We start from the raw sequence: 56,370 nt of genomic DNA, 5'->3' as shown, positions 1-56,370 counted from the left end.
GCCGCACGACCGGGTTTCGCCGACCCCGCGCTCATGCACCCGCATGTCCACGGCACCGGAATCGATGCGGGTGAGGATCTCCACGTTGACGCCGTGCGGGAAGAAGCCGGGATCGAACCCGGGTGCAGCCGTCAGGTCGAGGGCCGACAGGGACGCCGCCGTGAGGTGCGCATCGACACACGCCAGGTGCGGGTTGCCGACGTCGATGCCGATCCCGTTGAACACCTTGCCGTCGATAGTCGCGGCACTGGTTCCCAGATCGCGCACCACACCCATGTCGACGGTGACCTCACCGAAGGCGCCGTCGGCCGAGTGCACGATCACCGGTTTGCCGCCGGCCCGGCTGCCCACCACGAACTCGTCGCGGGACTCGAGCCCCGCCGCCCGGAGGTAGTGGGCGAAGACGCGGACGCCGTTGCCACACATCTCCGCGATCGACCCGTCGGCGTTGCGGTAGTCCATGAACCAGTCGTCCTCCGACGTGCCGTCGGGGAGTTCGGCGAGCACACCGGCGCCGGCCAGCGCACCGGCCTTCGCGACGCGCAGGATTCCGTCGGCGCCGAGCCCGCGCCTGCGATCGCACAACGCCGCCACCCGCGGGGCCGACAGGTCGATGCGGACATCGGGATCCGGGAGGACCACGAAGTCGTTCTCGGTGCCGTGTCCCTTGCTGAAATCCATGCGCACCACTCTAACCAACGGTCGAGCAGGTGCTGTTCATCTGTGCGACCGCGGTGCGGTTCATTTACGCGACCGCGGTGCGGTTCATTTTCGCGACCGCGGTGCGGTTCATTTGCGCTGCCGGGCGATTTCGTAGAGGGCGACGGCGCCGGCGGAGGGGGCGCCGAGGGAACTCGCGGCGCCTCCGATCGGGATGCTGACCACCGTGTCGCAGGCGTCGCGCCACGCGGCGCTCATCCCGCGGGTCTCGTTGCCGATCACGAGCACGGTGCCGCCGCCGAAGTCGTGGGCGTCGATGGTGACGGAGCCGGTCTCGTCGGTGCCGACGATGTGCAGGTCGGTTCCGGACGCACGCCGGGCGTCGCGGAAGGCGAGGATCTCCTCGACGGACGAGACCGTGACGACGGGCATCGCAAAGAGGGATCCGGTGGAGGCGCGGACACTCCGGGGGTCGAATGGATCTGCGCCGTGGCCGACGACGACGACCGCGTCGGCGCCGAACGCGTTGGCGGAACGGACGAGGGTGCCCAGATTTCCGGGTGAGGCGGGCCGGTCGAACACGACGATCAGGGGGACGGACTGCAGTCGCAGGTCCTTCAGTCGCGGGGTTCGTGTCTTCGCAATGGCGATCAGTTCCGGCGCGGTGGTGGTGGTCTTCTCGCCCAGTTCGGCCATCAGTTCGGCACTGACACCGATCTGTTCGACGGACCGGGTCTCGAGCAGTTCCCGCGCCCAGTCGGACAGTGGCGGGCCGTCGATGCGGTGCAGCAGCGATTCGATCGGCCAGTCGTGTTCCAGCGCCAGGTTGAGGGGGCGGACGCCCTGGATCAGGAAGCGTCCCGCCTTCGTTCGTTTGGCGCGGTTGGTGAGGTAGGACTGCCACTGCTGGAAACGGGCGTTGCGGGTGGTCACCAGCAGGGACGGGGCCGGACGGTTGCGTCCGGACGGTGCGCGGCTCATCGTTCTCCCAGTGTTCGGGTCTCGCCGAGGGTGCGGATCGTGGTGTCCGCGAGGTCGGGGTCGCTTCCGTCGACCCAGTGGATGCGGGTGTCGCGGCGGAACCACGACCGTTGCCTGCGCACGTAGCGCCGGGTGCCGATGAACGTGCGTTCCTGTGCCTCGTCGAGGTCGTATTCGCCGTCGAGCCACGCGAGGACCTGCGCATAGCCGATGGCCCGGGGGGCGGTGACGCCCTCGCGCAGTCCCAGGTCTATGAGCCCGCGGACCTCGTCGACGAGCCCGCGTTCGAACATGAGCCGGGTGCGGAGCCGGATCCGGTCGTCGAGTTCGGCGGTGTCCCGGTCGACACCGACGATGTGTGTGCCCCAGCGCGGCTCGCCGATGCGAGGGGCCGACGCCGCGAACGGTTTCCCGGTGATCTCGACGACTTCGAGGGCACGGACCAGGCGTCTGCCGTCGGTGGGGAGGATCGACGCCGCGGCCTCGGGGTCCACCCGGCCGAGTTCGGCGTGGACGGCCGCGACGCCCTTCTCGGTGAGGACTGCTTCCCACCGCGCCCGCACCGACGCATCGGTGGCGGGGAAGCTCCACTCGTCGAGCAGCGACTGCACGTACATCATCGATCCGCCGACGATGACCGGCACGGCGCCGCGCGCGGCGATCGCCTCCACATCACGGACCGCCGCCTGCTGATAGTTCGCGACGGTGGCCGTCTCCGTCACGTCGAGCACGTCGAGTTGGTGGTGCGGGATTCCGCGGCGCTCGGCCGGGGCGAGTTTCGCGGTGCCGATGTCCATGCCCCGGTACAGCTGCATCGCGTCGATGTTGACGATTTCGCCGCCGAGACGTTCGGCCAGGTCCAGTGCGAGATCCGACTTTCCGGTGGCGGTCGGTCCGACGACGGCGATCGGCACGGGTGACGTCACGGACGCCACTCCCCCACGTGGTAGCCGACTCCGTAGGGGGCTGCGCTGTACAGCGTCCGGCAGGATGCGGGCGGCGCGGCGAACACGCCGGCGAGCACCTGCCACGGGACGCGCCCGCCGATGCCGAGGGACTCGCACTCCGCGGGTTCGAGGGCCAGCAGCGCGTCGCGGTCGCCGGTGTCGAGCGCCGCGTCGATCCTGGCCTGCACGCCTTCCGCGCGCGGGTCGAACGCGCCCGGCGCCTTCGCCGTGAGGGTGTTCGCCCCGTCCGCGACGATCACCAGCCCCCGCGGCTCCGGTTCCCGGTCGAGAAGCGTGCGCAGTTCCGCGCCGTACGCGGCGCACTGTTCCGGGGACAGGTCGGCTGAGAGGATCCGCGCGTCGACGACGGCGTCCGGCGCGCACGTCCCCCGAATCCACCCGGCCGTCAGCGCCGCGAGCGGCAGGTCGGGGTCGGGATCGCCTGCCGGACCGGGCCGCAGCGCGACCCGCACGTCGACGCCGTAGCCGCGATAGGTGCCCTGGGCGTCGGCCCGCACCTCCACCGCGGCCGGTGCCGCTCCGACCGCCACCCACTCGGTGGCGAGCGCGGACAACGCCTTCGCCGCCGTCTGGACCGCGTCCCGCAACGGCGCCGTCTCCGCAGCGGCCGCCCCGGTCAGTTCGGGTACCAGGAGCGGTGGGGACGGCACGAGGATTGCGGCGGTGAACACACAGTCACGCTAGTCGACCGTCCGAGGGGACCCGACATCCGATTCTGGTGCTGCCGTCAATCGGTACCAACGCGGACCGTCCGACCTGATTCAATAGTCCACAGGGCCCGTACCGGGTTGAATGGAGCCAGCACCCGTCCCGGGTCGTATGGAGCCAGTATTGCGTTCAGGCAGCCGTGACGCGCGGCAGAGATGAGGAACCGATGACCGACAGCAGCGACGCGAAGCCCGCCGTGGAGCCTGCCGCTCAGCAGCACGACACACCGAAGTCCAGCGTCCCGAAGCCCGGTGCCGCCGCGAAACCGGGTGCGCCCAAGCCCCACCCCACACCGACACACGCCCTCTCCGCCCCCGCCGTCGCCGCCCCCGCCCACAGTGACCCGAGCAAGTTCGGCCGCGTGGACGACGACGGCACCGCCTGGGTGAAGACCGCGGACGGCGAACGGCAGATCGGGTCGTGGCAGGCCGGAGACGCGGCGGAGGGTCTGGCGCACTTCGGAAGGCGCTTCGACGATCTGGCAACGGAAGTGGCACTCCTCGAGGCCCGGCTCAGCTCCGGTGCGGGCGACGCGAAGAAGACCAAGGCGGCCGCGCTCGCGCTCGCCGAATCCCTCCCGACCGCCGCGGTGATCGGTGACATCGATTCACTCGCGGCGCGGCTCGACGTCATCATCGCCGGATCCGACGAGGCTGCGGCCCACGCCAAGCACGAGAAGGAACTGTCGCGGCAGGCTCACACCGAACGCAAGGAAGCACTGGCCGCCGAGGCGGAACAGATCGGTGCCGAATCCACGCAGTGGAAGGCCGCCGGCGACCGGTTGCGCGAGATCCTGGACGAGTGGAAGACGATCCGCGGGATCGACCGGAAGGTCGACGACGCCCTGTGGAAGCGGTACTCGAAGGCGCGGGAGGCGTTCAACCGTCGCCGCGGCGCCCATTTCGCCGAACTCGATCGCGAGCGCGCCGCCGCCAAGACCAAGAAGGAAGAGCTCGTCATACGGGCCGAGGCGCTGTCCGACTCCACTGACTGGGGCCCCACGGCCGGAGCTTTCCGTGACCTGCTCGCCGAGTGGAAGGCCGCCGGCCGCGCACCGCGGGAAGCCGACGACAACCTGTGGAAGCGCTTCAAGGGCGCTCAGGACGTGTTCTTCGCCGCCCGCAACGCCGCGTCCTCCGAACGCGACGCCGAGTTCGAGGAGAACGCGGTCGCCAAGGAAGAGTTGCTGAAGAACGCCGGCCACATCGATCCGGCCAAGGACATCGACGCGGCGAGGGCGGCGCTCCGCGACCTGCAGGAGAAGTGGGACGCCATCGGGAAGGTGCCCCGCGAGCGGATGCACGACCTCGAGGGCAAGCTGCGGGCCATCGAGAAGCGTGTCCGCGACGCCGCCGACGAGGAATGGCGCCGCACCGACCCGGAGGCCCTCGCCCGGGCCGCGCAGTTCCGGGAGCGGGTCACGCAGTTCGAGGAACAGGCCGCCAAGGCGACCGCGGCGGGCAAGACGAAGGACGCCGAGAGCGCCCTCGCGCAGGCCAAGCAGTGGCGCGAATGGGCCGAGGCGGCGGAGGGCGCCGTCAGCGGGCAGTAGGTCCGATCAGCCGACGTTCCAGTCGCCGCGTCGCTCCGCTTCGGCGGCAGCGGCGCGGCGTTCCTCTTCCGCGGCCAGTTGCAGGGCGGTCCGGCTCCAGACCACCTTCAACCAGTGGAACGTGAGCACGATGACGGTGAGCCAGCCGATGATCAGGCCGATCCCCGGTCCGGCCGCCTCGACCCCGGGCGCCGGTGTCTGCCGCGACCAGATGGCGAGCATGCCGAACACGATGGACACGGCGGTCCCGGCGAGGGCCACCCACGCGAGGGCCCAGCGGCGGGTGACGAGCGCCAGCATCGACACGACGACCCCGAACACCACCTCGAACCACACGAACAGCCGCGACGGCAGGGCGATCGTCTCCGCGCGGGCGTCGTCCCCGTACACCAGTACCTCCCAGCCGTTGGCGATGCCGGAGTGCGGCAACGTCAGCGAGCCGAGGAGCACGACCACCGCAACCGCGACGACGAGCGCACGCGCGCCGGGATCGATCTCGCCGGCCACCTTCTTCTCGGCGGCGTCGAAATCCTTCAGGTAACTCTCGATCGGCTCGTTCTCGGCGCCCGAACCGTTGTCGCCGGTCCGGTTTCCGTCGTGCCGTTTGTCGTCGAACGGGGAGGTCATGCGTTGCATCCCATCTGGGCGGGTAGTGGTGCGGGCGCACCGATCTGCGGCAGTCCGAGTCCCACGCCGATCGGCGGGGTCTTCGGGGTCACGCCCTTCTCGAAGGAGTCGCCCGCGCGGGTGCGGCGGTGGGTCAGGACCGGGGTGTCGGCGACGAGGTGGTGCGGGGCGGCGGCACTGACGACGACGGTGACGACGTCGCCGGGCCGGACGGTCCCGTCGAGGTTGCCCTCGGGCCGGAAGTGGACGAGCCGGCCGTCGCGGGCGCGCCCGCTCATCCGGGCGGTCTCCGCATTCTTGCGACCCTCCCCGGCGGCGACGAGCAGTTCCACCTCGGCGCCGACGAGCTTCTGGTTCTCCTCGAGGGTGATCTGTTCCTGCAACGCGATGAGACGTTCGTACCGTTCCTGGACGACGACCTTGGGCAGCTGCTCGTCCATCTCCGCGGCCGGGGTGCCCGGCCGCTTGGAGTACTGGAACGTGTAGGCGCTGGTGAAGCGCGCCTGCCGGACGACGTCGAGTGTGTCCTGGAAGTCTTCCTCGGTCTCACCCGGGAAGCCCACGATGATGTCGGTGGTGATGGCCGCGTGCGGCATCGCGGTGCGCACCTTGTCGATGATTCCCAGGAACCGCGACTTCCGGTAGGAGCGGCGCATCGCCTTCAGCACGCGGTCCGAGCCGGACTGCAGCGGCATGTGCAGCTGGGGACACACGTTGGGGGTCTCGGCCATCGCCTCGATGACGTCGTCGGTGAACTCGGCCGGGTGCGGAGACGTGAAGCGCACTCGCTCGAGACCGTCGATCTCTCCGCATGCGCGCAGCAGCGCGGCGAACGCGCCGCGGTCGCGGGGCTGGTCCGGATCCGCGAACGACACGCCGTACGCGTTGACGTTCTGCCCGAGCAGGGTGACCTCGACGACGCCCTCGTTCACCAGAGCCTGCACCTCGGCCAGGATGTCGCCGGGGCGCCGGTCGACCTCCTTGCCGCGCAGCGCGGGCACGATGCAGAACGTGCAGGTGTTGTTGCATCCCACCGAGATGGACACCCAGCCGGCGTACGCCGACTCCCGCTTGGCGGGCAGCGTCGACGGGAATGCCTCCAGCGCGTCGAGGATCTCGACCTCGGCCCGCTGGTTGTGGCGGGCCCGGTCCAGCAACGCGGGGAGCGAACCGATGTTGTGGGTGCCGAACACGACGTCCACCCACGGCGCCTTCTTCACGACGACGTCGCGGTCCTTCTGCGCCAGGCACCCGCCGACCGCGATCTGCATGTCGGGGTTCTGTTCCTTCGCAGGCGCGAGGTGGCTCAGGTTGCCGTACAACTTGTTGTCGGCGTTCTCCCGCACCGCGCAGGTGTTGAAGACGACGAGGTCGGGTGCCTGCCCCGCGGCCGCCCTCGTGTAGCCGGCGTCCTCGAGGAGCCCCGACAACCGCTCGGAGTCGTGCACGTTCATTTGGCAGCCGTACGTGCGCACCTCGTAGCTGCGGTGAGGGGTCTGGTCGATCGTGTCCACGTATGCCAGGGTACGGCCCGCGCCAAATCGCCTCGTCGCGGCCGGTGTGCGCCCGGACACACGCCCGAAGCCGGACAGTAAAGTTTCCGTGACATCCCGAGGATTCTCGGAGCAAATGGCAGGTGCTCCCGCTCCCAACACATAGGGTCATCGACTATGACGCAAGCCGACGACGCGACGCCGACACCCTCCACGGGCGCGGCCCCGTCCATGATCTCGATGAAATCGGTGAACAAACACTTCGGCGCCCTCCACGTCCTCCAGGAGATCGACCTCGAAGTCCCTCGCGGACAGGTCGTGATCGTGCTCGGACCGTCCGGCTCGGGTAAGTCGACGCTGTGCCGCACCATCAACCGCCTCGAGCCCATCGACTCCGGTGAGATCGCGGTGGACGGCAAGGTACTTCCGGCCGAGGGCAAGGCTCTGGCGGCGCTGCGCGCCGACGTGGGCATGGTGTTCCAGTCGTTCAACCTGTTCGCCCACAAGACGATCCTCGACAACGTGATGCTCGCACCGGTCAAGGTGCGGAAGAAGAGCGGCGCCGACGCGAAGGCGAAGGCCTACGAACTTCTCGAGCGGGTCGGCATCGCCAACCAGGCGGACAAGTACCCGGCGCAGTTGTCGGGCGGTCAGCAGCAGCGAGTCGCGATCGCACGTGCACTTGCCATGAACCCCAAGGTCATGCTGTTCGACGAGCCGACGTCCGCACTCGACCCGGAAATGGTCAACGAGGTCCTGGACGTCATGACCTCGCTGGCCAAGGAAGGCATGACCATGCTCGTGGTGACCCACGAGATGGGCTTCGCCCGCAAGGTCGGCCACCGGGTTCTCTTCATGGCCGACGGCCAGATCGTCGAGGACGCCGAGCCCGCCACGTTCTTCACCGCTCCCAAATCCGAGCGCGCGAAGGACTTTCTCGGCAAGATTCTCAGCCACTGACTCGAAAGGGCGCCGCTGCGGTGCTCTCTCGGTCGACCGTGCTCGACACGCAACACCCGTCATTTCAATTGGAGGAACTCGATGAGGATCAATCGCTCGATTCGCGTGGGAATCGGCGTCATGGCGCTCGCCGTCGTCGCATCTGCCTGTGGCGGAGGTGAAGAGAAGAGCGCCTCCCAGAGCGCGTCGGAGGGCAAGCTCACGGTCGGAATCAAGTACGACCAGCCCGGCCTCGGATTGCGCAACCCCGACGGGTCCTTCAGCGGCTTCGACGTCGAGGTGGCCGAATACGTGGCCGGCAAGCTGGGTGTCGCGCCCGAGAACATCGAGTTCAAGGAGTCCCCGTCGGCTCAGCGCGAGACGCTGATCGAGAACGGTGAGGTCGACTACATCGTCGCCACCTACTCGATCACCGACGCCCGCAAGGAGAAGGTCGACTTCGCCGGGCCGTACTTCATCGCCGGACAGTCGCTCCTGGTGAAGTCCGACAACACCGACATCACCGGCCCCGATTCGCTCAACGGCGGGAAGAAGCTGTGCTCCGTGACCGGGTCCACCCCGGCGCAGAAGGTCAAGGACACGTACGCGCAGGACGTGCAGCTGCAGGAGTTCGACACGTACTCCGCCTGCGTCGAGGCGCTGCGTAACGGTGCGGTCGACGCCGTCACCACCGACGACATCATCCTCGCCGGCTATGCGGCGCAGTACCCGGGCGAGCTGAAGGTGGTCGGCGAGCCGTTCACCGAAGAGCGCTACGGCATCGGACTGGCCAAGGGTGACGACGAGACCCGCGCCAAGATCAACGACGCCATCGACGCGATGATCGCGGACGGCTCGTGGGCGCGCGCGTTCAACGAGACCGTCGGCGCGTCGGGTTACCCGATCCCCGCCCCGCCGACCGTCGATCGGTACTGAGCAACTCACTCATCCGGGTCGGACGACTTCCCATTCGTGGAGTCGTCCGGCCCGGTTCGACACCAACCACCGGTGACCTGGGGAGACGGTAAGTGGACCTACTGAGCAAATACAGCGATCAGCTGATCGACGCATTCTGGACGACGGTGCAACTCACCGCGTTCTCGGCTGTCGGTGCTCTGATACTCGGCACCATCCTCGCGGCGATGCGGGTGTCACCGATCCCGGTCGCGCGTGGCGTCGGCACGGCGTACGTGACGATCTTCCGCAACACTCCCCTGACGCTCATCATCATCTTCTGCTCCTTCGGGCTCTTCCAGACGATGGGCGTCAAGCTCGCCCCCGAGCAGTCGCCGACGTTCTTCGAGGAGAACAACTTCCGGCTCGCCGTGCTCGGCCTCAGCGTCTACACCGCGGCCTTCGTCTGTGAGTCGCTGCGGTCCGGTATCAACACGGTGCACGTCGGCCAGGCGGAGGCGGGCCGGTCACTCGGCCTCACGTTCTCGCAGAATCTGCGGTTGATCGTGTTGCCGCAGGCATTCCGCGCGGTCACCGCCCCACTCGGCAGTGTGCTGATCGCCTTGACCAAGAACACGACGATCGCCTCGGTGATCGGCGTGGCGGAGGCGTCGCTGCTGATGAAGGAAATGATCGAGAACGAGGCCGCCATCTTCGTCGTCGGTGGCATCTTCGCGCTCGGCTTCGTGATCCTGACCCTGCCGATGGGGCTTCTCTTCGGATACCTGAGCAAGCGATTCGAGGTTGCACGATGAGCAATTCCGCCACCGTCCTCTACGACGCACCGGGCCCGAAGGCGAAGAACATCTATCGCCTGATCTCGGTCGTGGTCGCTGTCGCACTGCTGGGAATCGGCTACCTCGTCTACGCTGCGCTCGACGACAAAGGTCAGCTGACAGCGGCGAAATGGGATCCGTTCCTCGAATCGACGTCGTGGACGACGTATCTGATCCCCGGCATCCGCGGCACCCTCGTGGCGGCCGCCGTTTCGATCCTGTTAGCACTGATCCTCGGCGCGATCCTCGGCATCGGACGCCTGTCGGACCACCGGCCGGTGCGATGGGTGGCCGGCGGGATCGTCGAATTGTTCCGCGCCATCCCCGTGCTGATCCTGATGATCTTCTCGTACCAGCTGTTCGCCGAGTACGAGGTCTTCAAGTCGAAATACCTTGCACTCGCCGCGGTCATCGTGGGCCTCACGCTGTACAACGGCTCGGTGATCGCCGAAATCGTCAGGGCAGGTATCAATTCGCTCCCCAAGGGGCAGAGCGAGGCCGCCATGGCGCTGGGTATGCGCAAGGGCCAGGTCATGCGGACCATCCTGCTTCCGCAGGCCGTCACGGCGATGCTGCCCGCGATCATCTCGCAGATGGTGGTGGCGTTGAAGGACTCCGCGCTCGGTTACCTCATCGGCTACGTCGAAGTGGTGCGGTCCGGCCAGCAGCTCGGTGCGTTCTACGGCAACTACCTGCCCGCCCTGATCGTGGTGGCGATCATCATGATCATCCTCAACTACACGCTCACCGTGGTGGCGACCAAGGTGGAGAAGCGACTACGGGCCAGCAAGAAGGGCGGAGGCCCCGGGGGGGCCGTTCCCGAGCTTCCGGCGGTGTCGGTTCCGGGTATGGACATCACCGACAAGCGGTTGTGATCTGACGCGGGTGTGACGTGACACTGCGGTCGGACGCGAACTCTGTTCCCGTCCGACCGCAGTGCTGTCGTCTCGTCAGTGTTGTCGACGTCTCGTCAGTGTTGTTGTCGTCTCGGGTCAGGTCTCGTCGAAGAGGCCGTCGGTTTCCGCACCGGCGCGATCGAGTTGTTCCTTGACCACCTCGAACGCCATGCCCTGGGGGAAACCGCGGCGCGCGAGCATCGACACCAGCCGGCGGACCGCCCGGTCCCGATCGTCCGCGGGCACCGTCCGCAGTTTCTTCGCGACCAGTTCGGTGGCTCGCGCTCGTTCGTCTTCGCTGTCGATCTGAGCGAGCGCCTCGGTGGCGTCTTCCTGACCGATGCCCTTGCGGCGCAGTTCCAGTGCGAGCGCACGTTTCCCCTTGCCGGAGTACGTGTGCCGCGAATGCACCCACTGCTGGGCGAAGTCGGCGTCGTTGACGAGTCCGACCTCGGTGAGGCGATCCAGCACACGCTCAGCGATCTCGGCCGAGTAGCCCTTCTTCGCCAGACGCTCCGATAACTCCGCTCGACTCCGGGCACGGTCCGTCAAGAGACGCAGGCACAAATCCTTGGCCTGCGTCTCCGTTCCACCTTCGCCCGTCGGACGCACGGCGGCGCCTTAGAATTCGACCGGGGCGGCGTCATCCGTAGCAGCAGTGACGTCGGCGCCGATTCCGAGCTTTTCCTTGATCTTCTTCTCGATCTCGTCCCGGATGTCGGTGTTCTCCAACAGGAACTTGCGGGCGTTCTCCTTGCCCTGTCCCAGCTGGTCGCCTTCGTAGGTGTACCAGGAGCCCGACTTGCGGATGAACCCGTGTTCGACACCCATGTCGATCAGCGAGCCTTCCTTGCTGATTCCCAGTCCGTAGAGGATGTCGAACTCGGCCTGCTTGAACGGCGGCGCGACCTTGTTCTTGACCACCTTGACGCGCGTACGGTTACCCACTGCGTCGGTGCCGTCCTTCAGGGTCTCGATCCGCCGCACGTCGAGGCGCACCGACGAGTAGAACTTCAATGCCTTACCACCGGTGGTGGTTTCGGGGGAACCGAACATGACGCCGATCTTCTCGCGCAGCTGGTTGATGAAGATCGCGGTGGTGCCGGAATTGCTGAGCGCACCGGTCATCTTACGGAGCGCCTGGCTCATCAGACGGGCCTGCAGACCCACGTGGCTGTCGCCCATCTCACCCTCGATCTCGGCGCGCGGGACCAGAGCGGCCACGGAGTCGACCACGAGGATGTCGAGGGCGCCGGAGCGGATCAGCATGTCTGCGATCTCCAGCGCCTGCTCACCGGTGTCGGGCTGCGACACCAGCAGCGCATCGGTGTCGACGCCGAGCTTCTGGGCGTAGTCGGGGTCGAGCGCGTGCTCGGCGTCGATGAACGCGGCGATGCCGCCCGCCGCCTGTGCGTTGGCGACAGCGTGCAGAGCCACGGTGGTCTTACCCGAGGACTCCGGGCCGTAGATCTCGACGACACGGCCACGGGGCAGCCCGCCGATGCCGAGGGCGACGTCCAGCGCGATGGAGCCGGTCGGGATGACGGCGATGGGCTGACGGACACCTTCGCCCAGGCGCATCACCGAGCCCTTGCCGAAGTTCTTGTCGATCTGCGCCAGCGCGAGGTCGAGCGCCTTGTCTCGATCGTGTGCCTGTGGTGCCATCGTCGTCCCCATTCCTCGAGTCTCATCAGTGATCTGCGGTCAGGTTAGATCCGGGTACCGACAAGAACCGTGACCACCGAACATCTCCAGCATAGGGGAACGTGTGTTCGATATGTGCGGTCGGTCCGTTCGACACGCCGATTTCTACCGGCGCTGCGGCGGGACGTCGAACTCCACGCAGAGTTCACGCCACACCTCGCGGGGTTCCCGGCCGTCCTCGATGGCTTCGGCGGCGGTCTTGCCCCCGAGACTGAGCAGCACGTGGTCGACGAGTAGTGCGTCGCCGCGCATCTGCCCGAACTCTTCGCGGACGAGTTGGTGAAATTCGGTCAGTCGCACACATCCACGCTAGCCGAACCTCGCGCCGCCCTCTTACCGCAGCGCGTCGCGGCACACCGCCACCGGATCGGCGACGTCCGCGATGCTCCGCGCGGCCCGCCGCGCGGCGTCCGTGTGGGCACCGTTCGAGAGCACCTGTTCGACCGCCGCGCGGAGTGCTTCGGCGCTCGGGGGACGCACCACGACGGCGCTCCCCTGCCGCGCGGCCCGGTTCGCGAGCTCCCACTGATCGCCGCCGCCGGGAACCACCACCGCCGGAACCCCTGCGAGCAGGGCCTTCGCCAGCATTCCGTGTCCGCCACCGCAGACGACGGCCGAGGCCTCGCGCAACATCGCGTCCTGACGGCCGAGACCTGCCCTCGCCCAGGGCGGAACCGTGGCCGGCGATCCGTCCAGTATCGACGCGATCACACGGACACCGGCCCCGTCGAGCCCCGCCAGCGTCGTCTCGAGCATGCCCTCCGCGCCGGTGAACGCGGTCGACGGAGCCACCATGATCAGAGGATCTGTGCCGTCCGGCGCCACGAGCACCTCGTTCGTCGGTTCCCACAGCAGCGGTCCGACCACGTGCGCCTCGGCCGGCCAGTCCGGCCTCGGCACCTCGAGCGCGGGGAGCGTCGCGATCAGCCGGCGAACCGGTCCCGGGTCCTTCGCAGGCAGTCCGACACCGACCCTGGCCTCGGAGCGTTGCCGCACACCCTGCCGGATCGACCGCGCCGTCGCGGTGCGCATGAGCGTGTCACGGAGCCTGCCCCGAATTCCCACGCCCGGAGCCAATCCGCTTCCGATGGGCGGCAACCCCTTGGACGCGGCGTACAGCGGATGCGGGGACAGCTCGACCCACGGGATCCCCAGCCGCTCCGCGGCCATACCCCCGCCGGCGGTGAGGATGTCCGAGACGACGAGGTCGGGTCCCATCGCGCGCAGGTCGGGGAGCAACTCGGTGGAGATGTGCGCGGCGCGGGCGTGAATGCGCGCTCCCGCATCGAGGTCGTCGTCCGTCGGGCGGGGCGCGAGACCTTTCAGCAACTCGGCAGGCACACCGGCCGCCCGTGCGGACTCGACCCACCGTGAGCCTGTGAACAGGACGGGATCGTCTCCGGCCTCGATGAAAGCGAGGCACAACGCAAGGGCGGGAAAGGCATGTCCGGGATCAGGCCCGGCGACCACGGCGACTCGCACGAACCACAGAGTGTCACACGGCCGGCGTCACCGTTTCTCGAACACGGCTTCGGCGGCACCGCGAGCCCGGGCACGATCGGCGGGGACGAGTCCGATCCGGGTGCGCCGGTCGAGCAGGTCGTCGACGTCGAGTGCCCCCTCGTGGGTCACCGCGAACTCGAACTCGGCGCGGCTCACGTCGACACCCTCGGCGATCGGCGCCAGCAATTCGGGGTCGGCGGCGGCGATCAGCGTCGCCTCCGTTCCGTAGCGGGCGAGCAGCGCCGGTGGGGCCGAGACCTTCCGCAGCGCTTCGGGTGTCGCGGCACCGACGAGCGGCAGGGCCCGTGTCCGGCAGGGGCCCGCGTCCAGTCCTGCCACCTCGACCGCGGCGTCGACGGCATCCTCCGCCATCTTGCGGTAGGTGGTCAGCTTGCCGCCGACCACACTGACGAGACCCGTGTCCGAGCGCAGGATGGCGTGGTTGCGCGAGAGGTCCGCGGTGGATCCGTCCCCGGTGTCGAGGAGAGGTCGCAGTCCGGCGAAGGTCCCCAGGACGTCCGAGCGCTGCAACGGAACCTCGAGCGCGGTGTTGACCGTGTCGAGAAGGAAGTCGATCTCCTGCTCCGACGCCACCGGAACGTCCGGAACAGGTCCCGGCGCGGCCTCGTCGGTCAAGCCGAGGTACACGCGGCCGAGCTGTGCGGGCAGCGCGAAGACGAAGCGATTGGTCTCACCGGGGATCGGAACCGTGAGCGCCGCGGTCGGGTTCCCGAGCCGCTCGGCCGGGAGCACCAGATGCGTGCCGCGACTGGGCCGCAACGTGATCGCGGGATCGATCTCACCCGACCACACGCCCGCCGCGTTGACCACGGCGCGCGCCCTGATCGATTGTTCCGAGCCGGTCAGCTCGTCGCGCAGGGTCGCGGACGTCCCGGTGACGTCGTACGCGCCCGTCCGGGTGAGCACCTTCGCACCGTGGAGCGCGGCGGTGCGCGCGAGGGACACCACGAGTCTGGCGTCGTCGATGAGCTGGCCGTCGTATGCCATCAGGCCGCCGCGCAGGCCTTCCCGCCGAACCGCGGGGGCGAGTTCGACCACCCGGTCGGCCCGGACCGTCCGTGATCGCGGCAGGACCGACGACGGCGTGCGGGCACTTGCACGCAGCAGGTCACCGGCCAGGAAGCCCGTGCGGACGAGGGACTTGCCGAACAGCGTCGTCGAATCGAGGACGGGCACGAGCTGCGGGAGAGCCCGGACGAGGTGGGGGGCGGTGCGGGTCATGAGGATTCCGCGTTCGACCGCGCTCTCGCGAGCGATACCGACGTTGCCCGATGCCAGGTACCGCAGCCCGCCATGGGCGAGTTTTGAACTCCACCGGCTGGTCCCGAACGCGAGGTCCCGCTTCTCCACGAGCACGACGTCGAGGCCGCGTGACGCCGCATCGAGAGCGACACCGACGCCGGTCACTCCGCCGCCGATCACCAGCACGTCGACGACTGCACCGTCCGACAGCTGGTCGAGTTCGCGCGCTCTTCGCGCGGCGTTCAGAGCCGACGAGCGGCTCACGGGCGGCGTGTTCGGGTGGTTCACCGGTCTCCTCGATCTGTCGGGTGGGTGTCGGCGGCGTCCGGTGCCAGATAGGCGCCGACAGCGTGCCGGAGTTGCTCCGTCAGGGCGTCGCCGGGAAGTTCCTCGGCCACCATCACGGCCGACTGGACGGCAGACTGTGCGATGAGCAGCACCATCGTGGCGATCTGACGGCTGTCCCCCGCGCGGATCGAGCCTTGGTCCTGACCCGTCGACACCGCGAACGCGACCTGGTCGATGATCGCCCGCTGGCTCGTACCGAGCCGCTCGAGGACGTAGGTGGTGAACAGTTCCTGATCCGAACGCAGGATCTTCACGAACAGCGGATGGTCGCGAACCTCGGTGGACACGTGGACCACGGCGTCGACCAGCTGGCGGTGGACCGATTCCTCGGCGGAGAATTCGGGCATCACCGCAGCGATCTCACGGGTCATGAGATCGGCGACCACGGCCCTGGTGTCCGACCAGCGGCGATAGACGGTCGGCCTGCTGACGCCGGCGCGCCGGGCGACCTCCGCCAGCGTGGTGCGGCGCAGTCCGAAATCGAGGATGCACGAGCGTGCGGCGTCGAGAATGGAGTCCTCGACGCTCGCTGCGGTGTCGTCACGCGACGGAGAATTACGAATAGACATTGTGTGTAACACCGTAACGCATGAATCCCCCGCCGGCACCGAACCGGCACTCGAAACACATCACCAGGCCCACACGATGCCCGCCGCACCCCTACCCCGGCCTCGGCCTCGGGGATGCGAGCAGCGCAGTCGGGATCGGAGGGCGGGTGACAAGGAGAGGTTGCGCGTCGGAGAAAAGCCGAGGGCAACCACGCAATGATTCGGATAATTATGGCGTTCCGTCCGGGTCGGATTCTCGTGCGCGGGACCGGAGCGCCGCCACGATCGTTCTCGCTCACGGCCTCAGCCGAAGAAGTAGAGCTCGAATCCCACCGCGCGTTCGGCGTCGAATCCCGGTTGCGGCCCGGTCACCATCTCGACCTGTGCCCTCGCCTGCCGCCCCACCGGTACGTCGCTCAGCGCCTCGAGGTAGCGGACGTGCTCGGCGAGCGAGAGCACCGCCCGATCCACCGTGTGAGTGACGTCCACCGCGTGAGTGGGTGTCATCGTGTTGACGGCGACCCAGCGGACACCGCGCCACGGCGGCAGCCCCGACTCCCCCAGCTCGGGAAAGATCCACTCGTTCGCGGCATCCGCGGTGGCGTCGAGAACGGATCGGCCGAGTGCGCGGTGGTCCGCACTGTTCAGCTGCCCGGGCCCCCAGGTGTCCGCGAAGTTGGCCGTCACCACGAGATCCGGGCGATGACGACGGATCGCCGTCGCGAGATCGCGGCGGAGCGCGAGACTCTCCACGAGAGTGCCGTCGGGGTACCCGAGGAACTCGACGTCGGTCACCCCCACCACGGCCGCGGAACGTCGCTCCTCCGCCTCCCGCAGCGGGCCCGACTCCGTGGGGTGCAGGCCCGCGATCCCCGCCTCCCCGCTGGTGGCGAGCACGTAGCGAATGTCCTTGCCCTGCTCGGTCCAGCGCGCTACAGCCGCCGCAGCGCCGTATTCGATGTCGTCGGGGTGCGCGACGACGACGAGCCCACGATGCCAGTCCTCGGGTACCGGTTCCATGGGTAGAGCATGCCTGTCAGCTCCGCGTGATGTCCGATTTCTCGCCGGATCCGGACATCGCCTTGATCAACAGGTACACGCCGAACACCACGGCGCTGACCACGAGAATCCAGAACAGACCCTTGACGAGGGCACCGACGACCGCCAATGCAATCCAGATCGCCGCGACCGCCAGAACAATCTTCCAGAACATGATTTCCTCCACTCACGTCTCCCCGATCGATTTCTGCGCCCGACATCTGGTCGACCCCACTTATCGGGTACGCACACCAGCGTGGCACGGCGGAGCGGGTAAATCACCAGGTCAGCGTAAAGATCAGGGAAAGATCAGGGTTCTCCCCCACACGATGTCCCGGAAGTCAGAAGTCACCGGTCGGGTCGATCGACGACATCAGCGGTAGCGGCGCACGATGTCGTCGATCTCGCCGAGAGCCGCCGCGAGGCCGGCGAGCTTTTCCGTCGCCGACACCAGTTCAGCACGCTCGTACGCCAGTTCGCCGACGGCACTCGTCGTTCCGGGAACGGCGACCTCGGCGGCCGCGGCCACCAGTTCTTCGAACTGGTCGACGCCGTCGTCGAGTTGCGCGGCGGCGGAGGCGATCGCCCGGTCAAGCGGTGCGGCCGCGGCCCGGCTCCCCCGCGCGGCGTCCTCCATGGACGTGATGTCGAGGGCGACCGCCTGGAGGGCTGCGGCCGCCGAGCGGGCCGTGGAATGGGTGTCCTCGATGTCCTCGCCGCTGATGCTCCCGGACCGGGACAGCACGCCGAGGATGCCGTGCAGTGCCCGTTCGCTGTGCACGAGTCGCTCCATCGGTTCCCGGGCGGCCGAGGACGGCCCCGGAAGCACCCGACGGGCAGGCAGGCCCGGTGGCAACGTCACGGCGTCGAGCTTGCGGTAACGGCTGACTGCCAGCACCGCGGGGACCGCGAACACGACTGCGCCGCCACCAGCCATCAGCATCGACCACTCCGGTGCCGCCATCAGGGCGAGACCCGCGGCGCCGGTGGCCGAGGATCCGGACACGATGCCGTAGCGCTTCGCGCGGCGCCGGGCGCGCCGCTTCTTCCGCAGCAGCCGTTCCCGGGGGTCACGCCACCTCTGCGCCGCGTCCGCGACGGACTCACCGGCGTCGCGCAGCGCGCCCTGGATCCCCGCGAGCCCGGACACGACAGTGGCCGACCGGACTGCGCGTCCAGGTCGGCCACGTCGGGTGGAACTCATGCGAATACTGTTCGGCTACTGTGCGGCGCCGGTCTGGCCCGCTGCCGGCGGCTGCTTGTCGAGGTTCGGGCTGGCGGGGGTCGCCGGAGCGTTGGCGGCACCGCCGGACGGCAGGGCGTCGCCCTTCATCGAGGCCCGGATCTGCTCGAGCCTGCTGTGTCCGGCCATCTGGATGCTCGCCTGCTGGACTTCCATCATGCGGCCCGATACCGAGTTCTGTGCCAGCTCCGCGGAACCGAGGGCGTCGGCGTAGCGGCGCTCGATCTTGTCGCGCACGGCGTCGAGGCTGGGCGTGTTGCCGGGAGCCGAGAGGGTGCTGTCCATCGAGCGCAGCGACTCGCTGACGCGTTCCTGCATCTTGGCCTGCTCCAGCTGGCTGAGCAGCTTGGTGCGCTCCGCGACCTTGGCCTGCAAAGCCATCGCGTTCTGCTCCACGGCCTTCTTCGCCTGTGCGGCGGCCTGCAGGGACTGGTCGTGCAGCGCCTTCAGGTCCTCGACCCCCTGCTCGGCGGTGACGAGCTGGGCGGCGAACGCCTCGGCGGCGTTGGTGTACTGGATGGCCTTCTCGGTGTCGCCCGCGGTCTGGGCCTGGTCGGCCAGGTTGACGGCCTGACGGGCGTTGGCGTTGAGCTTCTCCACCTCGTCGAGCTGGCGGCTGAGCTTCATCTCGAGCTGGCGCTGGTTGCCGATGACAGACGCGGCCTGCTGCGACAGAGCCTGGTGCTGACGCTGCGCATCCTCGATCGCCTGCTGAATCTGAACCTTGGGGTCAGCCTTCTCATCGATCTTGGAATTGAAGAGCGCCATCAGGTACTTCCATCCCTTGACGAAAGGATTAGCCATGGGTTGATCCTGCCTCCATCTGTTGCGCCGCGCGATGCGCGACCCGATACGCGACCGTCACGCACCGGAACAAGGGCTGCGCCCCGACTGCCTGTCTGACCAACCGCCCACGAGATCGGCGGTCAACTGAAATCTATCGGTTCGGCACGGGTGTTGCTACGCGGCGGCCAGCGCCTGCGCGGGCGCGGGGATGACCACCCGGGTGTCGCGGGCGATGGTCGTCGAACCCGGTCGTGCGCTCGCGGCGGGAGCCTCGGCGGGCGCGGATTCGACCGCATGCCGCTCGGTGTCCGCACGCTTGGCCGAAGAACCGTCGGACAGCGATTCGCTGACGTCGACGAGCACATCGGAGAGTGGAACCTCCAGCGCGTCGCAGATCGCCGCCAGGAGCTCACTCGAGGCTTCCTTGCGCCCTCGTTCGACCTCGGACAAGTACCCGAGGCTCACACGAGCACTGTTGGAGACCTCACGCAGGGTCCGGCTCTGCGAAACGCGCGTACGCCGAAGACTGTCACCGATTGCCTCACGCAATAGCAGCGCCATCTCGCTCCTCCTTCATCCGTCACCTGTCTCGCCTATCTCAACGCGCGAACAGGACCGATTGGTTCCCGACCTTAGCCTGCGGATGATTCCTGCACACGATCGAGGAGTCCCGACACGGCGGCGGAAACCGCAGATTTGCGAATCTGCCACCGGTCACCGGTCAATCCGAGCTCGCGGACGGCCGAGCCGGACGCCCCGGAAATGCTCAGGAACACGGTGCCGACCGGGTGTCCGTCCTGCATGTCGGGGCCGGCGACACCGGTCAGGCCGACGCCCCAGTCGGCGCCGCAGCGGGCGCGTGCCCCCTCCGCGAGTGCGCGTGCCGTGGACGCCGCCACGGGCCCGTCCGCCGCCAGTCGGGTGGGATCGACCCCGGCGAGGGTGGCCTTCAAGTCGGTGGCGTAGACGACGAGCCCGCCGCGGAGGACGTTGCTGGCGCCGGGCACTCCCGCGATCGTCGCGGTGAGCAGTCCCGCGGTGAGCGATTCCGCGGTGGCCACCGTCTCACCGCGGGCGGTGAGCACGGCGACCAGGTCACCGGCCCGCGTGCCGTCCACCAGCGGGTCGGTCACGCCCCGGTGCTCGCGTTCGCCTCGACCTTGTGCACCCCGGCCCGCAGACGGACGGCCTGCACGACGTAGTCCAGCCCGGTCACCACCGTCAGCAACACGGCAGCACCCATGAGAATCCAGCCGGCGACCTCGAACCCTTCGGGCAGCGGCAGCAGGTAATAGCCGATCGCGATCGTCTGCACGAGAGTCTTGAGCTTGCCTCCCCTGCCTGCCGGAATGACGGCATGGCGCAGGACCGCGAACCGGAGCAGCGTGATGCCCAGTTCCCGGACGGCGATCACCGCCGTCACCCACCAGGGCAGGTCTCCGAGAATCGACAGGCCCACGAGGGCCGCTCCGATCAGCGCCTTGTCCGCGATGGGATCGGCGAGCTTGCCGAAATCGGTGACGAGGCCGTACTTGCGGGCGAGTTGCCCGTCGATCCGGTCGGTGATGGCCGCGACCGCGAACACACCGGTGGCGATCAGGCGCCACGTCGTCGAGTGTCCGTCGCCGACGAACAGCACGACCAAGAAGACCGGGACCAGCAGGATCCGGAGAATCGTCAGGATGTTCGCGATGTTCAGAAGCGGTACGGTCGTCTCACTCGCGGGTTCCACCGACGGATCCGGGGCCGCCGGTTTGTCGGCGGCCGTCCTACCCTCGCGCTGCGTGCTCATCGCAGCACCGCAGCGTCGAACTGCACCCCGGGACGCAGCGGGGAGTGGGGAGGATTCGTAGGTCGTACCGGCACGTGCCTAAGAATATCGGTACGGCCGTTGGCTAATGTTCACGACATGACTTCTCGGACGCCGGACACCGCCGACAATCAGCTGATCGTGCGGCGAGCACGAACCTCCGACGTACCCGAGATCAAGCGCCTGATCGACATCTACTCCGGCAAGATCCTGCTCGAGAAGAACCTCGTGACCCTGTACGAATCCGTCCAGGAGTTCTGGGTGGCCGAACGCGACGGCAACGTGATCGGTTGTGGCGCAATGCACGTGCTGTGGGCCGACCTCGGCGAGGTACGCACGATCGCGGTCGATCCGTCGGCCAAGGGCCAGGGTGCGGGACACCACGTGGTGGCCAAGTTGATCGAGGTCGCGCGGGAACTCGAACTCGAGCGGCTCTTCGTTCTCACGTTCGAGGTCGACTTCTTCGGCAAGCACGGATTCGTCGAAATCGACGGCACACCCGTGACCGCCGAGGTCTACGCCGAGATGTGCCGCTCGTACGACACCGGTGTCGCCGAATTCCTCGATCTGAGCTACGTCAAGCCGAACACCCTCGGCAATACCCGAATGCTTCTCACCCTCTGAAATCCCAGTGCGTGAGACAGAAGTGCCCTGATCCCATTTTTGTTCGACGAACCCGTCCCGAGAGAGCGAGAACATGTCCCTGTTCGTAGTGGAGTACACATATTCGGCCGACACCGTCGCAGGACGCGACGAGCATCGCCCCGCCCACCGCGAGTGGCTCGGTGAGCTCGCCGAGCGGAAGACCGTCGTGTCGTCCGGCCCGTTCGCCGACGGCAGCGGCGCATTCATCATCGTCGACGCCGCCGACGCGGAGACTGTGGAACTGCTCTTCACCCACGACCCGTTCGCCCGCAACGGACTCGTGGCGGACTCGCGGATCGTGGAATGGGTTCCGGTACTCGGCGAATTCAGTTCCTGACTCGCCGAGCACCGGACACCTCGAGCACGACGCCCGGCGGAACTACTGCGCCGGCGTCGTGTTCCGCGTCTTGAGAAGGCTGGCGACGGTGGTCACTGCCAGCACACCGATGATCACGGCGAGCGAGAACACCGTGGACACCTCCGGTACGGCCACGTGCTCGCCGCCGTTGATGAAGCCCAGCGTGTTCTCGTGCAGGGCGTGCAGCACGAGTTTGACGCCGATGAACGCGAGAATGATCGACAGGCCGTACGACAGGTACACCAGACGGTCCAGCAGGCCGCCGATGAGGAAGTACAGCTGACGCAGACCCATCAACGCGAACGCGTTGGCCGTGAAGACCAGGTACGGCTCCTGGGTGAGCCCGTAGATCGCGGGAATCGAGTCGAGCGCGAACAGCACGTCGGTGAATCCGATGGCGACCAGCGCGAGCAGTAGCGGCGTCACGACGCGCTTGCCGTTGATCCGCGTGACGAGCTTGTCGCCGTCGTAGGTGTCCGTGGTGGGGAGGATCTTCTTCGCGACGGCGACGATCTTGCTGTCACGCTCCTCCTCCACCTCTTTCTCGTGCCCGTGATCACGCACCAGCGTGTACGCGGTGTAGATGAGGAACGCACCGAACAGGTAGAAAACCCAGCTGTAGGCGTTGATCGCCGCGGCACCGACGCCGATGAAGATGCCGCGCATCACCAGCGCCATCACGATGCCGATCAGCAGTACCTTCTGCTGGTACTCCCGCGGCACCGCGAATGTTCCCATGATGATGACGAACACGAAGAGGTTGTCGACCGACAACGCCTTCTCGGTGACGTAACCGGCGAAATACTCGCCGCCGTACTGACTTCCCCACAACCACATCACGACCAGGCCGAACAGGATCGCGATACCGATGTAGACCGACGACCAGAACGCCGACTCACGGAACGTGGGGGCGTGCGGTGTGCGCACGTGCGCGAAGAAGTCGAAGACGAACAGTCCGAGAATCACCACACAGGTGATGACCCAGACCAGCGGTGACACATGCATGAACACAGACCTCCGGTAGACCTAGCGGGTACCGGAGGTCTCTCCCGCCGCCGGAATCTTGTGTCCGAGCGACTGACAGCCCCGGATCGGCAACGGTGCCGATCGTGTTGACGATGCTGTCACAGAGGTGGGGATACTCCCCTCCAATTCGGTGACCATTCAACCACACTGCGCGAGAATCGCCCATTTCGGACACGCGCACCGCGCCCTACTCCTGATCGGACGGCGCCTCGTTCGGGTCGCCGCCGCGGATCGACCACAACAGACCGTCGAGTTCCTCGGGCTTGATGAGCACGTCACGGGCTTTCGAGCCCTCACTGGGGCCCACCACTCCCCTGGTCTCCATCAGGTCCATCAGGCGGCCGGCCTTGGCGAAACCGACACGCAGCTTGCGCTGCAGCATCGACGTGGACCCGAACTGGCTGGAGACGACGAGTTCCACCGCCTGCAGCAGCACGTCCATGTCGTCGCCGATGTCGGGATCGACATCCTTCTTCTCCCCGACCTTGGCGGCGGTGACGCCGTCGGTGTACTCCGGCTCCGCCTGGTTCTTGCTGAAATCGACGACCGCGGAGATCTCTTCGTCGGTGATGAACGCGCCCTGCAGGCGGGTCGGCTTACCTGCGCCCATCGGCAGGAACAGCCCGTCACCCATACCGATCAGCTTCTCGGCGCCGGGCTGGTCCAGGATGACCCGGGAGTCGGTCAGGGACGACGTCGCGAAGGCGAGTCGTGACGGCACATTGGTCTTGATCAGACCCGTCACGACGTCCACCGACGGCCTCTGTGTGGCCAGCACGAGGTGGATACCGGCGGCGCGCGCCTTCTGGGTGATCCGCACGATCGCGTCCTCGACGTCGCGCGGCGCGGTCATCATGAGGTCCGCGAGTTCGTCGACGATGGCGAGGATGTACGGATACGGCCGGTAGACCCGTTCGCTGCCGAGCGGCGCGGTGATCTCACCCGACTTCACCTTGGAGTTGAAGTCGTCGATGTGGCGGACCCGGTTGGCCTGCATGTCCTGGTAGCGCTGTTCCATCTCCTCCACCAGCCAGGCCAGCGCGGCCGCGGCCTTCTTCGGCTGGGTGATGATGGGCGTGATGAGGTGCGGTATGCCCTCGTAGGGCGTCAACTCCACCATCTTGGGGTCGATGAGGATCATCCGCACTTCGTCGGGTGTCGCACGGGACAGCAGCGACACCAGCATCGAGTTCACGAAGCTCGACTTACCGGAACCCGTGGAACCGGCCACGAGCAGGTGCGGCATCTTCGCGAGGTTGGCGCTGACGAAGTTGCCCTCGATGTCCTTGCCGAGACCGATCACCAGCGGGTGGTGGTCCTTGCGGGTGCTCGGGGCGGTGAGCACGTCGGCGAGGCGCACCATCTCGCGGTCGGAGTTGGGGACCTCGATGCCGACCGCGGACTTGCCGGGGATCGGCGCGAGCAGGCGCACGTTGTCGGTGGCGACGGCGTACGCGATGTTGCGGGCGAGCGCGGTGATCTTCTCGACCTTCACACCCGGTCCGAGCTCCACCTCGTAGCGGGTGACGGTCGGGCCGCGGGTGAATCCGGTGACGGCCGCATCGATCTTGAACTGCTCGAGGACCTCGGTGATCGCCTCGATCATCGCGTCGTTGGCGGAACTGCGCTTCTTCGGCGGATCACCCTCGATGAGCAGCGACGTCGGGGGCAGCGTGTAATCGCCCTCGACCACCCGGTCGGTCACGAACTTGTCGACGTCGGGCAGCGGCTCCGGTTCGGGCTCCGGCTTGGGGGCGACGACCGGCTTGGCCTTGGCACGCGCCGGTTTCGGCGCCGGCGCAGGCGCCGGGACGGGTTCCGTGGCGGGCTCGGTCTCCCATAGCCCGAGCACCTCCGTCTTCGCGGTATCGCTGACGTCGTACTCGTCGGTGGGGTAGTTGTCGGCCGGGGCACCCCGGCCCCCGGTCTTGTAGTCGTCGACCGGGTAGCCGTCGGCGTCGAAGAGCGTGGGGTCGTATTCGCCGTCTTCGTAGTACTCGCTGTCGTAATCGGCGTAGTGGTCGCGGCCGAACGACGTGCCGAAGTACGACTGCAGCTTGCCGGGCACCTCGCGGACCGTGGTTCCGGTCAGCAACAGGACACCGAACAGTGCCGCCATCAGCAGTAGCGGAGCGGCGAGCCACACGGTCAGGCCGTCCGTCAGTGGGCCTCCCGCCGCGTACCCGACGAAACCGGCGCCGCGGGCCCTGCCCTCGGCGTCGGTGGGCGAACCGGTCGCGATGTGCCAGAGCCCGAGAGCGGGCAGACCGACCAGCAGCGACCCCAGGACCAGTCTCGGCCGGATCTCGGGTTTCGGCTCGGTCCGCATCAGGATCACCGCGACGGCGACGCCGATCAGGGGCAGGACCCCGGACGCCCCACCGAACACGGCACGGACTCCGGTCTCGATCCACTCGCCCACCGGACCGCCCGCGGAGAACCAGATTCCGCCGGCGACCACGACGCTGATCGCGATCAATCCGAGCGCGATGCCGTCGCGCCGGTGGCCCTGTTCGATCTCGGCAGCCTTGCCGACCGTGCGGGTGGTGGCCCCGACGCCCTTGGCCATCAGCGACCAGCCGGCACCGATCCCCCTGCCCACCGACTTGAGGGGACCGGACGTGGACGGCTTCTTCGCGGCGGGCCTCCGGGCGCCGCCGCGGGAGCCGCCACCCCGCGGCGAAGTGGGTTTGCGCGGAGTGCTGACCGTCCGGGTCGTGCGGGACTTCGGCTTGGACGTGGTCGAGCCGCCTCGCACGCCCGTCCTCGCCGTGGACGTCGTCGTGCTCGAACCGCGGGCGCTCGCCTTACCTGCCATGGCTCCCAGATTAGTCGCTACGGCACCTTCCGGACCATCCGCAACACCCGTAACACAGGGACACCTGCGGCGAAATGCCCTCAGAACCCTCGGTCGAGGGAGGTCACGGCCTCGATGTCGGCAGTCTCACCATCGGCCTCGATCCGTACCTGATCCCGGCCGAACGCGTGCAGGGCGAGTTCCGACGGTTCACCGCGCAGGATCACCCGGCCGGCGCCGGCTTTGCGCACGGTGGCCTGCTCTCCGGACGGCCGCTCGAGCACCACCGTCACCGGGGAGTGCCGGTAGCCGAGCTTTCCGACCTTGCGGGCGAGACCCCACAGCGCGTCCTGGCGCTTGTCCGGCAGGACCCGCGGTTCCCATCCGTCGTGGGCGCGGCGCACGTCCTCGTGATGGACGAACATCTCCCCCAGGTTCACCTGCGCGTCCACCCAGTACATCGGCGACCACATCGGCGGACCCGACCGGACCTCGTCCAGCAGGCGGCTCCACGGACGTTTCGCCGTCTCGTTCTGGACGTGTTCCGTGTAGCCGGCGAGCCGACCCACGACGATGCCGGGGGCAGCGTCGAGGCGTCGTTCGCGCACGATCAGGTGGGCAGCCAGGTCCCGGTTGGTCCACGTCCCGCAGAGGGTCGGGGCGTCGGGACCGAATTCGGCCATCGAGTCGACGAGGGCGAGGCGTTCATCTCGGGCGAAGGTCACCCGACCGAATCTACCTGCCGGAGAACTACTTGCCCTCGGCCGACGGCACCGCGATGACGGTCGGGACGATCATCGGCCGGCGACGGTACTTGTCCGCCACCCATTTGCCGACGACGCGCCGGATCGCCTGGGCGATGCGGTGAGCGTCGTTGATGCCCTCGGTGGCCAGTCGCAGGAGTTCCGCCTCGACCAGCTGAGCCGCATCCTTGAGGGCCGTGGGGTCGTCGGAGAATCCGCGTCCGGACACCTCGGGGGTGCTGACCGCACGACCCGTGTGGTCGTCGATGACGACGTTGATGGCGATGAATCCACCCTCACCGAGGACCAGCCGGTCCGACAGCGTGGAGTCGCCGACGTCACCGACGGACAGTCCGTCGACGTAGACGTGCCCGACGGGAACCTGCCCGACGATCTCGGCGAGACCGTCGACCATGTCGACCACCACGCCGTCCTCGGCGAGCACGATCCGGTCCTCCGGCACGCCGGTGGCCTTCGCGAGGGCGGCGTTGGCGCGCAGGTGACGCCATTCGCCGTGAACCGGCATGGCGTTGGTGGGCCGGACCGCGTTGTACAGGTACAGGAGCTCGCCCGCCGACGCGTGACCGGAGACGTGCACCTTCGCGCTCTGCTGGGTGACGACGGTGGCGCCGCGCTTGGCGAGCCCGTTGACGACGGCGAACACGGAGTTCTCGTTGCCCGGGATCAGCGAGGACGCCAGCACGACGAGATCGTTCGCCCGGATGTTGATCTGCCGGTGCTCACCGCGGGCCATCCGCGACAACGCCGACAGCGGTTCACCCTGCGAGCCGGTGGAGATGAGGACGAGCCGATCGTCGGGCAGGTTGGCCGCGGTGTCGATGTCGACCACCAGGCCGTCCGGCACGGTCAGGTATCCGAGATCCTGCGCGATCTGCATGTTGCGGACCATCGACCGGCCCACGAACGCCACCCGCCGGTTGTACCGGTGGGCGACGTCGACCACCTGCTGGATGCGGTGTACGTGGCTGGCGAAGGAGGCCACGATCACGCGCTGTTTGGCCTTGCCGATGACGTTGTCGAGCACTCCCCCGATCTCACGTTCGGGGGTGACGAATCCCGGCACCTCGGCGTTGGTGGAGTCGACCAGGAACAGGTCGACTCCCTCGTCGCCGAGACGGGAGAAGCCCGCGAGGTCGGTGAGCCTGCCGTCGAGCGGAAGCTGGTCGAGCTTGATGTCACCGGTGTGCAGCACGACGCCGGCGTCGGTCCGGATCGCGACGGCGATGGCGTCGGGGATCGAGTGGTTGACGGCGAAGTACTCGCACTCGAACGGACCGTGATCGGTGCGCTGCCCCTCGACGACCTCGACGAGGTTGGGGCGCTGGCGGTGCTCACGGCACTTGGCCGCGACGAGCGCGAGCGTGAACCGCGAACCCACCACGGGCAGATCCGGCCGCAGGCGCAGCAGGAACGGGATGGCGCCGATGTGGTCCTCGTGGCCGTGCGTGAGGACCACGGCCTCGACGTCGGCCATCCGGTCCTCGATGTGCCGGAAGTCCGGGAGGATCAGGTCGACACCCGGCTGCTGGTCTTCCGGGAACAGCACACCGCAGTCGACGATGAGCAGCTTGCCCTGGTGCTCGAAGACGGTCATGTTGCGACCGATCTCGCCGATACCGCCCAGCGCCACCACTCGCAGACCCTTGAACGGAGCCTTCGGCGGGGCACCGAGCCGGGCTGTCGGATCGACCGACGCCGGCCGCGTGTCCTGACGCTTGTTGCCGCCGCCGCGCCTGCCGGAGCGGGACGACGACTTGTTGGCGGCGCCGCCCTTCGTGGAGGAGGTCTTCACGGGCGCGGACTTGGCCTGCTCCGACTTCGGAGCCGACGGCTGGTCGGCGACGACGGGCGCCGACTTCGCCGACTTCGGCGGCTCGGCGACGACGGGCGCCGACTTCGGCGGCTCGGCGACAACCGGCGGCTCGGTGGCCGGGGGCGCCGACTTCGGCGGCTCGCTTGCGATGGGGGAAGGGGGACCGGCCTGGCGGCTGGCACTGCGACGACGAGGCGGTCGGGTCACGCGAGCACCCCCGCAGCGTGCAGATCGGCGGCCAACAGGTCGAGCTGATCGTGGGTGGGTGCCACCTGCGGCAACCGGGGTTCGCCGACGTCCAGGCCGATCAGGCGCAGACCCGCCTTCGACGCGCTGACGCCGCCGAGACGCGCCACCGAGCGGATGACCGGGATCAGGCTGAGGTTGATCGCGCGGGCGCGGGCGATGTCACCGGCCGCGAACGCCGTGTGCAGTTCGCGCAACCGGCCGGGCACGAGGTGCCCGATGACGCTGACGAATCCCGTCGCGCCCACCGACAGCCACGGCAGGTTGAGTGGATCGTCACCCGAGTAGAACTGGAGGTCCGTCGTGCCGATCAGCTCGGCGCCTGCGTTGAGGTCGCCCTTGGCGTCCTTGACCGCGACGATGCGCGGGTTCTCGGCGAGGCGCCGGATGGTCTCGGTCTCGATGGGGACCACGGAGCGGGGTGGAATGTCGTAGAGCATGACCGGAAGGTCGGTGGCGTTGGCGACGGCGGTGAAATGGGCGAACAGTCCGGCTTGCGGCGGACGCGAGTAGTAGGGGGTGACGACGAGGAGGCCCTGCGCGCCCGCGCGGGCGGCGTCTCGGGCGAGTTCGACGCTGTGCGCGGTGTCGTTGCTGCCCGCGCCGGCGATGATCTTCGCGCGGTTGCCCACCGCGTCGATCACTGCCCGGAGCAGCTCGAGCTTCTCGTTCTCGGTGGTCGTCGGCGACTCACCGGTCGTCCCGGCGAGGACGAGGGAGTCGCATCCGTTGTCGACGAGGTACGCCGCGAGGCGGACACCGGCGTCGACGTCCAGCTTTCCGTCCGAGGTGAACGGCGTCACCATCGCTGTGGACACGGTGCCGAACGGACGCTCGACGGGAGAAGCGGAATCACCGTAGGTCATGGTCAGAAGGCTACCCGGTGACCCAGGTACTTTTGCACACCCGTCACGCGTCGGCGGAAAACGTGCTCCGTGCCACCTCCGTGCCGTCGCCCCAGACCAGTACCTCGAAGTCGCCGAAGACATTCGGCGCGGCCGCCTGCAGCTGTCTCAGGCACTCGACCGCGACGCGGCGAATCTCCACGTCGGCGTGCTCGGTGGCGCGCATCGAGACGAAGTGCCGCCACGCCCGGTAATTGCCGGTGACCACCACGCGGGTCTCCGTGGCGTTGGGCAGGACGGCCCTCGCGGCCTGCCTCGCCTGCTTGTTGCGCAGCGGCACGCTGGAGGTGTCCGCCAGTTTCGTTTCGAGGGCCGCGAGGAGTTCGCCGTACGCCGCCCGGCTCGCGTCGGTGGCCTTCGCGAACAGCTCCTCGAGTTCCGGGTCGCCCGCGATCGCGGGAGGGACGACGACATTGCCGTCGTTCTCCCGCACGAAGCGCTGCGACAGCTGCGAGTAGGAGAAGTGGCGGTGCCGGATCAACTCGTGGGTGCAGGACCGGGAGATGCCGGTGATGTAGAAGCTGACGGTGCCGTGTTCGAGGACCGACTCGTGCCCGACCTCGAGCAGATGGCGCAGATATCCGGCGTTCGTCGCGGTGCGGGGGTTGGGTTTGGACCAGCTCTGGTAGCACGCCCGTCCCGCGAACTCCGCCAGCGCTTCGCCGCCGTCGGCGTCGGTCTCCCACGGAATGTCCGCCGGCGGAAAGAACTCCGTCTTCGCGACGAGTTGCACCCTGAGCGGCACGGTCTGCGGCACTGCGCTGTTCCTCCTACCGAACTCCCTGGTCGGGAGTCCCTCCTGAATGCATCGACCCTAGTCGCAGCGGTGATCGGGGGCTCGGCGTGCCCCGTTCCGGCAACGGCCCGGTTCCCGTGTGTTCACCCGCGCGTGTCAGTCTCGTCTCGCCCACACTGTCGGTGGTGCCGCAGATTCGCGAGGGAGACTTCCTGTGCAGTACCGGACAGGCCGCGCGCGCCGCGCCGTCGTGATCGCAGTTCTCGGGACAGCAGTTCTCGGGACAGCGGTTCTCGGGGCCGCTCCCCCGGCGTTCGCCGGACCGCCCGCGACGGGACCGTCGGTTGCCGAGAGTCCGGCACAACACACGGCCGTGCAGCGCTCGCTCGGGCTCGAGGGCGCCCGAAACGCCCGTGACATCGGTGGATACCCGACGGCAGACGGCGCCGTCGTCCGCTCCGGTCTGGTGTTCCGCACGGACGCGCTGGACAGGCTGACCCCGCGCGACCTCGCGCGACTCGAAGCCTCGAACGTCACGATCGTCGACGACCTCCGCACGACGTACGAGCGGACGCTCGCACCGGATCGGCTTCCGGCCGGGGCAGCCGGGAACTGGTACGACGTGCTCGGGCAGTCACCGATCACCACTCTGGTCGACATGCCCGCCGCCTACCGCGCCTTCGTGACGGGACCGGGTGCGAACGAGGCGTTCTCGGCGGTTCTGCACGACATCGCGGCGTCCGACGGCTCCGTGATCTACCACTGCAGCGCTGGCAAGGACCGCACCGGGTGGACGACGGCCGTGCTGCTCACCCTCCTCGGGGTCCCGCGCGAGGCGGTGACCGCGGACTATCTGCTCAGCAACACCTACCGCGGCGCCGATCCGGAGCATCCTGGACTGGACGGCGTCGACCAGGCGTGGCTCGACATCGCGTTCGACACGGCCGTCGCCACCTACGGCAGCTTCGACGCTTACGTGTCGGAGGGGCTGAAGTTGTCCGAGGGCGACATCGCCCGGCTGAAGTCACGACTGCTTGACTGACGTCACTTATGACGCCATGATGGCGTCATGGACCTCGGCAACTACGTCTCCCGGCTGCAAGACGACCTGAACGCGGCAGCCGCACTCGGCGACGAGCAGACGCGGGCGACCGCGTCGGCGCTCGCCGCCGCGATTGAACCCGCCGCCCGGCTCCTTCTGCTCTCGGCGCTCACCGATTTCGCGGGTGAAGTGTCGTCCGAGCTGGGCAATCGCAGCGTCGGTGTGCGTCTGAACGGCAGCGAGGTGGCGGTCGACGTGCATCGCACCCCCACCGCGCCGGGGCCGGACGGGGACGGGACCACGACTGCCGAGGACCTGGGTGCCGCCTTCGATGACGTCACCGGTGACATCAGCCGCGTCACTCTGCGTCTGATGGATCAGATCAAGTCGAAGGCCGAGGAGGCCGCCTCCCAGAACGGGGTGTCGCTCAATTCCTGGGTGTCGCAGGCGGTCCAGGGCGCGCTCAAGGACCAGATGCGCCGCAGCGGGAGAGACAATTTCTGAGCACCTGCGTACTCACTCCACGCGCCCGTCGGCGGCGGTGATGTAATTACGTCGCATCAGCCACACGGTGAGAGTCGCCACGGGCTCGAAGGAGCGAAGAACATGGCCGTTTCCGGCGTCAAGGAATTCGAGATCAAGGCCGATCCGGCCACGGTGATGGCCGCGATCGCTGCGGTGGATCGCCTGCCCGAGTGGTCCTCGGCCCACAAGTCGGTCACCATCGAGAGCACACACGACGACGGCCGCCCCCATCGAGTCCGGATGAGCGTCTCCATCCTCGGGATCAGCGACGAGCAGGTCGTCGACTACACGTTCGAGGGCGACGACACCGTGTCGTGGCACCTCGTCGAGAGCGGCCAGCAGAACGCCCAGGACGGCTCGTACGTTCTCACCGAGTCCGGCGCAGGCACCAAGGTCACATTCGAGTTGACGGTCGACCCGAAGATCCCGCTGCCCGGGTTCCTCGTGAAGAAGGCGCAGAAGACGGCACTCGAGACCGCGAGCAAGGGTCTGACGAAGTTCGTCGAGAGCCTGTAGTTCCTCACTCTCCTCGCGGCCGCGCCGCCGCGGCCGCGAGGAGGGCACCGAGGTTGCCGCGATCGTCCACCCGGATGTCGTCCAGACCCAACCACGTTGCCATTCTTCGCAGTTCCGGGTGCAGTGCCTCCACCACACGCCCCGGATTCCGGTCGGGTTCCACGAACGCAGATCGCACCTCGAGCGTTCCCGACGCACGGTCGGCCTTGAGATCGACCCTCGCGACCAGTTCACCGTTCAGCAGGAACGGAAAGACGTAGTACCCGTGGACACGTTTGTGCGCGGGGGTATAGATCTCGAGGCGGTACCGGAAGTCGAATATCCGCTCGGTCCGGGGACGGCAGAAGACCAGCGGATCGAACGGGCACAACAGCGCCGCACCCTCCACCTTCCGGGGAACCCGGACGTCGCGGTGAACGAATGCCGGCGCATCCCAGCCGCGGACTCCCACCCGTTCCAGCACCCCGTCCTCGACGAGTTCCTCGATGGCCGAGGCGGTCTGCGCCGGCGACAGTCGGTAATAGTCACGGAGGTCGGGTTCGGTGGCCACACCGAGGGCCCGCGCGGACCGCTGCACGAGGCCACGGACGGCATCGTCCTCCGAGACTTCCTCGGCGAGTATCGCTTTCGGCAGCACACGTTCGCTCAGGTCGTAGTGACGGGTGAAGGCGACCCGCTTGTCCACCGCCAGTGCGCCGGACGCGAACAGTTGCTCGCACACCACTTTGGTGTCGCTGCGATCCCACCACGGCCCCTTGCGGTCCGGCTTGTCGACCTCGAGGTGTTTTTCCACGTCGCTCGCGCTGCACGCACCGACGGCGCCGATCACGTCGAGCACGTCGGCGGCGAGCGTGGGATTGCGATCGAGCACGCGGGATTCGCCGGACCAGCGACCGTGCCGGTACCGGTGCATCCGCCAGCGCATCAGCGGCCAGTCCTCGACGGGGATGAACGCTGCCTCGTGGGCCCAGTACTCCGCCAGCATCCGGGGTGCGCGGGCGGAATGCGACCACGCCGCCGAATCGACCAGCCCGCGGTCGTAGACACCGAGACGGCTGAACAGCGGGACGTAGTGGGCGCGCACCGCCACCGACACCGAGTCGATCTGGAACAGCCGCACTCGGTCGAGGACCGAACGGACGTGCCTGCGTGTCGGCGCCCCAGCCGGTTTCCGGTCGGCGAACCCCTGCGCCCAGAGCGCCGATCTCCGGGCCGCGGCTGCGGTCATCTCACGCATGCCCGCAGCCTGCCATCAACCACCGACACGTTGCCGGCCGCGACCGTCAGGCGTCCTCGGCCAGCGTCACCGCGACCGTCGCGCCGAGTTCGTAGCACCGCTCCCGTGCGCTCGCGTCGAGCGATCCGGTCAGTTCCAGGATCTCGGCCACCTGCGTGAGTGCCAACCCGGTCACGATCTTCTGCACCGATGTCACGGCCCCGGCGGTGTCGTTGTTGCCGTGCACCCAGAGCCCGTAGGGGCGGCCGGCGACCGCGTCGAGGCACGGGTAATAGACGGTGTCGAAGAAATGCTTCAGCGCACCGGACATGTACCCGAAGTTGGCGGACGTCCCGAACAGGAACCCGTCTGCTGCCAGGACGTCGGGCACGGTCGCGCCGAGAGCGGGGATCGACTTCACCTCGACGCCGTCGATGTCGGGGTCCCGCGCGCCTTTCAGCACGGCTTCGAGGCACTCACGGGTCACCGGCGACGGCGTGTGGTGGACGACGAGTAGTGACTTCACAGTCGTCAGCGTACGACCGGGCCCGTTTCCTACCGGCCGGGCTCGCCTTCCCGTTCGACGCGTTCGAGTTCCACGGCCCGTTTCATCGTCTCCCGGGCCCTGCCGCGGTCGCCGGCGTAGTCGTAGGCGCGGGCGAGGCGGTACGAGTTCCGCCAATTGTCCGGGTCTGCTTCCCATTCGGATTTGACCTGCTGGAACAGTGCGTCGGCGGCATCCCGGTCGATGCGGCCCGAGGGGCGCTTCGGCAGATCGCTGACATCCAGTTCGAGCCCCTCGTCGGCGATGCGGCGGGACAGATGCTGATGCTGGAATCCGGCGCGCAGCGTGGCGTAGACGATCCAGGCGCCCAGGAACGGCAGGATCAGGACGCCGACACCCAGGCCGATCGCGGCCGCTCCGCCGTCCTGGATCAGCTCGATCCCGCGTTGGCCGAGAAGGACGAAGTAGAACGCCAGCGCCGCGACCAGCAGTCCGATCGTGACGACGGTCTTGGTCGAGCCGTCCTTCACAGGTCGAGAAGGGGGTCGATACCGACGGTCAGGCCGGGACGGGAGCCGATCTCCCGTACCCCGAGCAGGACGCCGGGGGCGAAGGAATTGCGATCGATCGAGTCGTGCCGGATGGTCAGCGTCTCGCCCTGTGTGCCGAGGATGACCTCCTGATGGGCGACGAGACCTGCCAGCCGCACGGAATGCACCCGCACGCCGTCCACGTCGGCGCCGCGGGCACCGTCCAGTTCGGTGGTCGTGGCGTCGGGGCTCGGTCCCACGCCCGCCTTGCGGCGTGCCTCCGAGATGAGCGCGGCGGTCCGGTAGGCGGTGCCGGACGGCGCGTCCGCCTTGTTGGGGTGATGCAACTCGATGACCTCGACGGAATCGAAGAATCGTGCCGCCGCCTCGGCGAAACGCATGGAGAGAACGGCACCGATCGCGAAGTTCGGGGCGATCAGGACCCCGACCTCGGGCCGCTCCGACACCCACGACCGCACCGTGTCGAGCCGGGCGTCGTCGAAGCCCGTCGTGCCCACGACGGCATGAATACCGTTGGACACGAGGAACTTCAGGTTGTCCATCACCACGTCGGGGTGGGTGAAGTCGACGACGACCTGCGTGCCGGCCTCGACGAACGTCTCCAGCCGGTCGCCGTGATCGACCTCCGCGACGAGTTCGAGGTCCGGTGCCTGCTCCACCGCCTCGCAGATCGCTCGGCCGACCTTGCCCTTGGCCCCGAGAACCCCGACCCTGATGGGTGCTGCTGCGCTCACTTCTCCACGCTCCGTCCAGTCACAACGATTCGCCCGAAAGCCTACGCAATCGCCGGGTGCCGGCCGGTGTGCAGGGGCGGGGCGGGAGACCTGCGTCTCGTCGTCAGACGCGGCCGGCCTCGTACTCGGGGTGCCAGTGCGGTGATCGGCCGAGCAGCGACAGCACGGTGTCGAAATCGGCGGAGTCGGGGTCGGTCGGCAGGCCGGGCGCGAACGCGGCTCCCTCGCGCATCCGGTCTGCCCCGTCCGGGACGAGTCGTGCGATCGGGAGAACCGCAGCCACCATGCCGGATTCGGGCGCGAAGTCGAGCCCGAGTGACCGGGCGACGTCCCACGAGTGCACGACGTAGTCGAGGAAGTGGAACCCGACGGCCGTGGATGCGGGGAACGGGAACTCGGTGCTGATCTCCGGTAACCAGAACTGTCGCTCCCCGACGCCATCCCTTGTGAAGGCCTCGATGACGGTGTGGGCCGCCGAGCGGTACGCGCCAACGGGATCCGCCGACGTGTGCGGCTGCCAGTTCGACGGGTCGGGACCGCCGCCCGCGGCCGCTGCGGCGAATCCCAGGTGCTGCACGGTCATATGGGCCAGCAGTTCCCCGAGAGTCCACTGCGCACACGGGGTCGCGCGCTGCAGATCGTCGCGGGTCACCTGCGACACGAACTCCACACTCGATTGCACGGCGCGGACATCCCAGCGCCGGACCTCGTCCACATCCATCGTCGACACCTCGTCCTCGACTCGAATTAATACGCGTCCGCTTATCATCTACCTCAGCCTATGATTGGTCAAGGTGTATTTTCTGCGATATGCCCAGCCTCGACCCGACCAGCGGACAGCACGAACGCACTCGCCCCGACCTCGCGGCGATGACGACCGCCCTGAACCGTTCGCTGGTGGCGGCAGAACTCCCCGTGCTCGCGGAGCACGGACTCACCATGTGGGGATACGTCGTGCTCCTGGCACTCGACGAGCACCCGCTGCGCACCCAGGCCGCGCTCGCGGAAGCAATCGGCGCCGACAAGACCAGGATCATCGGCGTGCTCGACGACCTGCAGGACCGTGGCCTGATCGACCGTCAGCGCGATCCCGCGGACCGCCGGGCCCGCCTGCTGTCGCTGACCCCGGACGGGCACGACGTGCGCGACTCGGCGCAGGCGGCGATCCGGCGAGGCGAGGAGCGGCTCCTGGCCAGGTTGCCGGAGCGCGACCGCAAGGGATTCGTGTCCGCCCTGATCGCGCTGTCGGCACTGCCGGTCGAAGACGTCACCGGGCGCCCGGCCGACTCCACCTGACGGAATTCGCGCCGGCGCCCTTCAGCCCTGCCGCAGCGCGTCCACGGCCTTGCCGATCCGGCGCTGCCGCGTCTCGTCCGTCTTGGCACCCTCTATCGACAGCACGTGCCGCCGCTGGTTGCTGTACGACAGTGCGTCGAACGCCTTTCGCGCGTCCGGTTGCCGGTCGAGCGCCTCGGCGAAGTCGGGTGGAACCGTGACGACCCTGGGTTCGGTGTCGAGTTCGACGTCGACGTCCACCTCGTCGCCTGCCGCGGCGCCCGCACCTGCCCGGTTCTCGGCGCTGAGCGGAATCATGAACACGCCACCCATCGGCGCGACCGTGGTGCGGTAGGTGTGACCGCCGATCGTGACCCGGACCGCCGGGCGCTTACCCGACCCCAGGTCCGCGACGACGTTCTCGGGGATCCGGAAACCGGTCGCGGTCTTGCCGCCGAGCTCGATGGTGGTGCGAAACCTCATGGGCAGAATTCTGCCCGCGACCGGCCCGCCGGGTCAGTCGAACACGATGATCTGCCGGATCGCCTTGCCGTCGGCGAGTTCGTCCATGCCGCGGTTGATGTCGTCGAGGGTGATGCGGGAGGAGATGAGTTTCTCCACGGGAAGCTTCCCGGCGCGCCAGAGGTCCTCGTAGATCGGGATGTCCCGCGACGGCACCGCCGACCCGAGGTAGCTGCCGATGATGGTGCGGGCCTCGGCCACCAGGGTGAGCGGGGAGATCGACGACCGCGCGTCGGGGGACGGCAAACCGACGGTGATCGTCTTGCCACCGGGAGCGGTCGCGCGCACAGCCGACTCGAATGCGCGCGCGTTGCCGGCCGCCTCGATGACGATGGGTGCCCGGACACCGGCTTCCTCGAGCTCCGCCGGGGTGTAGACGGCCGTCGCGCCGAGTTCGCGTGCGGTCTGCAGCTTCTCGGGAACGGCATCGACGCCGATGACCTCGCCGGCACCCCGGGAGACCGCCGTCAGGATCGCGGCCATCCCCACTCCACCGAGCCCGACGACCATCACGGCCTGGCCGGGTTGCGGATCGCCCGCGTTGAGGACGGCACCGCCGCCGGTGAGGACGGCGCATCCGAGCACGGCCGCCACATCGGCGGGGACGTCGTCGCCGACGGGAACGACCGAGCGGCGGTTGACGACCGCGTGCGTTGCGAATCCGGACACCCCGAGGTGGTGGTGCACGGTGTCGCCGCCGCGGTGCAGTCGCGCTCCCCCGTCGAGCAGGGTTCCGTCGTTGTTGGCACCGGTGCCGGGCACGCACGGCATCCGGCCGTCGGTGGCGCAGCCCTCGCACTCCCCGCAGCGAGGGAGGAACGTCATCACGACGCGCTGTCCGACCGTGACGTCGTCGACTCCGGCTCCGAGTTGCGTGATCCGCCCCGCAGCCTCGTGCCCGAGCAGCATCGGGACCGGGCGCACCCGGTTGCCGTCGACGACGGACAGGTCGGAATGGCACAGGCCCGCCGCCTCGATCCGGACGAGGATCTCGCCCTCACCGGGCTCGTCGAGGTCGAGTTCGGAGATCGAGATCGGCGCCGACTCGGCGAACGGGCGGGTTCTCCCGATCTCCTCGAGTACCGCTCCACGGATCTTCATCTCGGGCTTCTCCTCTGGTTTCGGCGAATCCTCGTTACCGCACGATGCCGCGCACCGAGGCCGGCAGGTCACGCTTGCGACGATACGGTCCGACGACGGCGGCGCCGAACGGGCGTTGCAGCAGCACTCGCGCGACGTCGCGCACCTCGTCGGTGGTGACTGCGTCGATCTTGCTCAGGGTTTCGGTGATGCTGCGGTGATTGCCGTAGTTGAGCTCACTTCGGCCGATGCGGTGCATCCGGGATCCCGAATCCTCCAGTCCCAGAACAAGTCCACCCCGCAGCGATCCCTTGGCGCGGGCGCACTCGGCGTCGGTGATGCCCTCGGCGGCCACGTTCGACAGCACCTCCCGGATCACCGTGGTGACCTCGCCGAGGTTCTCGGGCTGGCACCCGGCGTAGATCGAGAACGCACCGGTATCGGAGAACGTGTCGATGCCCGAGTACACCGAATACGCCAGGCCGCGGATCTCCCGCACCTCCTGGAAGAGCCGGGAACTGAGACCGCCACCGACCGCGGCGTTGAGCACCGACAGCGCCCAGCGGTGTGACTCGTGCCGCCCGAACGCGCGCACCCCGAGGGAGAGGTGGACCTGTTCGCTGTCCCTGTTGGTCAGGCTGAGGGTCGGCCCCGTCCGCAGGCGCAGGGTGCCTGCGCGTCGCGGGGCGGGTTCGGACGCCGAGTCGAGGTGCCCGGCGAACGCGCGCCGGACCAGCTCGACCGTCGGTTCGTGCTCCACGTTGCCGGCGACGGCCACCACCATGCGCGGTGGCGTGTAGCGCCGCACGTGGAAGGAGTGGAGTTGGGTGCGGGTCATCGATTCGATGGATTCGACGCTGCCGATGACGGGCCTGCCGACGGGATGGTCGCCGTAGAGCGCGGTCAGGAACGCGTCGCCGAGGAGGTCTTCCGGGTCGTCGTCGCGCATCGAGATCTCTTCGAGGACCACCTGGCGTTCCACGTCGACGTCGGCGGACCGGCAGCGGCCCCGCAGGACGACGTCACTGACGAGGTCGATCGCGAGGGGCAGGTCGTCGTCGAGCACGTGCGCGTAGAAGCAGGTGTGTTCCTTGGACGTGAACGCGTTGAGCTCCCCGCCGACGCCGTCCATCACCTGCGCGATGTCGAGGGCGCTGCGCGACGGCGTGGCCTTGAACAGGAGGTGCTCGAGGAAGTGCGCGGCCCCGGCGACGGTGGGCTGCTCGTCGCGTGATCCGACACCCACCCAGACGCCGACGGACGCGGATCGGACACCGGGAACGTATTCGGTGACCACCCGGAGCCCGCCGGGGAGCACGGTGCGCCGGACGCCGGCATCCGGCTCGTGGAGGGTCGGCGCTTGGGTCAGTGCGGCAGTGCGGCTGCGATCGATCTTGGCCATGTAGTGGTTCAGCAGTCCTCGAAAGCTGGGCGTCGTCGAACGGCAAACTTTACACGCGGCACCCGGCCGTCCCTCACCAGCCTCGGCGATGTGGTTGTGAGCCCGATCAGCTCGCTGTTCCTGAGGACGGCCACGGCGCGAACAACACGATCCTCGGCAATCGTGTCCCGGTTGCGACGAACCACGTGAACCACTCACCAGTGCCGTGGCAAGAACAGTTCGATGCCGAATCAGAGTCCGGGTCGGCGTGGGGGGTCGCAAGACCGGAGGTCGGTCGCCGTGAGCACCGCGATGCGCTCGGTGCGCTGGCCCGGCCGGATCATCTCCCGCGCCTCCAGCATCCTCGTGCGGGACGAGAGGGCGGGACCGAACGGCACGTCCTCCGACGCGACCACGTCCACCCGCAGTCCCCGCTCCTCCAGCATCGCCCGTGTCTTGTCCACACCGTTGAGCGTCGACTGGACGAGGAGCAGGGCCCCGCCGGGGGCGAGAAGATCGGGGGTCTCGCTGCAGATCCGATCGAGCACGGCGCGCCCGTCGACGCCGGCATCCCAGGCCCGCGCGAGTACCCGGCCCAGTCTGCCGTCGTCCGTCGCAGGCGCGTAGGGCGGATTGGCCACGACCACGTCGAAGCGCAGAGTCCGGACGGAGTCCACCAGGTCACCCCGCACGACGCGGATCGTCCGGCGGTGCAGTTTGGCGTTGAGCCAGGTACTGATCGCGGCCCGGCGCGACACGTCGACCGCCGTCACCCACCCCGCCCCCGCCGCGCAGGCCTCGACGCTCAACACCCCCGTGCCACAGCAGAGATCGAGCACCCGCGAGCCCGGTCCGAGATCCCGGGCCGCCAGCACCTCGGCGAGCAGCCAGGTGTCACGCTGGGGCCGATACACCCCGGGTAGACGAACGAGCATGATCGGCTCCCTCCCTCGCCGTTCCCTCCCAGCGTGGCCAGTACCCCGAGTTACATGCAACTCGACACGGGCCAATTCACCCGGTGTTCACCTCCGACCACTTCCCGAGCCGCATCTGCGGTGTCTGCCGGGGTCGAAACCGGGTATTCCTCCCCCGTGCCGCATTCCTTCTCAGCTGATTCCGACGCCTCGGTGGACGTCGCGTGGGCGCTCGTCTCCCGGCCCTCGCGCTGGCCCGAGTGGGCGCCACACCTCCGCGGCGCGTGGGGTCTCGGGTCCCCCGAGGTTCAGGCCGGCCGGCGCGGAGCGGCGCGACTGCTCTGGATCGTGCCTGTTCCCGCATCGATCTCGGCCAAGACACCGGGACGTTCCTGGACCTGGCGGGTGGGACCGATGACGCTCGATCACGCCGTCGAGCCCCACGGTGCCGGCTCGCGGATCACGATGACGATGTCCGCTCCCGGACCTCTCGACTCCGCACTCGCGGTCACCTACGGCCCGGTGGTGCGTACTCTCGTCCGTCGCCTCGCCCGCGTCGCGGGTGAACGCTAACCGACCGCCATCGGCGGCGCGTCGGTCGGAGCGAGTTGTGCGCCGATCTTCCGGAACAGCCTGTCGGCCTCGTTCTTGTAGGCCCCCGTGTCGTCGAAGGCGGCCGGCTCGTACGTGACGGCGACGGCGACGGCGATCTTCTGCGAAGGCAGATAGGCCTCGACCGCCGCGGATCCGCTGAACAGCGGGTTCTGCATCAGCCAGTTGCCCACGATCGGCAGTCCGAGCCCGTAGGTGTAGTCCTCCGACTGCGGGAAGCAGGTGGTGCAGCCGGGCAGCGCGGTCGTCTTGCCGCGCAGGTCCGTCGACACCATGGCCTCGTAGGATTCGGCCGACAGTAGTTCACCCGTGCCGATGGCGACGGCCGTGTCGTGGAGGTCGTAGATGTTCGTGGTCTGGACGGCGCCGTGGGTGATGGTCCAGGACGGATTCCAATACGTGGATTCCTCGTAGAACGGTGCACCGGGCGGGATCTGCAGGGCCTCGCGCCGCTCGGACGAGAACGCGTGCAGGACGGGTTCGGGAATCGCCGCCGTCCCCGGATCCGTGGTGTCGTCGAGGCCGAGCGGACCGAGCACCTTGTCCTGCATGAGGTCTGTCATCGGCTGACCGGTGATCTTCTCGAGAGCCAACCCGAGGATGACGTAGTTGGTGTGGGCGTAGTTCCAGTTGGTCCCGGGTTCGTAGAGCAGAGGCTTGGGCGTGGCGAATGCCAGGAGTTCCTCAGGCGTCCAGTTACGGAATGGCGCCGCGTAGAGGGCGCGGTCGAATTCGGTGTTGCCGATGACGTAGTCGACGTAGCCCGAGGTCATCTGGGCGAGCTGGCGGAGGGTCACGCGGTCGGCGTGCGGAATGTCGGGCAGCCACTTCGACACCGTGTCGTCGAGACTCACCTTCTTCTCGTCGACGAGCTGGAGCAGCAGCGTGGACACGTAGGAGATGGCGACCGCGCCGTTGCGGAAGTGCATGTCGGTGGTGGCGGGCACTCCGGTCATCGACTCGCCGAGCGCCTGGGTGACGATCTCCTTGCCGTCGACGGTGACACGCACGATCACCGCCTTCAGGTGACTCTCCGCCATGGTGTCGCGCACGATCTTCATCACGGCGTCGGCCTGCGCCGGATCGGCCGACGAGACGGCAGAACCGTTGCTCGCGTCCGCGGAGGAGGAATCGGGGGACGAGGTGTTCGCAGTGCACGCGGCCAGGAGAGCGAGGACGCACGTCAACAGGAGAACCCGCCGAGTCGGTGGCATACCCGAGCTTGGCAGATCCGGTCGGCCCCGGGAGTGAAACCCGTGGAGCCGGCCGGGATTCCGGTCAGGAAATCGGGCGGCGCAGATAGAGATCGCGCAACAGCGCCACCTCGGCGCCGTGATGGATGACCTCCCGGTTGATGTGCAACACCAACGCCGCCATCGGATAGTCCGCGAACGCTCCCTCGCTGGCGCCGCACGGCCGGGCGAACCCCTCGACGCCTAGGCTCCGGACACCTGCAGACCAGGCCGCATAGTTCTCGTCGAGTTGCGCGAGCGCCTCCGCCGCGGTGCCGGCGTACTCGAACGTCTGATAGTCGACGGGCGGCCCGCCGAAGTGACTGGCGATCCGCATCCCGAAGACGCCGACGACGAGATGCCCGAGCCGCCACGCGATGGTGGTGACCGGTGGCGGGTCCGGTTCGGGAAAGGCGAAGTCGATGGTGAACGCGCCACTTCCGGCCTGGACCGGCGCCTGCGACTGCCCGCGCGGGCGCACACTCCAGCCGTCCGGCGCGGGTTCCCAGAAATACTCCTCGTCGGACAGTCCCTCCAGCCGGGGACGCAACTGCTGCTCCCAGTGCCAGCCGAGCTGGTCGGCGAGTTCGCGCGGCCAGTCCATGTCGTGTCTCCCCTCGTCCTGTCTCCGATTCTCCCTGTCTCCGATCGGGACACCGGTCTCGAGACGGCTACCGCACACCGTCCGGGACCCGGACCCCCGGATGATTGGCCCGGAGGTTCATCGCCGCCAGCGTGACCGTCCGCTCGATCCGCCGCTGCCTCGTGTCCGGCTTCCTGGCTGACGCTATCCACTCCAGGATCAACCGGGTCGAAGACGGCGGAAACTTGTCGAAGTTCGCGCGCGCGGCGTCGTGTCGCCCAAACGCTTCCTGCAGATCGCCAGGGATGGTCGCGCTGTCCCCGTTCGCCGTGTTCTCCCAGGTCCCCTTGGCCTTGGCCAGATCGATGGCGGCGTAACCGTGCTCGGTCATCAGTCCCTGCTCGATCATCTCCGCCGCGCGCTGCCGGTTCACCCGGCTCCAGGTGCTGCGCGGGGTCCGCGGCGTGAAACGCAGTGCAGAACTGTCGGCGTCACGTCTGCGGTGCAGGCCGTCGATCCACCCGAAGCACAGGGCCTGCTCGATCGCCTCGTGGTAGCGCACGCTCGGCGTTCCGCTGTCCTTGTGGTGGATGATCAGCCAGACCTCCGTCTCGGACCGGCAGTTCCCCGAAAGCCAGGCACGCCACTGCGCGGTCGTGCGAGCGACGACGGTGTTCACGTCGTGGGTGTCCATCACGCGCCTGCCTTCGCAGCCAGAATGTCCAGGTAGTGCTGGTTGAACATCACGCCGAGGATGTTTCCGAACGGGTCGGCCACGGATGCGGTGACGAATCCGGGCCCGTGTTCGATCGGCTTTCCGTGCAGGGTGGCACCTAGCGACAGCAGCCGCTCGACGCTCGCGTCCAGATCGTCGACGTGCCAGTAGGTCATCGTGTTCTCGACACCGCGTGACCGGTCGGGCGTCGCGAATCGGCTGTCGATGATGCCGAGTTCGTGCTGGTAGTCGCCGAGCCGGAACTCGATGTAGGCGGGTGCCCCCGCCACCGCGCGCACGAAATACGGCTCGACTCCGAGCAGTTCGGTGTACCAGGCCTGGGCGGCCGTGAGGTCGTCGGCGTAGAAGTTGACGGTGGTGAGTCCTCGCAACATGGGTGATTCCCTTCCTCGGTCGGTGACAACATTCATCCTCCAACCCAAAGTGCTCACCAATTGAGCACTTTCTGCGGGAAACTGAGGACATGCGCGCTGACAGACTCGTCGCCACCCTCCTGCTGATGCAGTCCCGGGGTCGAGTGACCGCCGCCGAGGTGGCGGACGAACTGGAGGTGTCCGTCGCGACTGCTCGCCGCGACCTGGAAGCGCTGTCCGCTGCGGGGATCCCGGTGTACCCGCAGTCCGGGCGTGGCGGCGGATGGTCGCTCGTGGGTGGCGCTCGCACCGACCTCAGCGGGTTGTCCGCGACGGAGGCGCAGGCGCTGTTCCTTCTGGTCGGCCCCGCGGCCGCCGTCTCGGGCGAGGCCAAGGCCGTGCTGCGCAAACTCGTGCGGGCGCTGCCGCAGACCTTCCGGGCCGATGCCGAGGCCGCCGCCACTGCCTCCATGATCGATCCCACCCGGTGGGGCGAACGCGATCGCCGCAGGCCCGAGATGGTCGACCTGCTGCAGGCCGCCGTGATCCGGCGCCGGAAAGTGCGCCTGACGTACACGAACAGCGCCCGACAACGGTCCGAGCGGCTCGTCGACCCGTGGGGTCTCGTCGACAAGGACGACATCTGGTATCTCCTGGCCGGGACCGAACGGGGACAGCGGACCTTCCGGGTCGACCGGATCGTCCACGCCGAATCGACGGAGCAGCCCGCCGAGCGCCCCGACGACTTCACACTCGCCGCGGCGTGGGAAGAGGTGGTCGGCGAGGTGGAACAGCGGCGTTCGACGACGTGGGCGACCGTGCTCATCGACGCCAGGTTCGTGCCGATCCTGCGCGATCACTTCGGGCGGCACTGCCACCGCGACGGTGAGGACGACGACGGTCGCGCCCGGATCCGTCTCGCCGCACCGACCCCGTTGGACATCGCCCGGAACCTCGCCGGCTGGGGCTCGATGGTCGAGGTGCTCGAACCTCGATCGGTCCGGGCCGAGCTGGCCCGGATCGGCACGGAACTCGCCCACCACTATGCCGGCGAACATGGTGAGGGCGGATGACCGAGCCTCAGTCGGTCAGGTAGCGCTCCACCGTCTCGACCTTCGCTCGCAGCTGATCGCTTCGACCCGGCCGGATATCCGCTTTGAGAACCAGACTGACCCGCGGAAACTGTTCCAGCAGAACGTCCGTTGCACGCTTCACGACGGCCATCACCTCGTCCCACTCACCCTCGACGGTGGTGAACATCGACGTGGTCTCGTTGGACAGTCCGGATTCGCGGACCACCCGCACGGCCGCGGCGACCGCGGCACCGACGCTGTCGGAGTCCCCGCCCATCGGGCTGACGCTGAATGCCACCAGCATGTGCTCTCCTTCTCCGGGAATAGACGACCATCATCGAATCACCTCGTCCAGGCTTCCGCTGCACCCCGATCGCCCGCCCGAACAGGTCGTACCACAAACACACGTCGGGCGGCGTCCCTGATCAGGGGGCGCCGCCCGCGAGCACGAACGTCTGGTTACCAAGCTGCATGGTTGCGCGGGGTGAAATGTGGCCTCGGCGTCAGACATCCCCCCGCCTGACGCAAGCCCACCGCGCTGAGCCCAGATAGTGGGCTGTGCTTGTGCGTGGGTGCCTACAACTCGTGCTGGGCGCCACGACCGAGAGGTGGAATCTTCTCTTCCGGTCCGACCTTGGTCTGCCGTGGCTCCGTACCTCAGGTCTACCCCGTATGTCCGGATAAGGCAACGAACGTGGGCCAGGGCGCGCCGGCTGATGCTTCCCACTCGCCCGATACCCGAGCTGCACAGGTCACCGACCCGGTCCGCCGGGTACGACAGACCTCACTGCCGAGGCGTACAAAGGAAATACACCCGTGAGGCTCGGCGATGGTGAGACAAGCCGCCATCCGCGTGATCTACGTGACAGGAAGAGCGATCTCCTCCAGCCACCCGCACAGAGAGGACATCGCATGGGAGTTCCGTGGGCATCACGGGCACGATCGGATGCGTACTGGGAGCAACAAGTCTCCGGCGAAGCGCGCAGCTGCGACAGCGGCGAAACCACAAAATCCGCATCCTCCGACACCCGCCCGACCCTGGCCGACCACAGCCTGACTCACCGCAACACTGACGCAACCGACGCCCCACCTGCAGATCACAGCGAGTGAATTCGCCGGCCTCGGGAGAAAACGACCCACACCCGACAATCCCGCACAGCGGCAACATCATTCAGTTTCAAGGGATGTCCGGTTCGTCAGGAGTCTGCCAGCCACGCCAGCACGCGGCCCCGCGACCAACAGCGGCCGATAGTCTCGGCGGGCCGAGCCGACCGGTCGAACACGGCCAGGCCGATGAGGCTGTGCCCAGAGGCGTGGCGATCGCCGAGCGTGGGTATCGTCGGTGCGACTCCGACTCCCTCCACTGACACCCACGCCACCGGCCGGCCGGCTGCCGCTTCGTCGAGGCGGTCCAGGAAGCGCAGGCGACTCTCGCCCCGGAAGCGCGACAGCGCCCACGTCGTGGTGACGACAGGCAGGGCGTCCGCGGGCACCCGGGCGACGGCGTCGGGCATCACCTCGACGGCGTCGCCTTGCAGCAGCAGCGGAGGGGCCGTCGCCGCCAACGCCATCTCCGCGTCGAGCCTCGCGATCCGCTCGGGCTGATCCGGCCCCAGGCAGGCGCGCAACCATCGGGCCTCGTCCGCGTCGGTCACGTCGACGGGATCGAGGTCGACGCCGATCCGGGTGACGACCTCGGGCATCACTCGCGCCGGGACGGGCCGGTCTCCCACGATCGAAGCCGACAGCTGCACGGGAGAGGACGGGTCGCCCAACGACTGTCCGTTGCTGTACGTGATGCCCACACGGTCGACATTGAGGTTGAGCCCAGCCGAACAGCCCACGTCGATCAGCCCCACCGCATTCGCGCCGAACCGGCGCGCCGCCTCGGCAATGGCCGGATACAGCACGGTGGAGCGTCCGGTCTCGTCGGGCCGCGTCTTCCGGCGCACGGCGAGAGCCACGACCGAGTCGGTCATCCGCAGCAGGGTGTCGACCGCCGCGTCGGCAGCAGCGTCGCCGTCCGTAGCGGCATAGGCCGAGGCAAGCCCCGGAGCGCGACCGGCGAGGGCGAGGTCGTGCAGCGCGGCGAGAATCACCGTGGGGTGTCGCTTGCGCGCCGGGGCCGCCTCGATGGCGCACAGCGCCTCGTCGGACTCACTCAGTGCGACGGCGACGCGCCCGTACAGCGGTGACCTTTCGGCGGCATCGACCTCACCGAAGTGTCGGTACACCTGAGCGAGTGTGCGGGCCCTACCCACGAATGCAGCGCTTCCTGCGGTCACCTGACATCGACGCTGATTCTAATGGCGAGCACTCCAACGTGACAGGAGATCACGCCGTTCGGGGCAGCGGCGACCCGGTAAGCGCACCGGCGCGCGCCTGCCGCCGCAGCGCCTCCAGATTCTCCCGCATCTGCGGCCGCATGTCCCGGTGCTGTGGCTGCAGGCGTGAGTAGAGCGAGAGCAGCGGGCGGTACGGCAGTACGTCGATCCGATACGAATGCGTCACCCGGGTCCCGTCGCCATCCGCTCGGAAGATGTATGACCACGTGGTCGAGTCGTGGTACAGCGGGTTGTGCCGATCCGACACCGTGCGGAATGCGAACATCCTGCCCGGCTCGGCGGCGGTCACCTCGCAGACCCGGGACCAGCGCATGTGATGTGCACGGTTGTGCCCCCGGAATCGGGCGCCCACGGTCCCCGGCGGCCGTCCCGGTAGCCACGCGCAGCTGCGGCACTCGGGGCTGCGTTCGCTGATTCGGGTGACGTCGGCGACCGCGTCGTACAGCTGCCGAGCCGGGGCGTCGATCCACAATTCTGCCGAGCCGTCGGTGCGGGGTGGCTGGTGGAGCCGGGGGCTCACGTCGAGGTCGGCGCCCCACCGGGCGGCGCATGCCCGCCGATATGGTCGTTTGAACGCATGGATCAGCATGAACCGGGTGGCCGGATCGACTTTGCGGACGGTGACGTCGTAATCTTCCCGGTCGACACCGTCGACGATCCAGTGAGCTTCGATGCCCAGCGCCCGCTTGGTCTTCGAGGCGATGAACACCTGCTGCTCCACGTCGTCCCACTGACGACGGGTCAGGGTGCGGGCGACGATCGGCATCATCTCGTCCTCTTCGCGCTGCAGATGCGGCAGCAGAACCTGTTCGAGAACGGTGAGGGAACGCGAAAGGTCTTCTCGGGCAGCCGGATGCGCACGGTATTCGGCTGCCGCGGCGGTGACCCGCTCCATCTCGGGGCCGATTCGCGCATGGTCGGCGTCCATCACGTCGAGCAGTGCTCCGGCGGCCGGGTTCAACTCGCGGACCAGCGGCCACAGCCCACGGTCCTCGCCGCTGTGGTGCAGGTGCAGGAAATGCATCATCCACACGAGGTGATCGGCGAGTGCGACCCGCTGGGTCCGCGCGGGCGGAGGTGTTGTGCGCAGCACCTGAGAGGCGCGGGCGATATCGCGGCGCAGTGCGCTGTGAACGATGCGCATGATACGAGTGTCGGCAGGAGGCAGAGTGTCGGTTGTCATGACCTACTCCAAACAAAAGCGCCCGTGTGTCACACCGGGCGGTCGAGGATTTCTTCGATGCGGTCGATCAACCATGACTCGTAACGGTCGCGACTCCAACCGCATTCGTCCACGAGCAGGGCGTAGACCTGGTCGCCGGTCTGGACCCACAGTTCGTCGACCTGACCAGCATCGGCGTGATGGCCCGTGATGAGGTGTGCGACGTCGGCGACCGAACGCCTGCGCTGCCCCTCCAGGTCGGCTGCCACCGCTGCGAGCGTGGCATCCGCCGTCGCCCCCTGACGGATCGCCACGGCCAGGCGGTAGATGCGCTCGTTGATCCTGGCGATCATGCGCGATCCCATCTCGATGCGGTCGCCGGTCGTGCGCCCCGTACCGATCGCCGTGTAGACGGGCCGGTCGGCCAACGGCACCTGTGCGTCGTCGCCGACGATGGCGACCTCGAGCGCCGCCTTCAACAGGTGGGCTTTGGATCCGAACGTCGTGTAGACCGTTTCGACGGAGACCGCCGAGGCCCGCGCGACATCCCTCATGCCGGTGCCGACCCAGCCGTGCTCGGCGAACAGCCGGGTGGCGGCCTGCAGTACGACCGCCCGCGTCTGAGCTGCCTGCATCCGACGCAGCGGAGAGCGGTAACGGCGGGTCCCGGATCCGCCCGGCTCCGCCGAGTCGTAGTCGACCGTCGCCATACCCCCAATTCTAGAACGCGCAGGTTTTCAATACAATGCTGTTCCAGCGATTTCCGGGAGGTCCCGCCCGAGTCCGGACACGTTCGCCGAGATGGGACTGGCGAAGTGTCTCAGTCCGCTGGAATTGCGAGATGCCCGGGCGGAACCAGAGTTGCCGCGACGGTGGGGGCGCAGCGGCCACTCCGATCCGCAATGATCAGATCGAGGCAACCTTCAACGACTGCGACACGTACGCGTCGGCGTATGACGCCGGTATCGAGAACAACGTGTACAACGCCCTGCACGAACGACCCGCGACATTGGCGCTGGTCGGCGACGTCGGAGGCCGGAAAGTACTGGATGCGGGGTGCGGCAGCGGTGCGCTCTCACGCGCACTCGCCGCCGCTGGTGCTGCCGTCACCGGCGTCGATCTCAGCACGGGTCTGCTCGCGATCGCCCGGACGCGCCTCGGCCCGACGTGCCGTTGATCCGGGCGGACCTCAACCAGCAGTTGCCCATCCGGTCATCGACCTTCGATGTCGTCGTCGCCTCGTTGGTCATGCACTACGTCCACGATTGGTCGAGACCGTTGACCGAGTTTCGCCGGGTACTCGTGCCAGGCGGGTGCGGCGTCATCTCGACCCATCACCCGTTCGTCGACTTCAGGCTTGCCGGGGAGGGCGACTATCTCGGAACGTACGAGTTCACCGAGGAATGGGTGAAGTCCGGCGAGACCTTCCACATGAAGTTCTGGCACAGGCCGCTGCACGCCATGTTCGACGCATTCACCGCAGCAGGATTCACCGTCGAACGCGTTTCGGAGCCACGACCCTGTGCGGCGGTGCGCGCTCGCTCCCCCGAGCACTTCGATCGGCTCAGCCGTGAGGCACCGTTCATCTTCTTTACGCTGCGCGTCAGGGAAAGTGCATCAGCTTCCTGGCGAGGGTGAAGAGACGGCGGGCGAGCCTCACCACGGGCAAGCCCAGAGGAAGCAGGATGACCGTCACACAGAGCACCCCACCGACCAGCCACACGACCGCCGCGACAATGCCCAGCACCGTGCCGAGCACAGCCGTGAGAATGCCCAGCACCACGTCGAGCAGGCCCCGCAATAATCGCATGACAACCTCCTGACCTCCTGGTTCCAGTCTGCGCGTCGACGAGCCGAAGCGCACCTCTCGAAGCCGCCCGTCAGGGAAGGGAATGCCGCTGCACCGCGAACGGTTGACACACTCGACGGTGTTCGACCCAATGCCCCGGGTGTCACATTGAAAAATTGTCGCTTCGAGCGACCACTTGCCGAGAGGCGCACTGGCGGGCACCGTCACCCCACGACCGGGTCAGACCTACATTGCGTAGCGCGCCTGGGAAGGAAGCGAAGCCGCTGACACCGTCAGGTGCCGGCGGCTTCTTGCCTGCGCAGACGAATGTGGGCCACTAGCGTGACTGCATGGCACTCATCGGGATCGAACGGCTGCGCTAGATGTAGTTCCCAGGGAGGTTGTGAACGGCGTGGCAGGTAGGCGAGGGCCTCGGGTATCGGTGTGGTCACCGCCCTCGCCCGACTCGTCGTCGACGAACATCGGCCGCTGCGCCGTGCCTCCGAACGGTTCCAGGGCTCACCGGCAACAGCCAAGAAATGGGCCGACCGCTATCGAGACGCTCGCGCAACGCCGAGAACGGAAGCTGTTGGGACAGTTCACGTTCAGATAGGTAGTTGACGTACCAATCGTTATCGGCAAATTATGGGAGATACTACATCTCGCCTCTCAACGGTCTCGAGAGTTGCACCGGGCGGGCGCCACAACTCGACCGCGCTCGAGGCAGTCCCGGGCTGGTCTCACACGCCTGGACAGGCAACACCCCCCCGGTTATCAGTGAGCGTCGCGGAAAGCTTGCTCGATGTCCGCGGGTGCGCGGACTACGACTTGGCGGTTCTTTTTGCTCGGGCTGCGCGGCCTCCTCACTCTCGTCGGGTCTGGTCTCTCTCCTCGTTCTGCTCCCCTCCCTCGTCCTCGGGTAGCTATGCGTCTTCCCACTCCTGTTCGCCCTCTGCAGGCTCGTCACCCTCGAGGGGCGCTTCCTCACCCACTCCCCCACCAGGTCCACGCCGCTCGACTGGAGCGGGCGAAGACCGCGTACACCGTCCGGACCTGAGGGAACTCGATCGGCAGTTGCCGCCAGGCGATACCACCGCGCACGAGGTACAGAAAACTTCATGCCGATGCAATCCCCGGCGCGCCGTCCCCAACCGGCGAAACGGGGAAACGCGCGCCATCGTCGCGGTCGGCCGTTCCATCCTCGTGATCATTACACCCGACACATCAACCCTGAGATCAAGAGACGCAATCACTTTCGTGGGCTAGAGGCTCTAGGCCACACTGTCACACTCCGTGAATAGAACCGACCATTTGCTCTGTGGATTACTACCGGATGGGTGCCCTTGTATCCACAGACTTTCGTGACTTAAGGTGGAGTGCGCGCATCGCGCGGCGTGTCGGGGCCTGGGCGGGTTGCGTTGATAGACAGGCTAAATAGCCCTCCTAAGGATTGATCATGTCCACCAGGCCCACCGTGTCGACGGTACAAGGACCCAGTTGTCCCCCGGCCGGCTCGTCACCAAGAATGCACGAGCGGGCATCGCCGGCACTCAGGCGCAGCTGGTCAGTTTTCCTCAGGTCGGCGGAGCCTCCCAAACGGGGCCGACACGTCGAGAGGACTTGGTGGCAACCATCCGCACCATCGCCGGCACGGGCGGACTTCATGGCTCGGCGCCTCGTCCCACAGCGTCGGCCGATTCGCCGCCCCCAGTCAATGAACCACACCAGCTTTCCCCGTGCTGGAGGAGGACGCCACGGGTGGTGCGCGCTCAGACGAAAGCTCCTGCAATAAGTTCGAGGGACCTCTTCACGTCGATGCACCGGCGAGTGACACCGAAGTGTCGCATCCCTCACACGCCGAGAACCGGGCAAACGATGTTTACCAAGACGTTGTTGATCGACAACTACGACTCCTTCACCTACAACCTCTACAGCTTTCTCAGCGAGGTCAACGGGTGCCCGCCGACGGTGGTGCGCAACGACGTCGACTGGCGTGCGATCGAACTGACCGAGTTCGACAATATCGTGATCTCTCCGGGGCCCGGTCATCCAGCAAGCGAACGCGACTTCGGCATCAGCTCGCGGGCCATTCTGCAGGGTGGGCTTCCGACACTAGGAGTGTGCCTCGGCCATCAGGGTTTATGCCACCTGTTCGGTGCGCATGTCGTCTTGGCACCAGAGCCGCGGCACGGTCGCAACTCAGAGGTATTCCACGAGGGAAGAGAATTGTTCGCGGGCCTCCCCTCGCCCCTGTCGGTCGTCCGGTACCACTCTCTCGCCGTCGACGATCTCCCTGACGAGCTGGAGCCAACTGCGTGGACATCCGACGGAATTCTCATGGGGGTAAGGCACCGCCAGCGCCCGCTGTGGGGGGTGCAATTTCATCCGGAGTCGGTCTGCACCGACCATGGACATGAACTCCTCGCCAACTTCCGTGACCTCACTCCGACCCGCCGGAAGGGATCCGCCCCGAAGCCTCGACGTCGGCCGCGGACCTTGTCGCCGTACGTGGTGGAAACACGACGGATAGATCGGCGAGTCGACCCACAGACGGTGTATGAGCGCCTGTTCGCAGACGGCCCCAACAGTTTTTGGCTCGATGGCAGCTCCACAGTGGAGTCGGACGCCCGCTTCACCATCATGGGCGACGCCTCTGGCCCACGCGCCGAGTACATCACGTACGACGTCGCGGACGGCACCGTCCTGGTGCACCGTTCCGGCGTTCCGGCCGGCAAACGACGCGTGCGATTCTTCGACTATCTCGACGAACAGTTGCGGGCCCGCGCTGTGCCGCCATCGCCGGACCTGCCGTTCTCGTTCAATCTGGGTTACGTGGGCTACCTGGGCTACGAGTTGAAGGCCGAAGCCGACGGCAATGCGCAACACTCCGCGGACACACCGGACGCTGCCCTGGTCTTCGCCGACCGCGCAGTCGTGATCGACCACGTCGACGGCAGCTGCTACCTGCTGGCGCTCAGCGAGCAGGCCCACGAACCCGAAACCCGCGACTGGATGCGCCGTACGGCCCAGGTAATCAACCGATTGCCCGTCACGACCGACGATGCGCTTCCCGCGCGGCCGCTCATCAGGTCGGCCGCAGACCCGCGCATGACGCTGCGCCACAACCGTGAAACCTACCTCGACAAGATCCGTACCTGTTTGGAAAACATTCGGGTCGGCGAAACCTACGAAGTGTGCTTGACGAACCACGCCCAGATCGATGTCGAGATAGACCCCGTCGAAACCTTCGCCTACCTTCGATCCATCACTCCAGTGCCCTACGCAGCACTCCTGAGGTTCGAGGCAGCGGACATACTCAGCGCCTCCCCCGAGAGGTTTCTACGCGTGGACGCCGACCGGGTAGTGGAGTCCAAGCCGATCAAGGGCACCCGGCCGCGGGGAGCAACCGCTGCGACGGACGACGCGCTCCGCCAGGACCTGCTGACGAGCGAGAAGGACCGGGCCGAGAACCTCATGATCGTCGACCTCGTGCGCAACGATCTCTCACGGGTCTGCACTCCCGGTTCTGTGCACGTACCGCGATTGTTCGACGTCGAAACCTACGCACCGGTCCACCAACTCGTGTCGACGGTGCGGGGGACGCTGCGCAGCGACGCGACTGCAGTCGGGTGCGTGCGCGCCTGCTTCCCGGGTGGCTCGATGACCGGAGCACCGAAGATTCGCACCATGGAAATCATCGATCGGCTGGAGGAGGGGCCGCGAGGCGTGTACTCGGGCGCCCTCGGCTGGCTGTCCATCAACGGCACCGCCGACCTCAGCATCGTCATCCGAACCATGGTGTCCCGGCACGGGACAGTGAGCTTCGGGATCGGGGGCGCCATCGTCGCATTATCCGACCCCGACGAAGAGTTCACCGAGACCCTGGTCAAGGCGGCCGCCATGCGCAGGGCCCTCACGATCAGCGCCGGCAGATCCCCCGCCCTCGCCCACAGCGTCGGTCCGCAGACCTCGAGTGACGCCATCGATCGAGCCAGGCGACGACCCTCGCGGGCCGAACTGGGCGGTGTAGAAGTGTGGGTCTGCCCCGGTGTGCCGGCACCCAGGGCCAACACCGAACTTGTACTTGCCGAGGCCCTCGCCGATATTTCACATGTCACGACTCCAGTGGTCGTGGATCTGTGCACCGGTTCGGGAGCAATCGCCCTGGCAATCGCGCATGCCCGAGCCGATGCCGGTGTACATGCCGTGGATGCGGATCCGACAGCCCTGAACGTGGCGCGACGCAACATCGAACGTCAGATCCGCCTCGGCGAGAGCCCGATCGTGCTTCACGAAACCGCCGTCTCCACGCCCAATCTGCTGTCCGGCCTTGCCGGAACGGCCGATCTGGTCCTCGCCCGTCCACCGTGCATTCCCGACGACGAAGACCTTCCCTCACAGTGCGGCGAGTACCGCCGACGGGCCTTGGTCAGCCGCACAGATGGGCTGAAGCTCGCCCGGCAAACGATTGTTGCGGCGGCACGGCTCCTGCACGCGGGCGGCAGCCTCGTCGTGGAGCACCGCCCCGACCGCTACACGACAGTGCTCGCACTACTCGACGAGAACAAGTTCTTCGCCAACGTGGCAACACACTTCGATCAGGCGGGAGAAGCGGTTTACACCACGTGCGCGCGGACATCCATGCAATTCCAGCACGCCGAGGTCGGGCCCGAGCCCAACCCTTGCACGCCTCCTGGTGCGAAGAGCAGATCGGAGAAGAGTCGTGGACGCCGTCCCGCCACCGATTCCAGGAGTTGAAATGCGCTCGGGGGCCCTTCCGTCGGAGGCGTGCCGTTTATCGGCCGCACAAAAGGGAATCTGGTTCGCCCAGCAACTGGCCGGCGAGCTCCCGATCACGATCGCGCAGTACGTCGAGGTCTTCGGCGAGTTGGATATCGATTTGCTCGAGGCGACCAGTCGCGTGGCGGCCAGGGAGTTCGGTTCCGGGTTCTTACGCCTAGTCGATCACGACGGTGAGCTGTATCAACTGGTCGACGATTCTTCCGACAGCGGAATCCGGCGAATCGACTTTCGCGCGGAGGACGACCCGAGCGTCGCCGCGCAGCAGTGGATGCGCAGCGAGTTCAGCACCCCGATAGACCTCCTCCACGATGCGCTCGCAGTCTCGGCGATCCTCCGAGTCGGCGACCGGCACTACTACTGGTACTCACGCGTTCACCACATCGCCCTCGACGGCTACGGCGCCATGACGCTGATGCAGCGTATTGCCGAGTTGTATACGGCCGCAGTTGCCGGTGTCGAGGACCCACCGCTCCGCGTGCTGGACCTCGCACAGATCGTTGAAATCGATGCTGCCTACCGGAACTCGGATCGCTTCGAGGCGGATCGGCGGTACTGGGCGGAACGGACCTCGGGACTGCCGGAACCTGCGAGCCTGGCGGGGCGGTCGGCGCCCGTCGAGGCGCATCCGCGAGTGGCCAGCGCGGCCTTGTCACACGACGTAGCCTCAATGCTCGATTCGGTCGCAACGAAGCACAACTCGAGTGCGGCAACGGTCTTGGTCGCTGCTCTTGCCGGCTTCCTGTGCCGGATGACAGGAAGATCGGACATCGTTCTCAGTCTGCCGGTTTCGGCCCGAACGACCGCACCGCTGCGACGCTCAGGTGGGATGTTGGCCAATGTCGTGCCGCTGCAACTCGAGGTGGGCGCGGACGTGACGATCGGGGCGCTGATCCACTCCGCCCAGCTCGAGTTGACCGGGGCGCTGCGGCGGCAGCGGTACCGCCGTGAGGACATCTGCCGTGATCTCGGCAGGGACATCAGCCGCAATCGCTCGTTTGGTCCGACTCTCAACATCATGCCGGCCGACCGAGAGATCCGGCTGGGCCCGCACCTCGGCCGGCTGCACGTGTTGACCTCCGGGCTCGTCGACGATCTTTTCGTGAACATCTACCCGAGCGTGGGCGGCACCACGACGCACATCGACTTCCAAGCCAACCCGAGCCTGTACGACGACGACATTCTCAAATGTCATCACGACCGCTTGTTGTCCTTTCTCGACCGCTTCCTTTCTGCCGATGCGGGGAGTCGGGTCGGTGACCTCGACATCCTCGACCCCGATGAAAAACGGAACCTGCTCGACCGCACCGGCGGCCCCGAACACCCCGCAACGACAC

General features: G+C 67.6%; 58 protein-coding genes and 1 pseudogene (1 of these 59 only partly in view). 16 read left to right on the top strand and 43 right to left on the bottom strand.

Going from position 1 to position 56,370, the window contains the following annotated elements; all coding sequences use genetic code 11:
• From dapF to QM693_RS18865, 4 genes are all read right to left on the bottom strand, one after another.
• Window positions 1-681, bottom strand: partial view of a diaminopimelate epimerase gene (gene dapF / locus QM693_RS18880; RefSeq protein WP_280783282.1) — the 5' portion only. It extends 189 nt beyond the left edge of the window; only the first 681 of its 870 coding nucleotides appear in the window; it begins with the start codon at window positions 679-681; its stop codon lies off the left edge, out of view.
• 108 nt (window positions 682-789) lie between these two features.
• A complete protein-coding gene (locus QM693_RS18875) occupies window positions 790-1,641 on the bottom strand; it encodes a TrmH family RNA methyltransferase (RefSeq protein ID WP_283353129.1) in 852 nt (283 codons plus the stop codon).
• Entirely contained in the window at window positions 1,638-2,567 is a 930-nt protein-coding gene (miaA, locus tag QM693_RS18870; protein ID WP_283353128.1) for a tRNA (adenosine(37)-N6)-dimethylallyltransferase MiaA, read from the bottom strand. The genes QM693_RS18875 and miaA overlap by 4 nt, the downstream gene beginning before the upstream one ends.
• On the bottom strand, window positions 2,564-3,280 hold the full coding sequence (locus QM693_RS18865; RefSeq protein WP_283353127.1) for a class III extradiol dioxygenase subunit B-like domain-containing protein: 717 nt from the start codon (window positions 3,278-3,280) through the stop codon (window positions 2,564-2,566). Before QM693_RS18865 ends, miaA begins: the two co-directional genes overlap by 4 nt.
• Window positions 3,281-3,483: 203 nt before the next feature.
• On the opposite strand from QM693_RS18865, the gene QM693_RS18860 reads away from it, so the two are divergent.
• Window positions 3,484-4,869 (top strand): DUF349 domain-containing protein, encoded by a 1,386-nt coding sequence (locus QM693_RS18860; RefSeq protein WP_283353126.1) that lies wholly within the window; start codon window positions 3,484-3,486, stop codon window positions 4,867-4,869.
• Between the two features lie 6 nt (window positions 4,870-4,875).
• Here QM693_RS18860 and QM693_RS18855 read toward each other — a convergent pair whose 3' ends face one another.
• Together QM693_RS18855 and miaB are read right to left on the bottom strand one after the other, a co-directional pair.
• Complete coding sequence (locus QM693_RS18855; RefSeq protein ID WP_105414551.1) at window positions 4,876-5,496, bottom strand: Rv2732c family membrane protein; 621 nt, start codon at window positions 5,494-5,496, stop codon at window positions 4,876-4,878.
• The gene (miaB, locus tag QM693_RS18850) at window positions 5,493-7,010 is read right to left on the bottom strand and encodes a tRNA (N6-isopentenyl adenosine(37)-C2)-methylthiotransferase MiaB (protein WP_280783277.1); all 1,518 of its coding nucleotides are present in this window, start codon (window positions 7,008-7,010) and stop codon (window positions 5,493-5,495) included. Before miaB ends, QM693_RS18855 begins: the two co-directional genes overlap by 4 nt.
• 210 nt (window positions 7,011-7,220) lie before the next feature.
• Between miaB and QM693_RS18845 the strand changes: the two genes are divergently transcribed.
• The 4 genes from QM693_RS18845 to QM693_RS18830 all read left to right on the top strand — a co-directional run bounded on the left by QM693_RS18845 (window position 7,221) and on the right by QM693_RS18830 (window position 10,533).
• Window positions 7,221-7,949: an amino acid ABC transporter ATP-binding protein gene (locus QM693_RS18845; protein ID WP_105414634.1), complete on the top strand. Its 729-nt coding sequence runs from the start codon at window positions 7,221-7,223 to the stop codon at window positions 7,947-7,949.
• A gap of 81 nt (window positions 7,950-8,030) precedes the next feature.
• Entirely contained in the window at window positions 8,031-8,864 is an 834-nt protein-coding gene (locus QM693_RS18840; protein WP_105414549.1) for a glutamate ABC transporter substrate-binding protein, read from the top strand.
• 92 nt (window positions 8,865-8,956) lie between these two features.
• Complete coding sequence (locus tag QM693_RS18835; RefSeq protein ID WP_005261143.1) at window positions 8,957-9,637, top strand: amino acid ABC transporter permease; 681 nt, start codon at window positions 8,957-8,959, stop codon at window positions 9,635-9,637.
• Window positions 9,634-10,533, top strand: coding sequence for an amino acid ABC transporter permease (locus tag QM693_RS18830; protein ID WP_009480022.1), 900 nt, complete (start codon window positions 9,634-9,636; stop codon window positions 10,531-10,533). Before QM693_RS18835 ends, QM693_RS18830 begins: the two co-directional genes overlap by 4 nt.
• Before the next feature lie 117 nt (window positions 10,534-10,650).
• Here the strand turns inward: QM693_RS18830 and recX are convergent, their stop codons facing one another.
• The 13 genes from recX to pgsA all read right to left on the bottom strand — a co-directional run bounded on the left by recX (window position 10,651) and on the right by pgsA (window position 20,779).
• Window positions 10,651-11,166 carry a recombination regulator RecX gene (recX, locus tag QM693_RS18825; RefSeq protein ID WP_283353125.1) on the bottom strand — a complete coding sequence of 172 codons (516 nt, stop codon included), beginning with the start codon at window positions 11,164-11,166 and terminating at the stop codon, window positions 10,651-10,653.
• A gap of 9 nt (window positions 11,167-11,175) precedes the next feature.
• Window positions 11,176-12,219 carry a recombinase RecA gene (gene recA, locus QM693_RS18820; protein ID WP_005240749.1) on the bottom strand — a complete coding sequence of 348 codons (1,044 nt, stop codon included), beginning with the start codon at window positions 12,217-12,219 and terminating at the stop codon, window positions 11,176-11,178.
• Between the two features lie 144 nt (window positions 12,220-12,363).
• Window positions 12,364-12,558, bottom strand: a complete 195-nt coding sequence (locus QM693_RS18815) for a DUF3046 domain-containing protein (RefSeq protein ID WP_005240748.1) — start codon at window positions 12,556-12,558, stop codon at window positions 12,364-12,366.
• A 33-nt stretch (window positions 12,559-12,591) separates the two neighbouring features.
• The gene (locus QM693_RS18810; protein ID WP_283353124.1) at window positions 12,592-13,740 is read right to left on the bottom strand and encodes a glycosyltransferase; all 1,149 of its coding nucleotides are present in this window, start codon (window positions 13,738-13,740) and stop codon (window positions 12,592-12,594) included.
• Between the two features lie 27 nt (window positions 13,741-13,767).
• The gene (locus QM693_RS18805) at window positions 13,768-15,312 is read right to left on the bottom strand and encodes a glycerol-3-phosphate dehydrogenase/oxidase (RefSeq protein WP_283353123.1); all 1,545 of its coding nucleotides are present in this window, start codon (window positions 15,310-15,312) and stop codon (window positions 13,768-13,770) included.
• Complete coding sequence (locus QM693_RS18800) at window positions 15,309-15,941, bottom strand: TetR/AcrR family transcriptional regulator (RefSeq protein ID WP_283353122.1); 633 nt, start codon at window positions 15,939-15,941, stop codon at window positions 15,309-15,311. Before QM693_RS18800 ends, QM693_RS18805 begins: the two co-directional genes overlap by 4 nt.
• Window positions 15,942-16,223: 282 nt before the next feature.
• A complete protein-coding gene (locus tag QM693_RS18795) occupies window positions 16,224-16,940 on the bottom strand; it encodes a PIG-L deacetylase family protein (protein WP_283353121.1) in 717 nt (238 codons plus the stop codon).
• 16 nt (window positions 16,941-16,956) lie between these two features.
• The gene (locus tag QM693_RS18790; RefSeq protein WP_007296377.1) at window positions 16,957-17,133 is read right to left on the bottom strand and encodes a hypothetical protein; all 177 of its coding nucleotides are present in this window, start codon (window positions 17,131-17,133) and stop codon (window positions 16,957-16,959) included.
• Window positions 17,134-17,331: 198 nt separating this feature from the next.
• Entirely contained in the window at window positions 17,332-18,162 is an 831-nt protein-coding gene (gene pspM / locus QM693_RS18785) for a phage shock envelope stress response protein PspM (protein ID WP_241961905.1), read from the bottom strand.
• 15 nt (window positions 18,163-18,177) lie between these two features.
• On the bottom strand, window positions 18,178-19,005 hold the full coding sequence (locus QM693_RS18780; RefSeq protein ID WP_105414541.1) for a PspA/IM30 family protein: 828 nt from the start codon (window positions 19,003-19,005) through the stop codon (window positions 18,178-18,180).
• A gap of 156 nt (window positions 19,006-19,161) precedes the next feature.
• The gene (locus QM693_RS18775; protein ID WP_005240740.1) at window positions 19,162-19,548 is read right to left on the bottom strand and encodes a helix-turn-helix domain-containing protein; all 387 of its coding nucleotides are present in this window, start codon (window positions 19,546-19,548) and stop codon (window positions 19,162-19,164) included.
• A gap of 71 nt (window positions 19,549-19,619) precedes the next feature.
• Window positions 19,620-20,120: a CinA family protein gene (locus QM693_RS18770; RefSeq protein WP_283353120.1), complete on the bottom strand. Its 501-nt coding sequence runs from the start codon at window positions 20,118-20,120 to the stop codon at window positions 19,620-19,622.
• Window positions 20,117-20,779 carry a CDP-diacylglycerol--glycerol-3-phosphate 3-phosphatidyltransferase gene (gene pgsA, locus QM693_RS18765; RefSeq protein ID WP_283353119.1) on the bottom strand — a complete coding sequence of 221 codons (663 nt, stop codon included), beginning with the start codon at window positions 20,777-20,779 and terminating at the stop codon, window positions 20,117-20,119. The genes QM693_RS18770 and pgsA overlap by 4 nt, the downstream gene beginning before the upstream one ends.
• Window positions 20,780-20,896: 117 nt before the next feature.
• Between pgsA and QM693_RS18760 the strand changes: the two genes are divergently transcribed.
• Window positions 20,897-21,421, top strand: coding sequence for an amino-acid N-acetyltransferase (locus QM693_RS18760; protein WP_005240737.1), 525 nt, complete (start codon window positions 20,897-20,899; stop codon window positions 21,419-21,421).
• Window positions 21,422-21,494: 73 nt separating this feature from the next.
• On the top strand, window positions 21,495-21,779 hold the full coding sequence (locus tag QM693_RS18755; RefSeq protein WP_105414538.1) for a YciI family protein: 285 nt from the start codon (window positions 21,495-21,497) through the stop codon (window positions 21,777-21,779).
• 42 nt (window positions 21,780-21,821) lie between these two features.
• Here QM693_RS18755 and QM693_RS18750 read toward each other — a convergent pair whose 3' ends face one another.
• The 6 genes from QM693_RS18750 to thyX all read right to left on the bottom strand — a co-directional run bounded on the left by QM693_RS18750 (window position 21,822) and on the right by thyX (window position 30,108).
• Window positions 21,822-22,805: a TerC family protein gene (locus tag QM693_RS18750; RefSeq protein WP_283331944.1), complete on the bottom strand. Its 984-nt coding sequence runs from the start codon at window positions 22,803-22,805 to the stop codon at window positions 21,822-21,824.
• 208 nt (window positions 22,806-23,013) lie between these two features.
• Window positions 23,014-25,644, bottom strand: a complete 2,631-nt coding sequence (locus tag QM693_RS18745; protein WP_283331945.1) for a DNA translocase FtsK — start codon at window positions 25,642-25,644, stop codon at window positions 23,014-23,016.
• Between the two features lie 80 nt (window positions 25,645-25,724).
• Window positions 25,725-26,348: a TIGR03085 family metal-binding protein gene (locus tag QM693_RS18740; protein WP_283331946.1), complete on the bottom strand. Its 624-nt coding sequence runs from the start codon at window positions 26,346-26,348 to the stop codon at window positions 25,725-25,727.
• A gap of 25 nt (window positions 26,349-26,373) precedes the next feature.
• Window positions 26,374-28,407, bottom strand: coding sequence for an RNase J family beta-CASP ribonuclease (locus QM693_RS18735; protein WP_283353118.1), 2,034 nt, complete (start codon window positions 28,405-28,407; stop codon window positions 26,374-26,376).
• Entirely contained in the window at window positions 28,404-29,312 is a 909-nt protein-coding gene (gene dapA, locus QM693_RS18730) for a 4-hydroxy-tetrahydrodipicolinate synthase (RefSeq protein WP_005261164.1), read from the bottom strand. The genes QM693_RS18735 and dapA overlap by 4 nt, the downstream gene beginning before the upstream one ends.
• 43 nt (window positions 29,313-29,355) lie before the next feature.
• On the bottom strand, window positions 29,356-30,108 hold the full coding sequence (thyX, locus tag QM693_RS18725; RefSeq protein WP_283331948.1) for an FAD-dependent thymidylate synthase: 753 nt from the start codon (window positions 30,106-30,108) through the stop codon (window positions 29,356-29,358).
• 193 nt (window positions 30,109-30,301) lie between these two features.
• Between thyX and QM693_RS18720 the strand changes: the two genes are divergently transcribed.
• The 3 genes from QM693_RS18720 (at window position 30,302) to QM693_RS18710 (ending at window position 32,170) form a co-directional block, all read left to right on the top strand.
• Window positions 30,302-31,129 (top strand): tyrosine-protein phosphatase, encoded by an 828-nt coding sequence (locus QM693_RS18720; RefSeq protein ID WP_283353117.1) that lies wholly within the window; start codon window positions 30,302-30,304, stop codon window positions 31,127-31,129.
• A gap of 27 nt (window positions 31,130-31,156) precedes the next feature.
• A complete protein-coding gene (locus tag QM693_RS18715) occupies window positions 31,157-31,633 on the top strand; it encodes a toxin-antitoxin system HicB family antitoxin (RefSeq protein WP_283331949.1) in 477 nt (158 codons plus the stop codon).
• Window positions 31,634-31,735: 102 nt separating this feature from the next.
• Window positions 31,736-32,170: an SRPBCC family protein gene (locus tag QM693_RS18710; protein WP_005240727.1), complete on the top strand. Its 435-nt coding sequence runs from the start codon at window positions 31,736-31,738 to the stop codon at window positions 32,168-32,170.
• Between the two features lie 4 nt (window positions 32,171-32,174).
• Here the strand turns inward: QM693_RS18710 and QM693_RS18705 are convergent, their stop codons facing one another.
• From QM693_RS18705 to QM693_RS18685, 5 genes are all read right to left on the bottom strand, one after another.
• A complete protein-coding gene (locus QM693_RS18705; protein ID WP_283353116.1) occupies window positions 32,175-33,407 on the bottom strand; it encodes a winged helix-turn-helix domain-containing protein in 1,233 nt (410 codons plus the stop codon).
• 46 nt (window positions 33,408-33,453) lie between these two features.
• A complete protein-coding gene (locus QM693_RS18700; protein WP_009479998.1) occupies window positions 33,454-33,912 on the bottom strand; it encodes a flavodoxin family protein in 459 nt (152 codons plus the stop codon).
• A 29-nt stretch (window positions 33,913-33,941) separates the two neighbouring features.
• Entirely contained in the window at window positions 33,942-34,421 is a 480-nt protein-coding gene (locus QM693_RS18695) for a hypothetical protein (RefSeq protein WP_105414531.1), read from the bottom strand.
• Complete coding sequence (dapB, locus tag QM693_RS18690) at window positions 34,418-35,176, bottom strand: 4-hydroxy-tetrahydrodipicolinate reductase (RefSeq protein WP_061701336.1); 759 nt, start codon at window positions 35,174-35,176, stop codon at window positions 34,418-34,420. Before dapB ends, QM693_RS18695 begins: the two co-directional genes overlap by 4 nt.
• A gap of 103 nt (window positions 35,177-35,279) precedes the next feature.
• On the bottom strand, window positions 35,280-35,897 hold the full coding sequence (locus QM693_RS18685) for a TIGR03086 family metal-binding protein (RefSeq protein ID WP_280783261.1): 618 nt from the start codon (window positions 35,895-35,897) through the stop codon (window positions 35,280-35,282).
• Between the two features lie 89 nt (window positions 35,898-35,986).
• Between QM693_RS18685 and QM693_RS18680 the strand changes: the two genes are divergently transcribed.
• On the top strand, window positions 35,987-36,472 hold the full coding sequence (locus tag QM693_RS18680) for a MarR family winged helix-turn-helix transcriptional regulator (protein ID WP_283353115.1): 486 nt from the start codon (window positions 35,987-35,989) through the stop codon (window positions 36,470-36,472).
• 21 nt (window positions 36,473-36,493) lie between these two features.
• On the opposite strand, the gene QM693_RS18675 is transcribed toward QM693_RS18680, so the two are convergent.
• The 4 genes from QM693_RS18675 to QM693_RS18660 all read right to left on the bottom strand — a co-directional run bounded on the left by QM693_RS18675 (window position 36,494) and on the right by QM693_RS18660 (window position 40,369).
• Window positions 36,494-36,934: a YdeI/OmpD-associated family protein gene (locus QM693_RS18675; RefSeq protein ID WP_283353114.1), complete on the bottom strand. Its 441-nt coding sequence runs from the start codon at window positions 36,932-36,934 to the stop codon at window positions 36,494-36,496.
• 33 nt (window positions 36,935-36,967) lie between these two features.
• Window positions 36,968-38,074, bottom strand: coding sequence for a zinc-binding dehydrogenase (locus tag QM693_RS18670; protein WP_283353113.1), 1,107 nt, complete (start codon window positions 38,072-38,074; stop codon window positions 36,968-36,970).
• 34 nt (window positions 38,075-38,108) lie between these two features.
• Window positions 38,109-39,455 carry a M16 family metallopeptidase gene (locus QM693_RS18665; protein ID WP_283331952.1) on the bottom strand — a complete coding sequence of 449 codons (1,347 nt, stop codon included), beginning with the start codon at window positions 39,453-39,455 and terminating at the stop codon, window positions 38,109-38,111.
• Between the two features lie 230 nt (window positions 39,456-39,685).
• Window positions 39,686-40,369, bottom strand: a complete 684-nt coding sequence (locus QM693_RS18660; RefSeq protein ID WP_283353112.1) for a HemK2/MTQ2 family protein methyltransferase — start codon at window positions 40,367-40,369, stop codon at window positions 39,686-39,688.
• A gap of 156 nt (window positions 40,370-40,525) precedes the next feature.
• On the opposite strand from QM693_RS18660, the gene QM693_RS18655 reads away from it, so the two are divergent.
• Complete coding sequence (locus tag QM693_RS18655) at window positions 40,526-40,921, top strand: SRPBCC family protein (RefSeq protein ID WP_280783255.1); 396 nt, start codon at window positions 40,526-40,528, stop codon at window positions 40,919-40,921.
• Here QM693_RS18655 and QM693_RS18650 read toward each other — a convergent pair.
• The 4 genes from QM693_RS18650 to QM693_RS18635 all read right to left on the bottom strand — a co-directional run bounded on the left by QM693_RS18650 (window position 40,918) and on the right by QM693_RS18635 (window position 43,885).
• On the bottom strand, window positions 40,918-42,174 hold the full coding sequence (locus tag QM693_RS18650; protein ID WP_283353111.1) for a serine hydrolase domain-containing protein: 1,257 nt from the start codon (window positions 42,172-42,174) through the stop codon (window positions 40,918-40,920). The genes QM693_RS18655 and QM693_RS18650 overlap by 4 nt on opposite strands.
• Before the next feature lie 64 nt (window positions 42,175-42,238).
• Window positions 42,239-42,796: a DinB family protein gene (locus QM693_RS18645; protein WP_105414522.1), complete on the bottom strand. Its 558-nt coding sequence runs from the start codon at window positions 42,794-42,796 to the stop codon at window positions 42,239-42,241.
• Between the two features lie 67 nt (window positions 42,797-42,863).
• A complete protein-coding gene (locus tag QM693_RS18640) occupies window positions 42,864-43,469 on the bottom strand; it encodes a YdeI/OmpD-associated family protein (protein WP_283353110.1) in 606 nt (201 codons plus the stop codon).
• A complete protein-coding gene (locus tag QM693_RS18635; protein WP_105414520.1) occupies window positions 43,469-43,885 on the bottom strand; it encodes a VOC family protein in 417 nt (138 codons plus the stop codon). Before QM693_RS18635 ends, QM693_RS18640 begins: the two co-directional genes overlap by 1 nt.
• Before the next feature lie 89 nt (window positions 43,886-43,974).
• Here QM693_RS18635 and QM693_RS18630 point away from each other — a divergent pair, with 89 nt between their 5' ends.
• Entirely contained in the window at window positions 43,975-44,937 is a 963-nt protein-coding gene (locus QM693_RS18630) for a helix-turn-helix transcriptional regulator (RefSeq protein ID WP_283353109.1), read from the top strand.
• 7 nt (window positions 44,938-44,944) lie between these two features.
• Here QM693_RS18630 and QM693_RS18625 read toward each other — a convergent pair whose 3' ends face one another.
• From QM693_RS18625 to QM693_RS18610, 4 genes are all read right to left on the bottom strand, one after another.
• Window positions 44,945-45,241, bottom strand: coding sequence for an MTH1187 family thiamine-binding protein (locus QM693_RS18625; protein ID WP_009479982.1), 297 nt, complete (start codon window positions 45,239-45,241; stop codon window positions 44,945-44,947).
• Between the two features lie 892 nt (window positions 45,242-46,133).
• Window positions 46,134-47,171 (bottom strand): DUF2332 domain-containing protein, encoded by a 1,038-nt coding sequence (locus QM693_RS18620; protein WP_283353108.1) that lies wholly within the window; start codon window positions 47,169-47,171, stop codon window positions 46,134-46,136.
• A 100-nt stretch (window positions 47,172-47,271) separates the two neighbouring features.
• Complete coding sequence (locus QM693_RS18615; RefSeq protein ID WP_349307509.1) at window positions 47,272-48,465, bottom strand: hemerythrin domain-containing protein; 1,194 nt, start codon at window positions 48,463-48,465, stop codon at window positions 47,272-47,274.
• 29 nt (window positions 48,466-48,494) lie between these two features.
• Window positions 48,495-49,154 carry a TetR/AcrR family transcriptional regulator gene (locus QM693_RS18610; protein ID WP_105414516.1) on the bottom strand — a complete coding sequence of 220 codons (660 nt, stop codon included), beginning with the start codon at window positions 49,152-49,154 and terminating at the stop codon, window positions 48,495-48,497.
• 35 nt (window positions 49,155-49,189) lie between these two features.
• On the opposite strand from QM693_RS18610, the pseudogene QM693_RS37865 reads away from it, so the two are divergent.
• Window positions 49,190-50,082, top strand: a pseudogene (locus QM693_RS37865) (class I SAM-dependent methyltransferase).
• Here the strand turns inward: QM693_RS37865 and QM693_RS18595 are convergent.
• Entirely contained in the window at window positions 50,048-50,254 is a 207-nt protein-coding gene (locus QM693_RS18595; protein WP_105414514.1) for a hypothetical protein, read from the bottom strand. The pseudogene QM693_RS37865 and the gene QM693_RS18595 overlap by 35 nt on opposite strands.
• Window positions 50,255-52,108: 1,854 nt before the next feature.
• On the opposite strand from QM693_RS18595, the gene pabB reads away from it, so the two are divergent.
• Together pabB and QM693_RS18585 are read left to right on the top strand one after the other, a co-directional pair.
• Window positions 52,109-54,991 carry an aminodeoxychorismate synthase component I gene (gene pabB / locus QM693_RS18590; RefSeq protein WP_283353106.1) on the top strand — a complete coding sequence of 961 codons (2,883 nt, stop codon included), beginning with the start codon at window positions 52,109-52,111 and terminating at the stop codon, window positions 54,989-54,991.
• Window position 54,992: 1 nt separating this feature from the next.
• Window positions 54,993-56,370, top strand: a 1,378-nt coding sequence (locus QM693_RS18585) for a condensation domain-containing protein (protein WP_283353105.1), incomplete at its 3' end; no start/stop codon positions are given.

Origin of the sequence: Rhodococcus sp. IEGM 1305, from assembly GCF_030058635.1 — a bacterium.
GTDB classification, from domain to species: Bacteria; Actinomycetota; Actinomycetes; order Mycobacteriales; family Mycobacteriaceae; genus Rhodococcus_F; species Rhodococcus_F opacus_D.
This window is presented reverse-complemented; position numbering and strand designations above follow the sequence as displayed.

Coding starts and splice junctions, on each gene's coding strand:
- QM693_RS18875 (WP_283353129.1), bottom strand. CDS start 1,641: ATGAGCCGCGCACCGTCCGGACGCAACCGTCCGGCCCCGTCCCTGCTG.
- QM693_RS18705 (WP_283353116.1), bottom strand. CDS start 33,407: ATGCGTGAGATGACCGCAGCCGCGGCCCGGAGATCGGCGCTCTGGGCG.
- pgsA (WP_283353119.1), bottom strand. CDS start 20,779: ATGAGCACGCAGCGCGAGGGTAGGACGGCCGCCGACAAACCGGCGGCC.
- QM693_RS18790 (WP_007296377.1), bottom strand. CDS start 17,133: ATGTTCTGGAAGATTGTTCTGGCGGTCGCGGCGATCTGGATTGCATTG.
- QM693_RS18635 (WP_105414520.1), bottom strand. CDS start 43,885: ATGTTGCGAGGACTCACCACCGTCAACTTCTACGCCGACGACCTCACG.
- QM693_RS18760 (WP_005240737.1), top strand. CDS start 20,897: ATGACTTCTCGGACGCCGGACACCGCCGACAATCAGCTGATCGTGCGG.
- QM693_RS18775 (WP_005240740.1), bottom strand. CDS start 19,548: ATGGCGCTGCTATTGCGTGAGGCAATCGGTGACAGTCTTCGGCGTACG.
- QM693_RS18640 (WP_283353110.1), bottom strand. CDS start 43,469: ATGGACACCCACGACGTGAACACCGTCGTCGCTCGCACGACCGCGCAG.
- QM693_RS18665 (WP_283331952.1), bottom strand. CDS start 39,455: ATGGCCAAGATCGATCGCAGCCGCACTGCCGCACTGACCCAAGCGCCG.
- QM693_RS18860 (WP_283353126.1), top strand. CDS start 3,484: ATGACCGACAGCAGCGACGCGAAGCCCGCCGTGGAGCCTGCCGCTCAG.
- QM693_RS18755 (WP_105414538.1), top strand. CDS start 21,495: ATGTCCCTGTTCGTAGTGGAGTACACATATTCGGCCGACACCGTCGCA.
- dapA (WP_005261164.1), bottom strand. CDS start 29,312: ATGACCTACGGTGATTCCGCTTCTCCCGTCGAGCGTCCGTTCGGCACC.
- QM693_RS18795 (WP_283353121.1), bottom strand. CDS start 16,940: ATGGAACCGGTACCCGAGGACTGGCATCGTGGGCTCGTCGTCGTCGCG.
- pabB (WP_283353106.1), top strand. CDS start 52,109: ATGTTTACCAAGACGTTGTTGATCGACAACTACGACTCCTTCACCTAC.
- QM693_RS18630 (WP_283353109.1), top strand. CDS start 43,975: ATGCGCGCTGACAGACTCGTCGCCACCCTCCTGCTGATGCAGTCCCGG.
- QM693_RS18680 (WP_283353115.1), top strand. CDS start 35,987: ATGCCCAGCCTCGACCCGACCAGCGGACAGCACGAACGCACTCGCCCC.
- QM693_RS18840 (WP_105414549.1), top strand. CDS start 8,031: ATGAGGATCAATCGCTCGATTCGCGTGGGAATCGGCGTCATGGCGCTC.
- pspM (WP_241961905.1), bottom strand. CDS start 18,162: ATGAGTTCCACCCGACGTGGCCGACCTGGACGCGCAGTCCGGTCGGCC.
- recA (WP_005240749.1), bottom strand. CDS start 12,219: ATGGCACCACAGGCACACGATCGAGACAAGGCGCTCGACCTCGCGCTG.
- QM693_RS18675 (WP_283353114.1), bottom strand. CDS start 36,934: ATGAGGTTTCGCACCACCATCGAGCTCGGCGGCAAGACCGCGACCGGT.
- QM693_RS18645 (WP_105414522.1), bottom strand. CDS start 42,796: ATGGACTGGCCGCGCGAACTCGCCGACCAGCTCGGCTGGCACTGGGAG.
- QM693_RS18745 (WP_283331945.1), bottom strand. CDS start 25,644: ATGGCAGGTAAGGCGAGCGCCCGCGGTTCGAGCACGACGACGTCCACG.
- QM693_RS18800 (WP_283353122.1), bottom strand. CDS start 15,941: ATGTCTATTCGTAATTCTCCGTCGCGTGACGACACCGCAGCGAGCGTC.
- QM693_RS18750 (WP_283331944.1), bottom strand. CDS start 22,805: ATGCATGTGTCACCGCTGGTCTGGGTCATCACCTGTGTGGTGATTCTC.
- QM693_RS18830 (WP_009480022.1), top strand. CDS start 9,634: ATGAGCAATTCCGCCACCGTCCTCTACGACGCACCGGGCCCGAAGGCG.
- QM693_RS18780 (WP_105414541.1), bottom strand. CDS start 19,005: ATGGCTAATCCTTTCGTCAAGGGATGGAAGTACCTGATGGCGCTCTTC.
- QM693_RS18710 (WP_005240727.1), top strand. CDS start 31,736: ATGGCCGTTTCCGGCGTCAAGGAATTCGAGATCAAGGCCGATCCGGCC.
- QM693_RS18855 (WP_105414551.1), bottom strand. CDS start 5,496: ATGACCTCCCCGTTCGACGACAAACGGCACGACGGAAACCGGACCGGC.
- QM693_RS18625 (WP_009479982.1), bottom strand. CDS start 45,241: ATGCTGGTGGCATTCAGCGTCAGCCCGATGGGCGGGGACTCCGACAGC.
- QM693_RS18715 (WP_283331949.1), top strand. CDS start 31,157: ATGGACCTCGGCAACTACGTCTCCCGGCTGCAAGACGACCTGAACGCG.
- QM693_RS18670 (WP_283353113.1), bottom strand. CDS start 38,074: ATGAAGATCCGTGGAGCGGTACTCGAGGAGATCGGGAGAACCCGCCCG.
- QM693_RS18650 (WP_283353111.1), bottom strand. CDS start 42,174: ATGCCACCGACTCGGCGGGTTCTCCTGTTGACGTGCGTCCTCGCTCTC.
- QM693_RS18610 (WP_105414516.1), bottom strand. CDS start 49,154: ATGGCGACGGTCGACTACGACTCGGCGGAGCCGGGCGGATCCGGGACC.
- QM693_RS18660 (WP_283353112.1), bottom strand. CDS start 40,369: ATGCTCGTTCGTCTACCCGGGGTGTATCGGCCCCAGCGTGACACCTGG.
- QM693_RS18615 (WP_349307509.1), bottom strand. CDS start 48,465: ATGACAACCGACACTCTGCCTCCTGCCGACACTCGTATCATGCGCATC.
- QM693_RS18685 (WP_280783261.1), bottom strand. CDS start 35,897: ATGGATGTGGACGAGGTCCGGCGCTGGGATGTCCGCGCCGTGCAATCG.
- QM693_RS18595 (WP_105414514.1), bottom strand. CDS start 50,254: ATGCGATTATTGCGGGGCCTGCTCGACGTGGTGCTGGGCATTCTCACG.
- QM693_RS18845 (WP_105414634.1), top strand. CDS start 7,221: ATGATCTCGATGAAATCGGTGAACAAACACTTCGGCGCCCTCCACGTC.